The sequence below is a fragment of the Pseudomonas sp. SDO5271_S396 genome (assembly GCF_054071795.1).
This window is the reverse complement of the sequence record NZ_JBSVWB010000036.1, coordinates 1-57,671: the sequence shown is the minus strand read 5'-3', so window position 1 is coordinate 57,671 and position 57,671 is coordinate 1. Positions and strand designations below refer to the sequence as shown.

General features: G+C 54.3%; 51 protein-coding genes (1 of these 51 running past the window's edge). 21 read left to right on the top strand and 30 right to left on the bottom strand.

Annotated elements, in window-relative coordinates:
- A protein-coding gene (locus ACW9IN_RS21835; RefSeq protein ID WP_010799689.1) for a Tn3 family transposase crosses the window boundary here: on the top strand, nt 1-2,441 show its 3' portion. The gene continues 589 nt to the left of window position 1, outside the view; only the last 2,441 of its 3,030 coding nucleotides appear in the window; its start codon lies beyond the left edge, outside the window; it ends in the stop codon at nt 2,439-2,441.
- 58 nt (nt 2,442-2,499) lie between these two features.
- On the opposite strand, the gene ACW9IN_RS21830 is transcribed toward ACW9IN_RS21835, so the two are convergent.
- Genes ACW9IN_RS21830 through ACW9IN_RS21815 form a run of 4 tightly spaced genes read right to left on the bottom strand, consistent with a single transcriptional unit; the run spans nt 2,500 to nt 5,159 of the window.
- A complete protein-coding gene (locus ACW9IN_RS21830) occupies nt 2,500-3,030 on the bottom strand; it encodes an NAD(P)-dependent oxidoreductase (RefSeq protein ID WP_457367750.1) in 531 nt (176 codons plus the stop codon).
- On the bottom strand, nt 3,027-3,470 hold the full coding sequence (locus tag ACW9IN_RS21825) for a hypothetical protein (protein WP_457367749.1): 444 nt from the start codon (nt 3,468-3,470) through the stop codon (nt 3,027-3,029). Before ACW9IN_RS21825 ends, ACW9IN_RS21830 begins: the two co-directional genes overlap by 4 nt.
- A gap of 26 nt (nt 3,471-3,496) precedes the next feature.
- Nucleotides 3,497-4,267: a class II aldolase/adducin family protein gene (locus ACW9IN_RS21820; RefSeq protein ID WP_457367748.1), complete on the bottom strand. Its 771-nt coding sequence runs from the start codon at nt 4,265-4,267 to the stop codon at nt 3,497-3,499.
- Nucleotides 4,268-4,319: 52 nt separating this feature from the next.
- Nucleotides 4,320-5,159, bottom strand: a complete 840-nt coding sequence (locus ACW9IN_RS21815; RefSeq protein ID WP_457367747.1) for a TauD/TfdA dioxygenase family protein — start codon at nt 5,157-5,159, stop codon at nt 4,320-4,322.
- A 212-nt stretch (nt 5,160-5,371) separates the two neighbouring features.
- Between ACW9IN_RS21815 and ACW9IN_RS21810 the strand changes: the two genes are divergently transcribed.
- Entirely contained in the window at nt 5,372-6,046 is a 675-nt protein-coding gene (locus ACW9IN_RS21810; RefSeq protein WP_457367746.1) for a TetR/AcrR family transcriptional regulator, read from the top strand.
- Nucleotides 6,047-6,275: 229 nt separating this feature from the next.
- Here the strand turns inward: ACW9IN_RS21810 and ACW9IN_RS21805 are convergent, their stop codons facing one another.
- From ACW9IN_RS21805 to ACW9IN_RS21740, 14 genes are all read right to left on the bottom strand, one after another.
- A complete protein-coding gene (locus ACW9IN_RS21805) occupies nt 6,276-6,785 on the bottom strand; it encodes a phospholipase D family nuclease (protein WP_457367751.1) in 510 nt (169 codons plus the stop codon).
- Nucleotides 6,786-6,849: 64 nt separating this feature from the next.
- A complete protein-coding gene (locus ACW9IN_RS21800; RefSeq protein WP_032902809.1) occupies nt 6,850-7,176 on the bottom strand; it encodes a TrbM/KikA/MpfK family conjugal transfer protein in 327 nt (108 codons plus the stop codon).
- A 29-nt stretch (nt 7,177-7,205) separates the two neighbouring features.
- Entirely contained in the window at nt 7,206-8,120 is a 915-nt protein-coding gene (locus ACW9IN_RS21795; protein ID WP_457367745.1) for a transglycosylase SLT domain-containing protein, read from the bottom strand.
- On the bottom strand, nt 8,104-9,132 hold the full coding sequence (gene virB11 / locus ACW9IN_RS21790) for a P-type DNA transfer ATPase VirB11 (RefSeq protein WP_086799843.1): 1,029 nt from the start codon (nt 9,130-9,132) through the stop codon (nt 8,104-8,106). The genes ACW9IN_RS21795 and virB11 overlap by 17 nt, the downstream gene beginning before the upstream one ends.
- A gap of 9 nt (nt 9,133-9,141) precedes the next feature.
- On the bottom strand, nt 9,142-10,401 hold the full coding sequence (locus tag ACW9IN_RS21785) for a TrbI/VirB10 family protein (protein WP_153355473.1): 1,260 nt from the start codon (nt 10,399-10,401) through the stop codon (nt 9,142-9,144).
- A gap of 2 nt (nt 10,402-10,403) precedes the next feature.
- The gene (locus ACW9IN_RS21780; RefSeq protein WP_457367744.1) at nt 10,404-11,183 is read right to left on the bottom strand and encodes a TrbG/VirB9 family P-type conjugative transfer protein; all 780 of its coding nucleotides are present in this window, start codon (nt 11,181-11,183) and stop codon (nt 10,404-10,406) included.
- Nucleotides 11,184-11,210: 27 nt separating this feature from the next.
- The gene (locus tag ACW9IN_RS21775; protein WP_086799838.1) at nt 11,211-11,876 is read right to left on the bottom strand and encodes a type IV secretion system protein; all 666 of its coding nucleotides are present in this window, start codon (nt 11,874-11,876) and stop codon (nt 11,211-11,213) included.
- On the bottom strand, nt 11,876-12,736 hold the full coding sequence (locus ACW9IN_RS21770; RefSeq protein WP_032902804.1) for a type IV secretion system protein: 861 nt from the start codon (nt 12,734-12,736) through the stop codon (nt 11,876-11,878). Before ACW9IN_RS21770 ends, ACW9IN_RS21775 begins: the two co-directional genes overlap by 1 nt.
- On the bottom strand, nt 12,724-13,113 hold the full coding sequence (locus ACW9IN_RS21765; RefSeq protein WP_095021409.1) for a hypothetical protein: 390 nt from the start codon (nt 13,111-13,113) through the stop codon (nt 12,724-12,726). Before ACW9IN_RS21765 ends, ACW9IN_RS21770 begins: the two co-directional genes overlap by 13 nt.
- Nucleotides 13,106-13,318, bottom strand: a complete 213-nt coding sequence (locus tag ACW9IN_RS21760; protein ID WP_048377561.1) for a hypothetical protein — start codon at nt 13,316-13,318, stop codon at nt 13,106-13,108. Before ACW9IN_RS21760 ends, ACW9IN_RS21765 begins: the two co-directional genes overlap by 8 nt.
- A 29-nt stretch (nt 13,319-13,347) precedes the next feature.
- The gene (locus ACW9IN_RS21755) at nt 13,348-14,037 is read right to left on the bottom strand and encodes a type IV secretion system protein (RefSeq protein ID WP_337859737.1); all 690 of its coding nucleotides are present in this window, start codon (nt 14,035-14,037) and stop codon (nt 13,348-13,350) included.
- The gene (locus ACW9IN_RS21750) at nt 14,034-16,718 is read right to left on the bottom strand and encodes a VirB4 family type IV secretion/conjugal transfer ATPase (RefSeq protein WP_457367743.1); all 2,685 of its coding nucleotides are present in this window, start codon (nt 16,716-16,718) and stop codon (nt 14,034-14,036) included. Before ACW9IN_RS21750 ends, ACW9IN_RS21755 begins: the two co-directional genes overlap by 4 nt.
- The gene (locus ACW9IN_RS21745; RefSeq protein ID WP_081036823.1) at nt 16,705-17,004 is read right to left on the bottom strand and encodes a VirB3 family type IV secretion system protein; all 300 of its coding nucleotides are present in this window, start codon (nt 17,002-17,004) and stop codon (nt 16,705-16,707) included. The genes ACW9IN_RS21750 and ACW9IN_RS21745 overlap by 14 nt, the downstream gene beginning before the upstream one ends.
- Nucleotides 17,001-17,471: a TrbC/VirB2 family protein gene (locus ACW9IN_RS21740; protein WP_337859735.1), complete on the bottom strand. Its 471-nt coding sequence runs from the start codon at nt 17,469-17,471 to the stop codon at nt 17,001-17,003. Before ACW9IN_RS21740 ends, ACW9IN_RS21745 begins: the two co-directional genes overlap by 4 nt.
- A 913-nt stretch (nt 17,472-18,384) precedes the next feature.
- On the opposite strand from ACW9IN_RS21740, the gene ACW9IN_RS21735 reads away from it, so the two are divergent.
- The 5 genes from ACW9IN_RS21735 to ACW9IN_RS21715 all read left to right on the top strand — a co-directional run bounded on the left by ACW9IN_RS21735 (nt 18,385) and on the right by ACW9IN_RS21715 (nt 22,334).
- Nucleotides 18,385-19,152: a ParA family protein gene (locus ACW9IN_RS21735; protein WP_032901685.1), complete on the top strand. Its 768-nt coding sequence runs from the start codon at nt 18,385-18,387 to the stop codon at nt 19,150-19,152.
- A 10-nt stretch (nt 19,153-19,162) separates the two neighbouring features.
- Complete coding sequence (locus ACW9IN_RS21730) at nt 19,163-20,071, top strand: ParB/RepB/Spo0J family partition protein (protein WP_094988326.1); 909 nt, start codon at nt 19,163-19,165, stop codon at nt 20,069-20,071.
- Nucleotides 20,068-20,418 (top strand): TrfB-related DNA-binding protein, encoded by a 351-nt coding sequence (locus tag ACW9IN_RS21725; RefSeq protein WP_032901687.1) that lies wholly within the window; start codon nt 20,068-20,070, stop codon nt 20,416-20,418. The genes ACW9IN_RS21730 and ACW9IN_RS21725 overlap by 4 nt, the downstream gene beginning before the upstream one ends.
- Before the next feature lie 222 nt (nt 20,419-20,640).
- Nucleotides 20,641-21,264: a recombinase family protein gene (locus ACW9IN_RS21720; protein ID WP_457367742.1), complete on the top strand. Its 624-nt coding sequence runs from the start codon at nt 20,641-20,643 to the stop codon at nt 21,262-21,264.
- A gap of 518 nt (nt 21,265-21,782) precedes the next feature.
- Nucleotides 21,783-22,334 carry a helix-turn-helix domain-containing protein gene (locus tag ACW9IN_RS21715; protein WP_086799825.1) on the top strand — a complete coding sequence of 184 codons (552 nt, stop codon included), beginning with the start codon at nt 21,783-21,785 and terminating at the stop codon, nt 22,332-22,334.
- Between the two features lie 466 nt (nt 22,335-22,800).
- Here the strand turns inward: ACW9IN_RS21715 and ACW9IN_RS21710 are convergent, their stop codons facing one another.
- The gene (locus ACW9IN_RS21710; RefSeq protein WP_457367741.1) at nt 22,801-25,428 is read right to left on the bottom strand and encodes an AAA family ATPase; all 2,628 of its coding nucleotides are present in this window, start codon (nt 25,426-25,428) and stop codon (nt 22,801-22,803) included.
- Nucleotides 25,429-26,106: 678 nt separating this feature from the next.
- On the opposite strand from ACW9IN_RS21710, the gene ACW9IN_RS21705 reads away from it, so the two are divergent.
- Nucleotides 26,107-27,645 (top strand): P-loop ATPase, Sll1717 family, encoded by a 1,539-nt coding sequence (locus tag ACW9IN_RS21705; protein WP_457367740.1) that lies wholly within the window; start codon nt 26,107-26,109, stop codon nt 27,643-27,645.
- Nucleotides 27,646-28,462: 817 nt separating this feature from the next.
- On the opposite strand, the gene ACW9IN_RS21700 is transcribed toward ACW9IN_RS21705, so the two are convergent.
- Nucleotides 28,463-28,756: an addiction module antidote protein gene (locus tag ACW9IN_RS21700; RefSeq protein ID WP_032901693.1), complete on the bottom strand. Its 294-nt coding sequence runs from the start codon at nt 28,754-28,756 to the stop codon at nt 28,463-28,465.
- On the bottom strand, nt 28,753-29,055 hold the full coding sequence (locus ACW9IN_RS21695; protein ID WP_032901694.1) for a type II toxin-antitoxin system RelE/ParE family toxin: 303 nt from the start codon (nt 29,053-29,055) through the stop codon (nt 28,753-28,755). The genes ACW9IN_RS21700 and ACW9IN_RS21695 overlap by 4 nt, the downstream gene beginning before the upstream one ends.
- Nucleotides 29,056-29,233: 178 nt before the next feature.
- On the opposite strand from ACW9IN_RS21695, the gene ACW9IN_RS21690 reads away from it, so the two are divergent.
- The 6 genes from ACW9IN_RS21690 (at nt 29,234) to ACW9IN_RS21665 (ending at nt 32,947) form a co-directional block, all read left to right on the top strand.
- Complete coding sequence (locus ACW9IN_RS21690; RefSeq protein WP_095030904.1) at nt 29,234-30,067, top strand: DUF932 domain-containing protein; 834 nt, start codon at nt 29,234-29,236, stop codon at nt 30,065-30,067.
- Between the two features lie 54 nt (nt 30,068-30,121).
- On the top strand, nt 30,122-30,580 hold the full coding sequence (locus ACW9IN_RS21685) for a hypothetical protein (RefSeq protein WP_457367739.1): 459 nt from the start codon (nt 30,122-30,124) through the stop codon (nt 30,578-30,580).
- A gap of 53 nt (nt 30,581-30,633) precedes the next feature.
- A complete protein-coding gene (locus ACW9IN_RS21680; RefSeq protein ID WP_086799818.1) occupies nt 30,634-30,951 on the top strand; it encodes a TrfB-related DNA-binding protein in 318 nt (105 codons plus the stop codon).
- Between the two features lie 282 nt (nt 30,952-31,233).
- Entirely contained in the window at nt 31,234-31,608 is a 375-nt protein-coding gene (locus ACW9IN_RS21675; protein ID WP_457367738.1) for a hypothetical protein, read from the top strand.
- 368 nt (nt 31,609-31,976) lie between these two features.
- Nucleotides 31,977-32,645, top strand: a complete 669-nt coding sequence (locus ACW9IN_RS21670; RefSeq protein WP_457367737.1) for a hypothetical protein — start codon at nt 31,977-31,979, stop codon at nt 32,643-32,645.
- A gap of 80 nt (nt 32,646-32,725) precedes the next feature.
- Nucleotides 32,726-32,947, top strand: coding sequence for a hypothetical protein (locus ACW9IN_RS21665; protein ID WP_337859729.1), 222 nt, complete (start codon nt 32,726-32,728; stop codon nt 32,945-32,947).
- Nucleotides 32,948-33,644: 697 nt separating this feature from the next.
- Here the strand turns inward: ACW9IN_RS21665 and ACW9IN_RS21660 are convergent.
- The 4 genes from ACW9IN_RS21660 to ACW9IN_RS21645 all read right to left on the bottom strand — a co-directional run bounded on the left by ACW9IN_RS21660 (nt 33,645) and on the right by ACW9IN_RS21645 (nt 36,130).
- The gene (locus tag ACW9IN_RS21660) at nt 33,645-34,439 is read right to left on the bottom strand and encodes a SprT-like domain-containing protein (protein ID WP_177031945.1); all 795 of its coding nucleotides are present in this window, start codon (nt 34,437-34,439) and stop codon (nt 33,645-33,647) included.
- Nucleotides 34,440-34,572: 133 nt separating this feature from the next.
- Nucleotides 34,573-34,962 (bottom strand): hypothetical protein, encoded by a 390-nt coding sequence (locus ACW9IN_RS21655; protein WP_457367736.1) that lies wholly within the window; start codon nt 34,960-34,962, stop codon nt 34,573-34,575.
- A 5-nt stretch (nt 34,963-34,967) separates the two neighbouring features.
- Nucleotides 34,968-35,690, bottom strand: coding sequence for a StbB family protein (stbB, locus tag ACW9IN_RS21650; protein WP_457367735.1), 723 nt, complete (start codon nt 35,688-35,690; stop codon nt 34,968-34,970).
- A complete protein-coding gene (locus ACW9IN_RS21645; RefSeq protein ID WP_457367734.1) occupies nt 35,687-36,130 on the bottom strand; it encodes a hypothetical protein in 444 nt (147 codons plus the stop codon). Before ACW9IN_RS21645 ends, stbB begins: the two co-directional genes overlap by 4 nt.
- Before the next feature lie 394 nt (nt 36,131-36,524).
- Here ACW9IN_RS21645 and ACW9IN_RS21640 point away from each other — a divergent pair, with 394 nt between their 5' ends.
- From ACW9IN_RS21640 to ACW9IN_RS21610, 7 genes are all read left to right on the top strand, one after another.
- Nucleotides 36,525-36,911 (top strand): hypothetical protein, encoded by a 387-nt coding sequence (locus ACW9IN_RS21640; RefSeq protein WP_032901706.1) that lies wholly within the window; start codon nt 36,525-36,527, stop codon nt 36,909-36,911.
- Nucleotides 36,911-38,464 carry a type IV secretion system DNA-binding domain-containing protein gene (locus ACW9IN_RS21635; protein ID WP_457367733.1) on the top strand — a complete coding sequence of 518 codons (1,554 nt, stop codon included), beginning with the start codon at nt 36,911-36,913 and terminating at the stop codon, nt 38,462-38,464. Before ACW9IN_RS21640 ends, ACW9IN_RS21635 begins: the two co-directional genes overlap by 1 nt.
- Before the next feature lie 10 nt (nt 38,465-38,474).
- Nucleotides 38,475-41,444: a MobF family relaxase gene (mobF, locus tag ACW9IN_RS21630; RefSeq protein ID WP_457367732.1), complete on the top strand. Its 2,970-nt coding sequence runs from the start codon at nt 38,475-38,477 to the stop codon at nt 41,442-41,444.
- A gap of 375 nt (nt 41,445-41,819) precedes the next feature.
- Nucleotides 41,820-42,731 carry a WYL domain-containing protein gene (locus ACW9IN_RS21625; protein ID WP_457367731.1) on the top strand — a complete coding sequence of 304 codons (912 nt, stop codon included), beginning with the start codon at nt 41,820-41,822 and terminating at the stop codon, nt 42,729-42,731.
- Entirely contained in the window at nt 42,728-45,634 is a 2,907-nt protein-coding gene (locus tag ACW9IN_RS21620) for an SNF2-related protein (RefSeq protein WP_457367730.1), read from the top strand. The genes ACW9IN_RS21625 and ACW9IN_RS21620 overlap by 4 nt, the downstream gene beginning before the upstream one ends.
- A gap of 50 nt (nt 45,635-45,684) precedes the next feature.
- Nucleotides 45,685-48,816 carry a site-specific DNA-methyltransferase gene (locus tag ACW9IN_RS21615; RefSeq protein ID WP_457367729.1) on the top strand — a complete coding sequence of 1,044 codons (3,132 nt, stop codon included), beginning with the start codon at nt 45,685-45,687 and terminating at the stop codon, nt 48,814-48,816.
- Nucleotides 48,816-52,190 carry a DEAD/DEAH box helicase family protein gene (locus ACW9IN_RS21610; RefSeq protein WP_457367728.1) on the top strand — a complete coding sequence of 1,125 codons (3,375 nt, stop codon included), beginning with the start codon at nt 48,816-48,818 and terminating at the stop codon, nt 52,188-52,190. Before ACW9IN_RS21615 ends, ACW9IN_RS21610 begins: the two co-directional genes overlap by 1 nt.
- Nucleotides 52,191-52,220: 30 nt before the next feature.
- Here ACW9IN_RS21610 and ACW9IN_RS21605 read toward each other — a convergent pair whose 3' ends face one another.
- From ACW9IN_RS21605 to ACW9IN_RS21585, 5 genes are all read right to left on the bottom strand, one after another.
- The gene (locus ACW9IN_RS21605; protein WP_457367727.1) at nt 52,221-52,523 is read right to left on the bottom strand and encodes a hypothetical protein; all 303 of its coding nucleotides are present in this window, start codon (nt 52,521-52,523) and stop codon (nt 52,221-52,223) included.
- A 323-nt stretch (nt 52,524-52,846) separates the two neighbouring features.
- Nucleotides 52,847-53,236 (bottom strand): KfrB domain-containing protein, encoded by a 390-nt coding sequence (locus ACW9IN_RS21600; protein ID WP_457367726.1) that lies wholly within the window; start codon nt 53,234-53,236, stop codon nt 52,847-52,849.
- Nucleotides 53,237-53,373: 137 nt separating this feature from the next.
- Nucleotides 53,374-56,340, bottom strand: coding sequence for a Tn3 family transposase (locus ACW9IN_RS21595; RefSeq protein ID WP_457367725.1), 2,967 nt, complete (start codon nt 56,338-56,340; stop codon nt 53,374-53,376).
- Between the two features lie 3 nt (nt 56,341-56,343).
- A complete protein-coding gene (locus ACW9IN_RS21590; RefSeq protein WP_449103112.1) occupies nt 56,344-56,904 on the bottom strand; it encodes a recombinase family protein in 561 nt (186 codons plus the stop codon).
- A gap of 239 nt (nt 56,905-57,143) precedes the next feature.
- Nucleotides 57,144-57,398 (bottom strand): hypothetical protein, encoded by a 255-nt coding sequence (locus tag ACW9IN_RS21585; protein ID WP_425312399.1) that lies wholly within the window; start codon nt 57,396-57,398, stop codon nt 57,144-57,146.
- Nucleotides 57,399-57,671: the final 273 nt, after the last annotated feature.

The following is a 57,671-nucleotide window of genomic DNA, read 5'->3' as shown; positions in this document are numbered from 1 at the left end:
TGGGCCAGCTCCTGGTGCGTGACGACACCCTGTCTCAACTGGCAGCGCTCAAGCAGGACGCTAAAGATTTCGGCTGGCGTCAGATGGCAGGGGAGCGCGAGAAGCGCGCCACGCTGAAGTCCTTGCACGGGATCGCCAAGGCGCTGCTGCCCAAGCTCGGCATCTCGCAGCAGAACCTGCTGTACTACGCGAGCCTGGCGAACTTCTATACCGTCCATGACCTGCGCCACCTGAAGGCGGAGCAGACCCGGCTCTACCTGCTGTGCTATGCCTGGGTACGTTACCGGCAGCTCACCGACAACCTGGTCGACGCGATGGCCTTCCACATGAAAAAACTTGAGGACGAGAGCCGCACGGGTGCGAAACAGTCCTTTGTCGCCGAACAGCTGCGACGCCATCAGGAAACGCCGCAGGTTGGCCGCCTGCTGTCGCTGTACGTGGACGACAGCGTGGCCGATCCGACGCCGTTCGGCGAGGTGCGCCAACGCGCCTACAAAATCATGTCCAGGGAATTGCTGCAAAACACGGCGCAGCGCATGAGCGTCAAGCCACTGAACAAACTGGCGCTGCACTGGCAGGCGGTGGACGGCCTGGCCGAACGCATTCGACGCCATCTACGGCCGCTGTACGTCGCGCTCGACTTCGCCGGCACGGCCCCCGATAACCCATGGCTCGCGGCGCTGACTTGGGCCAAGAGCGTGTTCGCCAAGCAGCAGCGCCTATCACAACGGCCACTCGACGAATGTCCGGCGGCAACGCTGCCGAAACGCTTGCGTCCGTACCTGCTGATGTTCGATGCCGAAGGCACGCCGACAGGCCTGCATGCCGATCGTTACGAATTCTGGCTTTACCGTCAGGTCAGGAAACGCTTCCAGGCGGGCGAGCTCTACATTGACGACAGCTTGCAGCACCGGCATTTGTCCGACGAGTTGGTTTCGATGGACGAGAAAGCCGCCGTGCTCGCGCAGATGGACATCCCCTTCCTGCGGCAGCCGGTCAGTGCCCAGCTCGATGCACTGGCGGCCGAGTTGCGTGCGCAATGGGTGGCGTTCAATCGCGAGCTGAAACAGGGCAAGCTGACGCACCTGGAATACGACAAGGACACGCAGAGACTGACCTGGCGCAAGCCCAAGGGGGAGAACCAGAAGGCGCGCGAGCAAGCTCTCTACGAGCAACTGCCATACTGCGATGTCGCCGACGTGTTTCGCTTCGTCAACGGCCAGTGCCAGTTCCTGTCGGCGCTGACACCATTGCAGCCACGCTATGCGAAGAAGGTAGCCGACGCCGACAGTCTGATGGCGGTGATCATTGCCCAAGCCATGAACCACGGCAACCAGGTTATGGCACGTACCAGCGACATCCCGTACCACGTCCTGGAGAGTACCTACCAGCAGTACCTGCGCCAGGCGACGCTACATGTGGCCAACGATTGCATCAGCAACGCCATCGCCGCACTGCCGATCTTCCCGCATTACTCGTTCGACCTCGATTCGTTGTACGGTGCCGTTGATGGGCAGAAATTCGGCGTCGAGCGACCAACTGTGAAGGCGCGCTACTCGCGCAAATATTTCGGCCGCGGCAAGGGCGTCGTCGCCTACACGCTGCTGTGCAATCACGTGCCGTTGAACGGCTACCTGATAGGCGCACACGAGTACGAGGCTCACCACGTGTTCGACATCTGGTACCGCAACACGTCGGACATCGTGCCGAGCGCGATCACCGGCGACATGCACAGCATCAACAAGGCCAACTTCGCCATCCTGCACTGGTTCGGACTTCGTTTCGAGCCGCGCTTCACCGACCTCGACGACCAGTTGCAGGAGCTGTATTGCGCCGATGATCTGGCATTGTACGAGAAATGCCTGATCCGGCCGGCTGGCCAGATCGACCGGCAACTCATCGTCGGTGAGAAGGCGAACATCGACCGAATCGTCGCCACACTGGGCCTGAAGGAAATGACGCAGGGCACGCTGATCCGCAAGCTGTGCACCTATACGGCGCCGAACCCGACGCGGCGCGCAATCTTCGAGTTCGACAAGCTCATCCGCAGTATCTACACACTGCGCTACCTGCGCGACCCGCAACTGGAGCGTAATGTTCACCGCTCGCAGAACCGCATTGAGTCCTATCACCAGCTACGCTCGACCATCGCCCAAGTCGGTGGGAAGAAGGAATTGACCGGCCGCACCGACATCGAAATCGAGATCAGCAACCAGTGCGCCAGGCTGATCGGCAACGCGATCATCTTCTACAACTCGGCGATCCTGTCCCTGCTGCTGACGAAGTACGAGGCAGCTGGCAATGCCAAGGCGCTGGCGTTGATCACGCAGATGTCGCCAGCGGCCTGGCGGCACATCCTGCTGAACGGGCATTACACCTTCCAGACTGACGGCAAGTTCATCGACCTGGATGCGCTCGTGGCGGGACTGGAGCTGGGCTGACGGAAATTTCTGGGATTCCGGCGTACAACCCCGGATAGCAGCTTTCGCTAAGAAGCGGCTAATTCACTTGAGTTAATACAGGCCTCCCAGAAAAATGAGTCGCCAAATTATCAAATGCAAGATCCAGCATTGCTTGAACGGTCGCCTCTGTATTACTTGCCATATGCGGCGTCAGCACCACATTGGGTAGTTCTCTCAGTGCCTGCGAAACCCTTGGCTCATCGCAAAACACATCGAGCCCCGCTGCGAGAATCTTGCGGTTGCGCAAGGCCTCTACAAGGGCATGTTCGTCGACGATGGAACCGCGTGCTATGTTGACCAACACACCGCAGGGGCCAAGCTCAGCGAGTACAGTTTCATTGATCATGCCGTGAGTGCAGGGACCACCGCTCGCGCACACCACTAAATAATCAACACTCGCTGCCAGTGCTTGCACATCGTTGCACCAGCGATAGGGCACATCAGCCTTTTGCGTGCGCCCCGTATACGCAATGCTCATACCGAACGCCTGGGCTCGTAATGCCACTGCTCTGCCAATACGGCCTAGACCGATGATGCCAATTCGTCCGCCGAACACTCGCGCAGTCATCGGATGACGGCCTGTTTTCCACCCACCACTGCGAACAAACCGGTCAGCGGATAGGACTTCAACAGTGCCATAGCGAAATCCGCGATATCTTCGGTGGATAGACCCGGGGTGTGGGTAACACAGACATCGTGATCGCGCGCAGCCTCAAGGTCGATGCCATCGTAGCCGACCCCCAGCACCGAGATAATTTCGAGCGCAGGCAGTCGAGCGATCTGTTCGCGCGTCACGCTCGATTCGCCGGTTGCAACGATGCCACGTACGGTTGGGGTCAGAGCGATGGCTTGTTTTTCGTCGAGTTGTGACTGCTGGTAACAATCGAAATGCTCGCGTAGACGCTCCATCAGGCTATGGGGCAATACAGAAAGCAGTAATAGAGTTGGCTTCATCGCGCGCATAGATCCAACCAGAATAAGAAGTATTAGCGGCACGGCAGTTGCCATGCCGACCTCCAAACGGTGATTAGGGCTTATTCAAGCACGGAGGGGTCGCGGCGGATTTCCTCGCGAGCCATTGCTTCCCACAAAAATGGGAACCCATTCGAATCAGTGCGCTTGCCGGTTGCGAGCACGACGTGGTCGGGCAACGGCGAGCCTCCACCGAGTGCCTCGACATGCCAGGCCAGACGGCTGCGCCACTCCAGTGTGATCGCACGCAAATGCGCCTGACGAATGCCGTTGTCCACTACCAGCACGCCGTGGTTGGCAAGTAAGGCCCATTTATTCGGGCCAAGTGCGTCCACAACGGCGCGACCCAATTCGGAGTCTTCAACCGTGCCGCGATATTCGTCATATAGCACCGGGTCGGTGTCAACCAAAGCGGATGTCTGATCGTAGATAGGCGGAATGCGTCCGGCCGCCGACCACACCGATCCCCAACGTGGATGATTGTGGATCACCACGTGCACATCATTCCGTGCGGCGTGTAGATCCATGTGCAAGTTGATGGCCGGGGTGATGTTCCATTCACCCTCAATCACCTTACCCTCATCATCGAGGCGCACGATATCCGAGGCGGTCACCTCTCCCCAGGTCAGCTCCCACGGGTTGGCCAAGTAAGTGCCGTCGTCTTGGCGAACTGTGATGTGACCGGCGATATGGTCGTTATAACCCTCGCGGAACAACACCCGGCACAGCAATGCCACGGTCTGCTCTGGTGTCAGTTCGGGCAGCAGCGCATGCCGCCCCGGCTTGGGTGTGAATCGAGCCAGCAAGTCTTGGTTCAGCTTATCTTGCAACATAGATGTTCCCCTTGAGCCACCCACACATACGGGTGATCAACCAATCAATGAATCACGCGTGGAAAGTCTCGCGAGCGAATACTGAGGCGCGCTGCATGCGACGCTGGTGAGGTTGATAATCCAATATGGCGTTGTGAAGCACGCTACGGTTATCCCAGATCACCATGTCACCGACAGTCCAGCGATGGCGGAAGCCAAAATGAACCTGTTGGCAATGGGCGTGCAAGTAGGCGAGAACCGCATCGCTTTCAGGGATAACCAGGCCGTCGATATGGGTGGTGTAAGTCGGGCTCAAATACAATGCCTTGCGACCTGAAATCGGGTGTTTAATCACCAGCGGATGCAAGTGCCGACGGTTCATGTTGATCACTTCGAGATAACGCTCGTGAGTGACGACGTTCTGGCGCAACGCTGCGGTCATCGGCCCGTTCATATCGTGCCAGGCACTCAGGCCGTCGAGATACTGTTTCATACGCTCGGACAGTGCGTCGTACGCAGTGGTCATACTGATCCAGCAGGTGTCGCCACCAATCGGCGGCAAGATTTGCGCGTGTGTCATGGTGACTATTGGCGGGCTGGGTAGAAAGCTCTCGTCGTGGTGCCACATATCGGCACGATCACCAAGTTTGGAGTCGATCACGGTGATTTGTTCAAAGCCTTCGCCCAAGTTGGGGTAAAAGGTGTGGACTTCAGGTTCACCAAAATGCTTAGCAATCGCCAGGTGTTGCTCTGGCCGCAGTTTTGGGACTTGCAGCACAAGGGCTTCATGTTTAACCAGTGCTGCTTCAAGCGCCGCCAGCGTCTCTGGCAAAAATACTGAAGCGGGATCCAGATCAAGCACTTCGGCGCCCACGCTTGGACCAAGGGGCCGGACAGTGAACGATGACGACATGGGCAATCTCCCTGTAGGGTCGGAAAATCCGATCTTATGAGCGCATCACTGCGCGTTTAGACGTTGTCTGATCGACGAAAACGATCATACTCACGTCGCCGAGGTTGAGATAATCGCATTCCAGAAGTGCCCGCTATCATTCATAACCGACTGATTTTGTTGATATAAATGCAACGTTTTAATGTGACGATAAACGCAGCACTCGGATTTCTATGAACAAGAAAGGCGACGAAATTAAGATGGGCCCAAAGTCTTCGCCGGAGCAGCTTCCCGCGTTACGCAAGCGTCCGAGTCAATCACGCTCTCGCGCACTGGTGGACGCCGTGGAGCAGGCGTGTCTGCGGATTCTGGATGAAACAGGCGAAGCATCACTGACCGTCGCCCGCATTGCGGAGCTATCTGGGGTCGCCGTCGGCTCGATCTACCAATATTTCCCCAACAAGGACGCGATTGTTGCCTTGTTGTACGAGCGTGTTCTCGACGAGGAATCTGAGGAACTACTGAGGGTGCGTGAAGGGCTGATGGGCATGCCTTTGAAATCAGCGCTGCGGGATATTCTGGCCAACATCATTCGGGTTGAAATGCGACTGTTCAAATTGAACAAGGCCTTTCACTTGCGTTACCACTCAGCCCTTCACCTAGGCATGTGGCGCGGCCCTTACCAAACGACAGGTGAATTCATCGAAGCGACCTGGTTGCCGCTTCTGCAGCTGTACGAGCATGAGATCACCACCGAGCACCCGGCCCTGGCGGCTTATTTACTCGGACAGGGGTTGCGCAGTGTGATCCGTTCGGTGATGGAAGATATTCCGACACAACTGGAATCCTCAGCATTACTCGATAGCCTGGTCGCCATGGCTATTGGTTGCTTGCGTCCGCCTCTATGACTTGACAGAGCGCTTAACGTACGAAAATTTCCGTTTTCTCTATTCGCCCCGATCTGCACCTTTTGGCCAGGTTGCTCAACGAGCATCATTGGCTTCGAGTTCACATCCGCTTTGTGCCAGGCCTCGCCTGCTTTGGCCGCATTGGTAAAGACCTCGCGGTCTTTGCCTTCTTGATTGAGCAAATAGGTGACTTGGGGGACTTCTGGTTTTGCCATGTGTAAACCCTCTCTCAGTATTTTGCCGTGAAGGCTTGACCTTGATCCCAGCGGCTTTGCCAATGGCTCAGGTAGGTTTCAGCGAGCGCCGGATCGTTCCAAACCACCAGGGCGTTTTCGCTGTTGCTCTTGGCTGCTGCTGCGGTGAAGTTGAAACTGCCGGTTTCCACCGCCATTCCATCGACAACCATGAACTTGTCGTGATGAATCGGGTAAGCCTTGACCGTACGAGTCGGGATACCCGCCTTGGCCAGAAGTGTCAGCGCATGACGCCCAGCAGTTGAGCGCTGTTCTTCGAGGTTGCTGCGGTGATCAGCGATCACCGCTACGTCAACACCGCGTTGCTTGGCGGCAACCAGCGCTCGGGTAACATCGGGACTGGTGAAGACGTACGCAGCAACACGGATAGAGCTGGTTGCCGCGTCAATGGTGCGCAGGACTAGTTTCTGTGCCGAGCCCTCGGGCGAGAAACCGACCTCGATGCGACGGCTCCCGTCACTTTCGTTGTCAGCGGCCAGGGCCAGCGTTTGCACGCTGACCCCGGCGGCCAGTGCCAACACCAATACCAATACCAACGGTTTGAATGCCTTAGAAGCCATTTTCTACAGGCCCCCAAATATCGTTGGCCTTTTTAGTCAAGCCTTCATCGTCCTTGCAGGACTCAACAGCCCGCCCCCGTGCGTCTTTCGTGCGCGAAGGGCTGAAATGGCCATTCCTGTAGCGCTTGATGCTGAAATATTTCTGGATGTACTTGTCGCAGTCACCATCGCGGGTCATACCCAGCAGGCAGAGCACAGCACCGCAAGCGTCGGGGTTACTGTCCTGGCCATAGGGCGGTTGGACCGGTTCATCAGCAGCGGCTGTGCCTGACAGCAATAACGCTCCCAGCAAAAGAGCGGATAGAAGTTTTTGCATAAATCCCCCTTTTCTCGCGTGCGAGAAATTCAATTGATGATCTGTACGAAAGATGGCTCGGCTTGCGTTTGCCCTTGGGCGGATGCAGGCGCGGCGGCTGGTTTGGGATCAGCGAAGCGTTTGAACTGTTCAACCGGCGCGGCGGCGCCAGTGTCCAACGCAACTTGAATCCTTGGCTGTTCAGGGGCTTTTTGGTCAGGGCTCGCCGGTTGGGCGGGTTGCGGGGCCTGGCCGTTTTCATCGGTCACAATCACCCACGGGTCACCCTGTTTTGCCGAGGCCGTACGAGCACGCACAGGCGCTTTTCGTGCCCCTGGTGATGCAACCGCTACGGGTATCGCCTCATCGCCTGCAGTGGCTTCCACAGCAGGCACAATCGGATCAGCGCTCGAAGGATTCAGGGCACCGACCACGACTTTCTGCACATAGGACAGATCGCCCTCTTTGTCCGGCTGATAACCACGTACAGGGTTCCCGCTGTAGTACATCGAGAGCGAGTCGCGCAGGGCCTCTTGTGGGTTCGGATTTGCAGTCAGCGCCTTGGTGTAGTTCTTGACCATCAGCTCGCTAATCGCCTGCAGGTTGCGGCACGGCTCGAACGCCTGCGCGTAACTCAGGCCAAGAGCGCGCATGTTCGTCACCAGGAGCTGGCCAATACCAACAGAAAAACGGAAGCCTTCTCGCTCCAGGCGTTCGGCGGTGGCCACCGCCTCACGCAACGACTGGGGCTGACGCTCCAATCGGCCATCGACCACCCCAATCGCATAGGGGTTATAGGTCGATTCATTGCCGATCAACGACTTTAGGGTCTGCGGATGCACGGCAGGCGCGCACTTCGCGGCCAGCTCAGAGAACGGCACCGGGGCTTGTTCATCGGCCCAGGCCTGGCCGAGAGTGCAGGCCAGTGCCAACAGCGTTACCGCGAACTTAGGCAGCTTTTGCATATTGAACCTCCGAGATGTAGCGACGGCCATCAAAGCCGTACTCCCACTGAATGACGACATCGATCAGTTGCCGCGAGTATTCGATCAGTTGCGACTTGTTCATTTCGGCGCCGCCACGGGCAGCCATGGACGCCAAGCGGTCGAACATCATTTCCGGCGAGTCCGAGTGAATCGAGGAAAGCGAACCGCTATGACCGGTGTTCAGCAGCTCCAAAAACGGGAAGGCTTCGCCGCCGCGGATCTCGCCCATGATTGCCCGGTCGGGGGTCAGTCGAAGGATCGACTCAAGCAGGTCAAACGGTGTGACCTTGGCGCGACCTTGACCGCCGCGTGAATAGATCAGGTGAACCACGTTCTTGTTGGGCGTGCGGATTTCGCGGGTGTCTTCAATGGTGACGAGACGTTCATGCGGATCAATGTGCTCCAGCATCCCGTTGAGCCAGGTGGTTTTACCCGCGTTGGTCCCGGCTGAAATCATGATGTTCTTGCGGGCTTTCATGATCCCGATGAAGAACTCTTTCCAGCGCTTAGCGCGGTACAGCGCTATCAGGTGATCGTCGGAATAGTCGCTGTGCAACCGAGGCTCGTTGATATGCTCGAAAGCCCCGGTGTCCTGGTATTCGTCCAGGGTGATTTGCTTGATACCGGGCTTACGGATACAGACGATGCCGCCAATGTGCTGTTCGACCGCAGGCGCCAAGACAACCTGCACGCGGTAATCGCCGCGCTGGTTGTCTGGCACACCCTCGGCGAGGTTGATCGGAATACGGCCCGACAGGATCGGCGTATACGAGTCAACCTGTTGCCCGGTATGAGCGGCGATCACCTCACCGAGCGAGGTAATCAATCCAGTTGTTACCCCCTCGATCTGCACCGGCTTCATGAACCGACTGCCTCGATACCCGGCCCAGACATTGCCAGGGCCATTGATCGCAATTTCGGTCACTTCTGGATCGTCCAGAAGCGTGACCAGGTTTTTCAGCTTGGCGCGGAACGATGCAATCTCAGACATACCGCTTCCTCACTGGATGAAGGTGACGCCGCCACTCTTGGCGTGCTCGATCTCAGCCTCGTACTGCGAGGTGAAATCCAAATCGCGCTGCAGGTAGATCACCACACGCGAGCCATGGGGCACGGTCAAAGTCGGCTGGATACTGGCGTAACGACCCAGGATCGTTTGGGCCGACTCAGACGCGGCTTCCTGTACTTCCGTGCGATAGCGTGACGCCGAGTTTTCCTGATCGCCGGACGACACGCCGGTATTCGAGGCACCGGCGCCGATGATCGAAACCGCTGCAGCAACACCGAAGATTTGCCCCCAATGGTTATCGACTACGCCACCTTGGCCAGCGGTGCCCAACTGGTCAGAGCCCGCGCTGTTGATCGCGATCTCCATTGCTGGGCGTCCCGGCAGGTTCGGGGTACGCAACCAATTCCAGATGGTGAACAACCGTTCTTGACCAGGGCGAAGACTGGCGTTGTAGCTGCCGCAAACTGTCGAGCCCCACGGAATCAGAACCCGGCGACCGACCGCCGCGTAAACGTCCTGCTGAATGTCTACGCAGACCTGCCCCGGCAACTGGCTTTGGGCGCGGGGCTGCAACACAGCCTCGATAACAGCGCCCTGCAGAACCTTGTATTCCAGGTTTTCCATCTTGCGCACCTTGGATACCGTAACCCCATCGGTGAACGTCGAGGATGCGTAAGCGCTATTGGCATTTGACGGGACAGGAGCGTTTCTATCGCTCCCCCCGCCCAAGGATCCAGACCCACCCTTCTGACCCTCAGCTTCATCCGTGAAGCCCTCGTCTTTCGCAGTGGCGATGATGGCCGAGCGTTGACGTGCGGCCTGCATCTTCTGTTCTTCAAGCTCACGTTGCAGCTCAATGGCCTGGCGACGCTTCTCGGCTTCGCTCATACCGGTTTGATTTTGACGGTCTACCACAGTGCGCGGCGTGTCAGCGGGTGCAGTGCTGCCGTCATTGCTGACAGGAGCGACCTGCGCCGCTTGACGCTTGGGGGTTGGATCCTGCACACGGCGCGGCTGCGCGGCGGTGATCGCGTCATTACCAATGCTGTTCCCGGCTACAGGTTCATCACTGTGTTTTAACCAGTAGACAAACCCACAAAGCGCAACCGCCGTGAGCGCCATAGCGACACCGACAGCCTTGTTTGAGCCGGGCTTCGCTTTGAGCATCGAGTTCGACTGTGATTCGTTCCACTCACGAAGTTCGTCCTCGCGGGTTTTCTCCGGAACGGGTTTGTTGTCGTCATTGTTCATGCTTACGCCCCTCCACCATCACGAGCGCCCCGAGTAACGGTGCGCTTATATGGGTTGGCCAGGTTCTCCACGCAGACATGGGCGTTGCCGTCACGCAGGACAAACATACTGTCCAGGCGCTCTACGACCACGTAATCACCCTCACGGCGTTTGTTGACCATGGCCTCAGTACCATCGGGCAACACGCGGTAGAACTGCGGCATGTCAGCCCCTTTCTTGAGCAGGAACTTGGTGAACTGGCCATCATCCATGACCGACTGCAAACCAATGGAGTCCTTGTCACCTGCATAGCCGTAGTTGATGTTCGGGGAGCCTGGCGTGCCGGTGCTGACCACAGGCGGGGGCTCATGGCTCTTGACCTCAGTGAAAGAGGACACACGGCTGCTTGGGTAAATGAAGCGAATCAGGTACGACTGGCCGGTGTTTTTCTTGGAGCTACCCAGCTGGAAATAGTAAGTACGCTTGCTGGTGATCACGGTCAGGTTGGTGTCCGCGTTTTCCTCGACCGGCTTGAGGAACAGACGATTGCGGAACGGGATGGTTTGCCAGGCGATGGTGTCGCCCAAGGCAACCACTTTCACCATTTCATCCGCCTCAAATTCGAGGGATGTTTGATAGTTATAAGTGCCCACCAGTTCGTAGACTTGGTTCGGGTCATAAGCAACTTGTTTAACCCGTTTATCGGTCAAGAGCGGGGTTGGAAACTTAGCGGCGTGTGCAAAACCACCCAAAAAACACAAACTCAGGGCGATAGCGGTCGGCAAAATGCAATGTTGCTTCATGATTTTAGTTTCCTTGAGTTGGGTGAATTACCGGCGGCTTAGTTCTTCACTTTTTCGATAAAGAGTAATCACAGTACCGAGCGGGTTAACCCAGCGATCACCGAGCTGACGCGGCACAAGTGTGTTCGCTATTTTCAGATTCGCTGTGTAGTTCGTTGGTACGGGATCAGCTTTCCCTGCTTGATGAAAGTTTGACGTGAATGAAATTTGATAAATGTCGCCTACTTTGTTGATGCTGTACGCCTCGGCTTCAATCCACTCCTTTTCACCCAGCAATGCGTAGGGGTTTCTTGGATTATCTGGATTGATTTCCTGCTCGTACTGACGGGCAACCTCCGGCGTTGTGTACAGGTGGCAGGTGTCAGAAAGTGACTGCCTTCTGCGTGGATCAAAGGTGTTGCACGCATTCACGAAGGCGTACAGGTCTGACTCGATCAAGGCTTGTTCTGCCGACACGTTGTCCTTGTCAATGACGCGCATTTTCAGGACTTCACCGTCTGCGCCGATGGTGGCTACCACGGGAATGACAGTGTGCAGATCCGACAGGACATAGACCGCACAAGCCAACGCAACAATGGAAATCGCCTGAGCACCATTGAGGAACAGGGAGCGATTGCGTTCCTGTTTGACCTTCTGCTGCTCTCGCAATGAATTGCGGCGCACGGCCTCATCATTCTTGAATGTCTTGTCCATTACATTTTCACTCCCAAAGTTCTAACAGCCATCATCACCAGCGACGACCCCCCTACAGTTGCACCAGAGGACAACGCAGCGGCCCAACCGCGAACTTGCAACATGCAGATAATCAAAACTCCTTCCACGATCAATAATGTGCCGTACTGTTGAGCCGTCATTAAAGCTGCGTCACTGATAGTCGCAGTTTGCGCAACTTCGTTAATGGCGTCTCCGAAGACGGAATAACCGAAACGGATAATGGCGATGGACAGAATGTAGATAAGCGAGAAGTTCAACATCTTGCTTAGCCAATTCATTCCCCAACCCCGTGTTTGTGGAAAGAAAAAAAACGCGACCAGGATCGGAAGAATCGACATGCTGATAGCTGCACCAAACTTAGCAATCAGCATGTTCAAAATCGCGACCACGAACAGAATGCAGTTAATAACGAATAAGCCATAGCCCATCATAATCATTGCAAACTGCCGCCAACTGACGTTCATCAGAACGCTGGCTACTTTCCCGACATTCACATACAAAGCGTCGAGCATCGACGTCGAGTTGACACCCCCGCTCATGATTTTCGCGGCAATGGATTCTGTGAAACCGCCCCATGCCTGGTAGAACACAAGCCCTCCCGTAGACCAATTCAGCGTCAGGAACACCATGGCAGTGAGGAACATCCTTTGCGCCAGATCCCAATACTTGATGGCTTGGCCGTTGTAGATCGTGAACCCGAGCACTGCCCAGTAAGCAACGGCAATCAGGTACACGGCTGGGGAAACCAGTTCCGCCAAGTCAGGAAACACCTGGGCGACGAAGCTGGTAGTCACTTCGTCTGTGGCACCGATTAAGCCCTCAAGGGTCAGCTGCGCCATGGGTTCGATGCTCCGTACACACCCTTGAAGTGAGAGAGCACTTCGGGGTCGCGGAAGTCACTGGCACTCAACTGCACACCGGTTTGTGCCTTGATCTCCCTGGAAGTCTGTTCGATGCAGCCTTGAACCAGCGAACCACCGTACGACGACGACTTCATGTAGATCTCAGCAAAGCAAGTGCCGGGGAACCAGTTGCCAACGTCGTGTTTTGATGCGCTCAACAGAGGGTTTTTCCCGACGCTGATCGGTGCTGTTGGATTGCCTGGTTCAGCAGGTTCCGTCGAGAAGTACGAAGCGGTATTGATGTAAACCACGCTACCGACAACGACCACGGCAACGACTACCGAAAGGACGTGATGCAGTTTGAATTTAAGCATTGCTGCGCTCCTGGTCTGCTGTGACAAACGGGGTGAACTGGCAAGCGCAAGGCGACTTATCAATCTTGCCGGTATTGGTGACACACCCCGAGGCCGCACTGACCACCACGGCCAGCAGCACCACTTTCCAGAGCTTGAACACGACCCACAGCGGGAGCCAGATCGGGAGGGTGACGCCTTTGAAGATGAAGACGATTGCTTTCATGCGGTTACTCCTTTTCTCGCACGCGAGAATTACTGATCTTTCCACTTGAAGAATTTTTCGTTGTCCGAGGTAGCCTGGTTCTCAGCGTTGTTCAGGTTCGCTTGCAGGTTCATGTTCAACGCTGACAGCTTCGACTGAGCCGAGGACAGCATGCCGTTTTCAGCGGCAATACGGTTTTGCAGGTCTGCGGCGTCCTTGGCATTGGCGGTGTGATCGACTTGCGCCGAGAGCGTGGCCAAGTTGTTCAGGTGGACTTGCACCTCGCTGTACAGCGCGTCACCACCAGACATTGCAGCGCGAACAGAGTCAGAACTGAGCTGATAATTCTGAGCCCGTTGGCCCTGCGGGTTGTTGAACAGTTCCTGCGGCAACGTGTTGATCAGTTGTTCGTAATACGACTGCTTACTGCCATAAGCGCCCGAGTTTTGACGGGAAACGACTTCCTGCCATGAACCTGGCACGACCGAGGCCGAGTTGATCGCGTCATTCAGACCGATAGCGCCGCGACCGTACGAACCTTTGAGGCTGTCCAGGGTTCGGCTTTGCGTCTCGTAGGACTGTTTCAACGTGTCAAATTGATCTTTCAACACGAGGTATTGCTGGGCCAACGCAGCCCAGGTGCCAGCGTCACCAGTTGGAACACCCGTTGCGTGTGCTTGGCCGCTGATAGCCATAACCACCGCCGTAGCGAGGCTCAGCTTTTTGATAGTCGTCATCATTTGACCGCCTTCAAGTTGTGAGTGTTTTTGGCTTTGGCTTCGGCCATGAAGACCGGAACCCATTGCTCTGGATCGTCAGTGCCCAGGCGCTTGATGATCGACTCCATCAGAGCCACACCAACATCGTTCGAGGACAGCACGGGGATGAAGTCGGACAGATCGGCCTTCGGATCCTCTGAGGTCAGATCGAATACAACCTTGATCGACTCTTTGCCGCGACGGATAAGGAACTTGCGAGAGCCCTGGCCGATTTCGCGGATCCACTTACGTTCAGCGACGGTCAGGTTTTGATGATCTTCATCAGTGGCCGCGTCGTTCGACAGATAGATCTTGGTAGCACTCTGTTTGTCGATTGAGTCGGTTTCACTGCGGAAATACTTGGCGTCAGGCGTGACAAAGATAATCAGGCCGTTTTTGCGACGGATCTGCATGATGAAGTTGTCGATTCGCTTCTTCCAATACTCGTTCTTCACCAGGTTTTGCCCTTCCTCCAGTACCAGGATGAAAGGCGTGCCATCCATTGCTTGCTCGATGCGATGCAGTGGGTAGCTCAACACGACCGGAAGTTCTGGCCGCGCCTCACCGCCCTTGAGCAGTTCCATCATTTCAAAGCAGTAGTGCCGCGACGTGCTCAGGTCGATGGAGTCATTCACGTTGTCAAAGACACCGGCATTCGCGCCAGTGACACCCTTGGCGCCGTGCCAGATGGCCATAACATCGGCCAGCTCGCCCTGGCCATACGTCCACACGACATTGCGGAACCGGCGATCCTCGAACGGCAGGCTGTAGTTTTCGTCCACCAGAGCCTTGAAACGCTTGATGTCATCAGCAGACGTAGGGGTTGATGCGTAGCACTGACGCATCAGCACTTGCAGATCCACCAGAAACGCACGGTTTTCAGCCGTATCGGGCAGCTTGAAGGGGTTCCAGTTCATGCCGCTATGAGGGGAAAGCGTGGTATGCACACCGCCCATAGCTTTCATGAACACCTTTGCGCCGTAGCGGTTATCGAACCAGAATACTCGTGGCTCGGCTTTGTCGGCCTCACTGACCATCAGAGAAATAACGGTGGTCTTACCCGAACCCGTATCAGCGGCAATTGCCGTGTGCCCTGCAACCATCCCTTCCAGTTCGCGATGGAAGTTGAAGTTGTAGGAAGTCCCGCTCTCAGTTTCAAAAGCGGTAATGGCTGGCCCCCACAGGTTGCCATCCCGACGCCCCTTGGCGAAGTTGTGCAACGAAGCAAACCCCGCGAAGTTGGTCGATTTGATCTTGCCGCGACGACCAATCAGGTTCTGTGCTTGGCCTGGCAGCTGCGACCAGTAGAAGGTTTCCAGGCCCATCCACTCGCGTACCGATTTGACGTTCAGGTCAACAAAACAGTTTTCCACCAGGCCCACGGCTTTATCGAGTTCGCTAGCGTTCTGCTTACGGTTCGCTTCCGAGTCCATAGGCAACGACGGCACATGCACAAAGATGGTCAGGTGGTGCAGACCGTTGACAGCATCACCACGGCGCAACGCCCGAATACCCTCAGTCAGTTCCTTGCTGTCATCGTCGGCGATGCCGTGGGTGTCCGAGACAGTCAGGCGCCGTTGTTCTTGCGTCATCGCCGATTCAGCTTCGATTCGGTTAGAGAAGAAGAACGATTGCGTGATGATGTATTCCACCGGCTGCTGCAGGAACTTGTTCATCATTCGCGATGGAGTTCTGCGCGGCCATTCAGCCATGCTCAACATCGCGCCGATACGCGAACTGGTGCTGCCACGTACTTCGCACATGGTTGCCAACACACGAAAGTTAAGGCGAGCGTATGGCAACGTTTCGCAGAGTTTCTGATCGCTCAGGGGGATCTTGCGATCCTCAAGGTTGATCAGGTAGTTGAAGAACGTACTGAGTTCAGAGAATTCCTCTCCCAGGAAGTCATACACGACCTCAGAAGGGTATTGCTGGTGATCGCCGTTGTGCTCTTTGAAATCCGCCCAGCTCCAACGGAAACGACGCACCGCGTCATAAGCCCGGTCACGGTCGATCATCTTTGAATCGGTTTTAGGGTGCCGCTGCACTTTCAGGCGAGTCGCACCGTACTCGGACAGTCCACCCAGCAGCAGATTCGCAGCCTTGTACAGATCGTCAGCCATGTCGTCATAGGATTCAGCATCCTGCTTAGTCGGGCTGGTCCCTGTAATCAGCGCAATGCCTCGATCCATCAGCCCTGGTACACCAGACCGGAAACGGTTGCGTACCAGCGAGATATAGATCTCGTTGACGTAGAACCCTTTGTGTTGATAGCGGCCACGCCAAGCAGCGTTGAGTTGCTTGGAGAACCAGGTGCCGCCCTCGCCTTCTGGGAAGTCAAAGACCTTACGGCGGATGGTATGCACGTACAGGCCCAAGTTACTGGATGCGACGGTACGCAGCAGCGTGTTACGGCGTACTTCAAACTGTTTAACCTGTTCTTCGGTCAGCGAATCAAAGAGCAAGCCATCAATTTTTATAACTTGGACTAACGCGCTTTCCTTAGTCATTACCGTCTGATCATCGTAGTGATAGTCATACGGCACCATTGCGCTGACTTCCAACTCCAGCAGATCCTCTTCGGATCCTGCTGGCTGTTGAACGCCTAGCGACAAGTCGAGATTGCGCGTCAATTTCCTAAACGCTTTATCAACGAGGCGCATAACTCCGATACCCCCACAATTTCCTATTCCGAGAGGCCCGTAAACGAAATGCAGATTGCAAGACACCAAATAAATAAACGTCTTTGCTGCAAATGTAATACGAAATGCCAAACAGAAGTGGTATTGCCCCAACCGGCCATAACGAGCGAATTACCAATGCTGTTATGAGCGGTCCAAAGATGCTGATAAGAATGCTCGATAGCGTGAAGGCGCCGACCATAGATGGTCGAGCCATCGCTAAGACGAGCACCTCACCCTCATCGGGTGCGTGCTCGACCGCACTCATTGCAGTGAGGTTGCAGCGCCGGATTTGATCTCGGCGACGATATTCGGTGCGAAGAACACCAGGAACACACCGGCGACAGTCCAACCGAAGGTGGACCACTCGACACGGCCCGACTTAGCCCGGAAGCCCTGCACCACAATGGCCAGGATGCCCAGGTAGTAACCGATATCGAAGATCAGGAAGCTAACAATGTCTTTCAGCAGGTTCTTGACCGAACTGAAGTCCATCGCCGCATTGGCGAACTCAGGGAGAAGGGCCAGGGAGAACAGCGACCCGAGGACGGCGATCTTTTCTGCCTTGGCAGTCCAGTCTTTGCGCATCAGGGCCGCGTGGTTCATTCCGTGTTTCGGAGTGAAGATATTGCGGAGGGTTGTTACGGTGTTGCTTTGTTGAAACGTTGCTACCCAGGATTGTTTGTTAACGGTTTCTGACTTACGGAAATTCGATTTTCCAGTTTCGATTTGCATACCGTTGCCTCTTCATAGTCATGACGGGGAATCCCCGTACGTTATGGTTATTGCTTTGTTCGGATTGTTAGGACAGGTCTCTTTTATAAAGTCGATAGCAGTATCGGCATTTTTAAAAAGTCTGGTCTTCCCTAACGCTGTAACAACCGAAAACACTTGCCCTGTTGACGGACTTTCGATGATGAGTTCCCACTTCCGAACATTATCCAAGTACCGCTCTTGTAGATGAACTCGGTAATCCGGTTGGGCGTTGGTAAAAACCACCAGGTCTTTTTTATCTAGGGATTGCATCATGTCCTCTGAATAGCTCAGCGCTAAAAACAGAGGGGATACTGTAGCCCCTGACATTTTTCTTCTAGATCCCACCTCGCATTTTCTTCCTCTTTAGCGTTTTGTTTAACGTTTTCTGTATTTCGTTACTCAATATATTCTTTTCATTTAACGAAATCAACGTTTCACGTTGCATTTTTTGGATTCCGAAAAGAGTGGGGACGAACGAATGCCCCAGGAATAAACCTGCGTACTGATTGGTAGCGATAAGTGATTGATACATAAGGCGTTTCACGATCTATCCCTTGAGGCCTGGCGGCTTCATGTCGTGTATGAGGTAAGGCAAGAGGGCATAGCCTTCCACGCGGGTGTGACAGCGGGGACCGGATTTTTCTCAATTATTTGAAAAAAGCTGATGAACGGTATTGAGCTGAGTTGAACGAACGTTCGACGTGGGGAGGGGCAAAGGTCGCGAAGCCGGGCAGCCGTGAAACGAATTCTCGCGTGCGAGAACGCGACGCGGTGTCGTGTATTTATCGCATGCGAGAAAAATACAAAGTAAACCCTAATTTGGGGTTGACCAAAGGGTTTACCATATGCAAACTTGAATCACGGTCCACTATCGGACAAGCCGGAGATCATGATGAAGATCACAACTGTAGCGAATCAAAAGGGCGGCGTAGGGAAGACCACCCTAGAGATTCACCTGGCAGCATGCGCGGCAGAGGATGGTAAGCGTGTCCTGGTCGTAGACCTTGATGAAGGCGACCTATCGCAGTTTTTTCCCCAAGCAGAGGATGGCGATAATACGCCTTATCTAATGTCCAGCCAGTTGTTCAATGGCGAGCATGAAGGGCGTCAGCCACGCCAGGTCGGTCCCAACATCTGGTTGATCGAAGCTGACGTAGCACTGCTCGACGTGGACGACATGGATCTAGACGTAATCCACGCTCTACGGCCTGCACTGGAACGATTTTCTGACGATTTTGATCTCTGCATGATCGACACCCCACCGAACTTGCAACGTCGCATGGTTGCGGCCCTGACGGCCTCCCATGCCGTGGTGGCCCCGTTCAATATCAGCGCCTTTACCCTTGCTCGACTCCCAAAATTGATGAACACCATCGAAACTGTGCAAGACAGGTACAACCCTGATCTGCGCTTTTTGGGCTATTTGCCGAACTTGGTGAACAGCCGTTCGCCCGAGGAAATAGACGCCCTCCCCGGGCTTCGCGAGAGCTACGGTGATGCCATGTTCGCGGAGCAAATCATCTACCGGCCTTGTATCAACAAATCGCTGGCCGCTGGTAATCCGGTCTGGTGGAAGGCCCGCAGCGGCAGTCAGCGTGAAGCAGGCCGGGAAATGAAACGGGCTTGTAAGGCCGTTCTCGATAAAGTTTGGGCTGAATGAGGGCCATGTCATGACAACGAAGAAACCCAACGCATTCGGGGGTGCAGTCAAAAAGCTTTCTGACTTTCAGAAGCAAAAAACGGCAGTTCTGGAAGGTGAACGCATCATCAAGGTCAACCCCGACGAGGTTGAGTGCAAGCCGCAAATCCGAGGCAAGGACAACCCAGGCTTCACACAAGAATCTCTGATTGAACTGGGCGACGACATTGAACAAAACGGACAGGCAGAAGCAGCCGTCCTACGGCCCCACCCAAACCCTGGAAGCGGGTTCAAATACCTAATGGTCGCGGGTGAGCGACGGTTACGGTCTTGCGCACTCAAAGGCCTTTTGCTTGAAGCAGTAGTGCGCGACCTCACAGACGCCCAGGCCAAACGGATTCAACGTTCTGAGAATGTCCAACGCGAAGGACTTCTGCAAATCGAAATAGCCCTGTCCCTGAAAGCCGACAAGGAAGAATTAGGCACCCTGCAGGCAGTTGCTGCCGAATGGAAAAAGAGCATCAGTTGGGTGGCTGAACGCTTGTCCTATCTGGATGCCATCGAAGCGGGGGGAGCTACCCGCACAGCAGTACAGAACGGAATAACCGCTGACGTATCAGTGGTAAACGACCTAGCACGCCTTGAACGTCTAGACCCCGCTGCAGCCGCCAATGTGGTCCAGCGTGCCGAAGCTGATCCTGACCTGAACGTCCGCAACGAAGTACGCACGGAACTCAAAACAACCAAGGCGCTCAGGATAGGCGGGGGCAAAGCCAAGCCCAAGACACCAGGCAAAGCGACAGAACTCGATTTGTTGAAAGAACAGGTTGCCCTCCTGACTGAGCAGGTAAATACCTTGAAGTCTGAAAAGGTGTATCTCTCTGAAGAACTGGAGAAAGCACGGCAACAAATCGCCGACCAGTGGAAGCCTGCAGAATGACTACCCGCCTTGCTGACCAGGACCTACGAATACCGCCCGAAGACTTCGAGCGTATCCGCAGTAACTCAAAGATGCACAGCCGCAGCCTTGACGTGGCCTTTGAAATCCTCGTTGAGGGCAAAAAGCTTGTAGCAGTGGCCAACGCTCACGGACTGACGAAACAGCGCGCGTTAGCCATAAGGGACAAAATCTACTCAGCTTATCTACTCCAGGCTCCCGAAGGCTGGAGCTATGCGCAGATCTGCGCCCCCGAGGAAATGATCAATCGTTTCGTCAAAGAGGCCGACACGGAGCGATTGAGGTATTGGCAGAGCAAATCCACAACAAAGAAGGACAAGGACGCATGATCGATAAAGCGACTATCGAGCAATCTCAAAATTGCTGAAACCGCTATTGGGGATGGCAGCACAGAAGCTTGAGCATTGACTGTGGGTCTGTTTCTTTAGGGCATACATGAACTGAGACAGTCAGAAGCAAACAGCCCAGGGTTTTACTTCGATTAATGATACGTTCAATTTGATACACTACTAAATGAACACTCAAAATGATACGAAGGAGAAGAGCCCGTCATGTTCATCCGTTCTTATCTGCGCGCCTCGACCATCGAGCAAGACGCGAACCGGGCCAATGCTGCGTTGGAACAATTCGCAGCTGAACATGGTCACCTCATTGCCAACACATACACAGAAAATGCCAGCGGCACCGAAGCGAATAGGCCCGAGCTTCTTCGCTTGCTCAAGGATGCGCGCAAGGGTGACGTGCTCCTGGTTGAAAGCATCGACCGGCTGTCACGCATGGAAGATCCTGATTGGCGAATGCTCAAGGCTACTATCGACGCAAAAGGACTTTGCATCGTCGCGCTCGATCTGCCAACCAGTCACCTGGCGTTGAGAGTCACCCAAGGCGACGAATTCACCAGTCGCATGCTTGGAGCAATCAATAACATGATGATCGAAATGATGGCGGCTATTGCTCGTAAGGACTATCAACAACGCCGTGAGCGGCAAGCCCAGGGAATTGCCAAAGCCAAAAATTCGGGCGCATATAAGGGCCGACCCATTGATGCCGATCTGCACAAGCGAGTACGTGAGCTACTGGCTGCAAATTTGGGCATTCGAGCAACTGCCCGTCACGCAGGTTGTTCAACCACGACCGTTCTCAAAATCCGTGATCAGATTCAACAGCTCAATTAATTGAGCCGGTCGGAAGTGACTGACTAGCGAAGGCGAAGCCGTAGTCTGTCAGGCGCTTACGAGTGGCCGCCGCCGGCAGGCGACTTTGACTGATCAACAGCAGGGCAGAAGACGACAGTTAGAGATCATAAGAAGCAGGACTTCTAACCCCTTGATTTACGGGGCCTCCAGAGCAGTAGATAGCTCAACCTATGAGCGAACCTTCGGTCATCAACTGTGAACCAACCTCGCTCATAGGCTGTGACCTAACCTAGCTCACGTAATGAGCTACCCCGTGGATGAGCTAACCCTCGCTCATCGGTGCTCGATAGCAAACATCCTTGAGCTACCCGTAGCTCACTGCATGAGCTACCCCTAGCTCATTTTTTGCGCGATATCCAACAAGCCTGTCAGATAGCGAACAAATTTGATCTACCCATAGAGCACAGCGTGAGCTACCCTTGGCTCATTCTTGCTCGCTATCTGACAAGTTTGAGAGATAGCAAACAACACTTTTGGACGATATGACAGGAGGGTCAATGTCTGAGGAAATCCGCAATCTACACCAACCCGCACCACGCGGGACTTGGGTTCAGACAGAACGTGCGGGCCATGAAGCTTGGGCGCAACTGATCGCGCACGCTCCACGTGCGGCCCAGCTGCTGCACATACTCGTGGCCAACATGGATAAGAGCGGTGCCCTCATTGCCAGCCAAGCCACCTTGGCCAAGCTGATGGAAACATCTACAGCCACGACAAAGCGAGCTTTGTCGGTACTGATCGAACAGGCTTGGATTCAGACAATCAGGTTGGGCAGTGATCGAGGCGGTGCGCTGGCCTATGTGGTGAACAGCAGGATCGCTTGGGCTGATAGCCGCGAAAACATTCGTTTTGCACGGTTTAATGCTCGAGTACTTGTGTCCTCGGAAGACCAAAGCGACCTTGGAACCGGCAAGCTGTTGAAGGCGCCTGTCATGGCACCAGGAGATATTCAGTTGCCATCTGGTGACGGCAAGAGCCCACCAGTTCAGGAGACTTTGGAAGGCATGCTGCCTGATTTGCCGTCGATCACTGATGATCCGGAAGCCTGAAAACGACGAAACCCGCAGCACGGCAATGCTTGCGGGTTTCTAGGTTTCTGCGAAGGAGCAAAAGGCCGTTCCGACATGCTACCCCGGCGCCCGGTTTTTTCCAACCACTCGTACCCCATGTCGAAGTCGAACATTTCGTAGCTGCGAAATTGCACTCCACTTGACCACCTGACTGCATCGGTACTGACCACTCGTTTGCATTGCGCTTGACCAGGCGTTTGCATTCGATCTGACCACCGAGTGCATCGGATTTAACCAACACTTAGTAACCATGATCGGCAAAGAGCTGCCGGTGGCGACAGTGCGACAGGCAGAAATCAGCCAAAAGAAGTCGTTCAGAATGTCTACGAAACGCGAGCCGACTCACCATGAAATTCAATCCTATTGAAAGAGATTTGAAATGAATTGAAAGAATTAAGGTCGATTATATACCGACCTTAACCCGTGATTTTCAAGCGTTTTTATGTTAGATAGTTGATTTATCTAACACTAGTAGCGCGTTAACAATCTCTGTGACGACCGTTTTTTCAAATTCTTCTCGATCTTCTTCTTCGTGCGTGCCCTTATTCAGGCAAATCCAGTGAGGATGCTGGCCGTTTGGACCAAGAATGGTCCTAAGAGATGTAGCGATTGGCTCTCTATTTTTGATCTCAAATTTTGCTTTTTCTATTTCAAGTGCAAGTTTTTCAGCTAGCGACCTCAAATCAATTGGGGCGTTTGGCGCGCGCTGGAGAAGGCTAATAGGCCCGCCACCGTGTTTGTTATAGTAAGTCCAAATTCTGGGGCAGAGTTCTTCAAGTGCCCGACGTGCCGACATAAGAGCGTCCCTTAGCTCGCCTTGGTCGTTCAGAGTGCTTGCCGCTAATACGTAGTTTATCGGTCGACTAAGCGAGCTTACCTGGATGTGCTTTTCTTCTGTTTGACTGCGAAAAATATATGATTCCGATTTTCCGGCATTTTCTTTACCAATTAGCTGATGGGTATCTTTGAAAAACTCATTGCCATGGCATGCAATTATAATTTGTGTAGAATTAAAAAACTTATCCTTGAACAAAGTTATTCTTATTGCTTTTCGATGCTCCTCGTCTATAGCGTTGACAGGATCATCAAACACCAAAAGCGGGCAATTTTCTTTGATATTTTTTGCAAGCAGGATTGCGAGGCCAACACATCGAATGTGACCCTCGCTAAGTATGTGAAGTGCGTCAAAGTAACGATCTGGATTGTTCTGAAATGAAATTTCTATCCGCTGCCCAGAAGCTACCGGTAATTTTATAGCGGCGATGAGATCTTGTTTGGAGTCAAATCGATTGAAAGCGTTATATAACTCAGCCACGTTGTCGCCGAGGTCTGCTACCAATTGATTCGGCAGCTGGTCTTTGTAAGCAGATAGGAGTGTTACTACTTTCGTATAAGCCGCAGCAATTGTCTGGTTCTGCCGAATAGAGTCTATTTCGTCTTCTGCGGCAATAATTAGTCCTTTATTTTCCTCATCGAATGCTGCGATAGCAGCATTGGCATTCTGTACTCCGTCCTCCAATCCTTTACGCTGTGTCTGAAGCACCAATGCGTCTTGTGCAACTTGACGAAGGACATTCAGTTCTTGCTGTTTTGATTCTCTCTCAAGGACTTCAGCTTTGATTTGTATATCACGCTTTTCTAGACTTAGAACGCGGTCCTGAAGAGCCTGCCAGCCAGTCTTCATTTCTCCGTTCTCGATGTGAAGCGATGCCCACCACTCCCATGAATCTTGAGTTTCCTCTGGGATAAGGAAGGCTTGCAGTAGCCCTACATCGTTGTAGTTATCGTAGGGTTTGGACGCAACCTGTAAAATCTGATGTATAGATTCGATCCCCTTAAGTCTGCTTTCTTCGAATTGATCACGCTCGATTTCTAGCTGAGTCAGATGAGCAAGTTTTTCTAGCTCTTGCGTCGCTAACTTGAACGGGTTGCTTGTTACTATTTCGAGTGGAGTTTTGCAAGCAGGGCAGTAGTCTTGATTGCTGTCTTGCAAAGATTGTATTGCTGTGTAAAGTTGCTTAAATGAGACCCCTTCGCTGGCTTTTGAAAGCTCTAACGATGCTGTGATTAGTCCGCTGTCAGAAAACTTAATGGCTTCGTAATTGGCTAACAGTGACTGTAAGGATAGTCCTGTTTTTGATGGGGGTGATTTTTGTAGCTCATTTTCTAGTTTTGAGATCTTTCCAGGTGTCTCAGCAGTACCTACCAATAAAGAGATCATTTCGGAAAACGTTGTTTGCAGATTTTGTGTTTGAGCTAGGTTGGCTTCGCGGATTGCCAACTCAGAAAGCTCTTTGGTATTGTTTTCTATAGTTTGTTTTTGCCCCAGCAGGGTCTGTTGCTTTTCTTGAAGCTCCTTTTTCTTTACACCTACAAGATCTATATATCGCGCATCTATATCGCTACTAAAGCCACGCACGAAGTCATTGAACTTTTCCAATCCAAATAGTGAAGAGATCAACTCGGTTTGTCGAGCGGGAGAATGGGCAGCGATACGAGAGAAGTTATCAATTCTGTTTTTTTCAACGAAGCAGAATCGATAATTTGATTCATTGGCCACAACTGGATGCGTGGTTCCTTCGGCGTTGATAGCTTCGATTACAGGTTTTGAGAACTTACCAGTGTGCGCATTTTTGAAATATTCGTCTTGCGAGCGAAATCGTTTGGCTTCTGCCTCCGACACATTACCAAGTAGGCCATATTCGAGAGCTTCGCAGAAACTTGATTTTCCAGTGCCGTTTGGTCCGTAAATTAGTACTAATGAACTGTTGAGATTAAATTTCTCCTGCCGCGCAAAACCGCGAAAAGGCCCGACGCTAAGGCTCGTTAATCTACTTATCGAAGGGGTGTTATCACTGACACTAACTGCTTCAACAGTGATATCAATCGGCAAAGTGTTCCACTCGGCTTGCGCCAATTGTGTGATTTTTTTTACTCTCTGCCCTTGACTTGTTCCGAGCGGTTGAATTACGTCCAGTTTATCAAGAAATAGATTAGCCAGTTTACGTATATCATCTGTTGCACTTGGCGCAGACAGGGTCTGCATAAAGCGCACGTATTCATTCCTGATCATCAGTCCGTTCCTTCCCTTTTTTACACGGCTAATCGCATCGTCAACGTTGCGCGTCTGATGCGGAGCGCTTTTCCGCAACGCTATCAAAAAGCCATGCTCGGGGATACATCTTGGACATCTTGCCTTAAGCTATTATTTGGGGGGAGGCGCGAAGAATGTGTGGGTTATGTGGGTAGGGATACCAAATGCGCGCTTTTGGCGTGCTCCGTCGCTCCCCCCGCACGCCGGTTCACTTTTTCTTCACTCCTGCAGCGGCCTCTCTGCGATCCCGGCACGCTGGCTGACTGCTGCTGTTCGCGACTGACCGCTTTTGGCCGAATTCTGCCTGTCGCGAAGGGCGGCAACCGACCCAATGCAGCCGGTCAGAACCGGCAGAGATCGGCCACAAGCGGTCACCTATCTGCTTAGGCTGGGTTATGAGGCGTCGGTGCTTTTATGAATACCATCGAAAATCAATGATGCATTGAGATTGCCCCATATTTTTAATTTTTGTGCAAAGCATTTCCACTTCACCATTTTGTTCGGGTATATTCAATCGAGCTACTACAGCATCTACCAGGAAGGTTTCGCCTTAGATAGTTTGAGACATATGTAACAATGAAGTAAGTGATAGGGAACGATTCAGAATTGAGATCAGCTCAGCTCGTTTGAATAAGATAATCAAAAAAGGGAGTGACAGTGGCTACGTTCATTTTTAGGCGAAATAGTAAAATTGGCAACTTAGATGCAGAAACTGATACATTTCTTAAAAGCTGCTTTCTCGAAACAGATATTTATTCCAACTTATTGAGTTTTGATGATGGCATTGATTTTGCCAAGCGCATTGTAGTAGGAAGAACAGGATCTGGCAAAACGGCTCTGATAAAGCAATTATCAGAAAATCCGAAAATCAAAAAACATTTGGTAATTGAAGCAGAATCCACCGTATTCGAGCACATCAAGAATAACGTATTCATATCGAAGTTAATCGATAACAACATTGACCTGAGGATTTTTTATAAGTCACTGTGGATTCATGTTCTTTTAGTAAGGGTGGTAGAGTTATTGTATCCGGGCAAAACATTTTTCGAGATGATTTTAGACCTACCAACCAGCAGCAAAAAAAAATACAACGCATCGCTTGCCAAAGAATATGTTGAAAAATTTAAGGACAATTTTTTTAACGAAAGCATAGTTAGTGAGATAACCGAAAGGATGCATATGGAGTTGGCGGGCGGAATTAATATCCCACCCATCAAATTAGACGGTAAGGGTAGTGCCGAGCTTACTGAAAAAATACAACGCGCCACTGCGCAATATGTGAGCACAGAGTTACTACGAAAGCAAAAGGAACTTATCAAGGTTTTGACGCAAGAAAAATCAAGAGAGGGTCAGCACCGCTTCCTTATCAGTATTGATGACCTAGATAAATCCTGGTTAAGCTCTAGCGAAATACGTTACGATTTTATTAATGCCCTACTGGACGCTTTTAAAGAGCTACTAGACATCAAGACCGTGAAAATAATAATATCGGTCCGCACTGACATAATAAGGGGCATATATTTAAAAAATCTAAGGCAAGAAGAGAAAGACAAGTCTCTTATTCTAGATATTCATTGGGACAAATTAGAGATCCAAGAAATTCTTGACAAAAGAATAGACTTCCTCATAAAAGATAAATATCAATCAAATGCTACGACAAAATTTTCTGATATTTTTGATTTTTCTATAAAAAATGAACGATCACAAGATTTCATCCTTAGACGCACCATGCTTAGGCCGCGTGACGCCATCGATTTTGTAAACTTATGCCTTTCTGAAGCAGATGGATCTACGGTTCTTAATGAAAATTTGGTGTTAGAGGCAGAGGAAAAATTCTATGTCTCAAGAAAACAGGCTTTGTGCAAAGAGTGGGCAAGTATTTATCCGAACATTACTAAATATATTGATGCGCTTGCTGAAGTATCCACGCCATCTTTCACGTGTGAAACGCTGAGCGAAAAAGCTGATAAGATACAGAATGACGTGATCAGCCATATTGCAAACAACATTGACTCTGTGACAAACGATATTATAAACGACATAAGCGCACTTATAAATATATGGTTCGTTGTAGGTGTTGTTGGCATTAAAAAGTCTGAAACATTAATTATCTACTCAAGCTTCGAAAAGCAAGAGCTAGACGTCAGTGACTATAAAAAAGAGTTTAGTATTCATCCATTATTTTTCCGATACTAAATCTCCTGTTTGTGATTAATATAGGCTGCCACCTGATTTTATGTTTGCTGGTTAGACTTGGTTAATCGTTAGACTTGGTTAATCATTAGTTAATCGAAACCGAACATCCTTCGACAATTACACCCCATCAGGAGGAGGCAATTCGGCGATAGACGTTATTTTGTGAGCGTCCGCTCCTGGCCGTTCTCTGCCGATCATGGTTAGGAAGCGTGCTGGTCAAATCCAATGCAAACGCCTGGTCAAGTGGAGTGCAATTTCGCACAACAACGCGGATTGAACTGATCGTGCGTGCCCCTTCGGGGGCGGCTTTCGTGAATCAAGCCCTGGCGATGAAGCTGCCAAGTCTTGCCCCTTCGGGCTTCAATCCTCACGCCTTCGCCCATTTCGGGCTGCGCGCTCCGCTTACCTCCGGCCTTCGTCCTGCGCGCCGTCCTGCAGGACGACTTGCCCGACCTTCCACGTTCACCAGGTGGCTCATCAACATCGGTTGGTAGCGGATCGCCCCAATGGCCTATCCGCCGCCAGGCCTTGCCTGCAACGGGCTTTCGCGGCATATCCTCGGCCCGGTGAAGCTGGGCCTGCGGTATTCCACGGTCCCATTGCACGCGGCCTGGCTCTGGATAGCCCGGGCTTACCGCGACCAACCGACGCTGACGAGCAGACCACCAGCGGCAGCGCGTTCCAGATCGAGGGGCTTTGCTGCGCCCGCTTCGCGGACGGCTGAAAAGCGTTTATTTACCGCTCTAACACTCGGCCTCGGAGCAGCCCGGAAAAGCGGCGGCGTCAAGCAATTCGCCGCTTTTCTCGCACGCGAGAATTAAGGGTGTGCGTGTTGCCGGGTTGTCAGATCGAGGCCAACAGCGCGCATGACGGCCAGCATGGTTTTTAGGGTTGGATTGCCCTTGTCACTGAATGAGCGGTAAAGCTGCTCACGGGACAAACCGGATTCTTTGGCCAGCTCTGTCATGCCTTTTGCGCGGGCAACAACGCCTAGCGCTTTGGCAATGTAGCCAGCGTCGCCGGTTTCAAAAGCATCGCTCATAAAGATGGCGATGCTTTCAGGATCGGTCAGCGCTGCCGCTGGATCATATTCATAGATTGGCTCTTTCATTCGTCTTCACTCCACTGACTGGCAAGCATCTTGGCGGTTTCTATATCGCGTGCCTGGCTGCTTTTGTCGCCGCCGCACAACAACAGCACAAGCTCATTGCCGCGTTGCTGAAAATAGACCCGGTAGCCGGGGCCGTAGTGAATACGCAACTCGCTAACGCCCTGGCCGACCGGCTCAACGTCACCCAAAAGGCCGTTGGCTACCCGGAAGACCCGCGCCGCAATGATCGCCTTTGCGCGGTGATCTTTGAGCTTGCGTTCCCACGTCATGAACGTGGCGGTTTGTTTGATCGTTTTCATAGGCTGATTGTAGTTTATAAATCACGCAAATTCAAGCGCTATATGTACAATCAAATTTTACAAAAAGTTGACATGATGCGCAGGGTTTGAGATACTAACCCCGTCGAAGCAATCACGCCTCGACACCCGGACATAGCGGCGGCAACCGCTCCGGGAATTCTGCGAAGGAGATTCAAAAATGCGTCTATCCAGTAATTTCCGTAACCCTTGCATGATCCGCAGCGATGCAGCCTTGAGCAATGAACAGATTGCCAGCGTTGCACCTTCGATCTTTGCCGAAGAAGCGCACGACAGCCGCTCCGATCGTTACCTGTACATCCCAACGATCAAGGTGCTCGACGCACTGCGCGCCGAAGGCTTCCAGCCATTCATGGCGTGCCAAACCCGCGTTCGTAACACCGACAAGCGCGAACACACTAAACACATGCTGCGCCTGCGCCATGCCAACACCATCATGGACAAGGAAGCGAACGAAATCATTCTGCTGAACAGCCATGACGGAACCAGCAGCTACCAGATGATGGCGGGTATGTTCCGGTTTGTTTGCGCCAATGGCCTGGTAATCGGCGATTGCTCGATTGATCAGAAAGTACGGCACAGCGGTCGCGGTGACGTTATCAGCGACGTGATCGAGGGAGCCTATGAAGTGCTCAATCAGTTCGACGCCGTGAACGATCAGCGCGAGTGCATGAAGCAAATCAAGCTGCGCCCGGACGAGCAAGAAGCCTTCGCCATGGCCGCGCTGGCCTACCGCTACGACCCGAAAGAGGGACCGGCGCCGGTGACGTCCAGCCAGTTGCTCAGCCCGCGCCGTGTCCAGGACTACGACAACGACTTATGGACTACCTTCAACCGCATTCAAGAAAACTCGATCAAAGGAGGCTTGCGAGGCCGTAACAAGCAAGGGCGTCGGGCGACTACCCGCGCCGTTGGTGGCATTGACCAGGACGTGAAATTGAATCGCGCCCTGTGGGTTCTGGCCCAGGCCCTGCGCACTCAGCAGGCCGCTTAATCACCCAACCGGGCGCCGAGTGCGCCCGGTTCTTGTGCGGTAGGAGATACAGCCATGTCCAAAGTTTTCTATGGACCCGGCCAAACTTCGATCATCGACTATGCCCGCGAGATCGCCCCGAATATGTGGGCAACCCGCTGCAGAATGCTGATGCTGCCCGAGTTGCGCGTCTGCCACCCCGGCGCTGTGCTAGGTGATGAAGAAGCCTTCTTGCTGGCCCAGGAAGCCACATTAGGTACGCAACCCCAAGAAATCACAGAGGCTCGCTACGACTACGCGCTAACCCGTCTACCGGTGCTGGACTTCGCCGCTGACGGCAAAACTTACTCGTTCAAGCTCGAAAAGTACGAGGTTGGAAATCTGACGCGAATTTATGCGCTCTGTCATGGCCGCTACTGGGCTTTCTTGGGGTTGGCCACCCTCACGCATCAGATGATTATCCAGCGCGTCACCATGAGCGCTACAGGAACCCTGTTCACTGATCGACAGGCTCACGGTTCACCACCACACTAAAACGCTAAAAGCGCCTGGCAGATCTGCGGGCGCTTCACCTACGGAGAAAACGAATGCAGCCAAAGTACACAGCCGCCCAATGGGAACAGGTTTCCCCGGCCTTTCGCGGTTTGGCTGTCGGCACTGTTGAGATGGCCAAGGCGGTATTGGTTGACGGTGTGCGACCTTCGGATCTGGCGCGACAATCTGACGTGTCCCGCCAGCTTGTCTATGCCGCCGTGCAACGGGTTCGCAAGATTCTGGAGGAACACCAGGCGCAAGAGTTGGTGCCGGTGATGGTTTGGCTTCCGCCTGAGCTGGCCGAGCAGGTTCGGCAAATGGCAGCGCCTTATGACCAGCCAGCAGTCAAGGGGAAGGTCAGCAAGAAATGAGCAAGAGTAAGGGCGAGAGCCGAGCCGAGCTGGAGCGCATGGGAAAGTTTCCCTTGCTCACTCAGGTAGCGAATCGCGGGCCAGGCAGAAGCGGGCACAGTTTCGGGTCATTGAGTGATGTTTCTCGCACGCGAGAATGTACGCTTTAAGTAAATCAATTTTTTACAAATAGTTTACATGTTGGGCGGGGTTTGAGATACTAACCCCGTCGAAGCAATACCGCTTCGGCGCCCGGATCAAGCGGCGGCAACCGCTCCGGGAAGTCTGAGAAGGAGCAACAACATGGCTACTCGCGTATTTGGACCTGGTGTAGAACCTGGCGGCATGGATCTCGACGACAACCACGACGAAGTTCAATGCCCAGCGTGCAAGGGCAAGGCAATCGCCCGCTACTGGGAACCCTGCGAAGGCGGTGCGATCAACGCTTACAACAACATCCATTGCACGGTTTGCGGCCACTTCGAGGGCGATACCGGCGAAGGTGATAAATACGATCACCTTTTCGAGTCATGCCATGACGAAAATTTTGCCGCCCTGCGCGCCGAGATCGAGGCAGAGCAAGAAGCCGAAGATCGTGAATTCGCATTGGCCTCTTTGGATTGGCTCACCATGAGCGACTTCCGCGCCTTCGCGGCTGGCATCCGCCAGGCGGCATGATCCCAACCCCACCGCCCCGGCAACCGACCCGTTGCCGGACCACCAGTTAAGCAGTTTCTAGCACCACGCTCGCCATCCACTTTCTGGGTAAATCCAGCACTTTTTTTCAAGGGTGATCGAGTGAAATTCATTACTGAATATCGTAGAAAAATCTCACTCGCACCCTCTGCTCCGGTAGAAGCAAAAATTGAAACAGACACGGAGTAGCAGATATAAAAATAGATTATTCATCAGGTATGATTACTGGCAATTGTCGCAATTGTCGCAATTGTCGCAATTGTCGCAATTATTGCCTCGATTGGCATTTTGCCATCTACCGGATATCATCGCTGATTTAGTGGATAAAGTTATACAAAAGGGATTTAAAGATGATTAGAAAACTGACCGGGCTGCTGTTTCTGCTGTGTGCCCTGGGTGTGTTTGCAGGTACCGTTGCCGTGGAAATCGCGTGGCTCGGCTTTTGTTTTGGCACCGTAATCATTGGGATTCTGCTGCTTTTCTTTGCGCCAGGAATACTTTTCTTCCCTGTTAATTTCGGATTCGTGACTGGCATGGCCATCTGGGCGGCTGGACTGGTGCTGATTTCCGGCGATGACGACAACAGCAGTCGAAAATTGGAGAAGTTTAGGTCAACCAAGAAGGGTGAGGTTGATCCACAGGTTAAGTATTTCCTGCAATCCCAATTCAACACAATTAAATCCATGGGTCATGAGTTACCTGTTGATCTTATAACTGTTGCATATGTAGTTGCCGTTATAAAAATAATGACAAGAACCAAGTTAAAGATCACGCAAACTAAACCTATTGTGCATGCCATTTTCGACAACATGGATCGTCAAGTCAGTGCTGTGTTCGAATACGCCCTTGATAATCAAAATAAGTTTGGGGAAAGTCTCGCATACGTGACACCAATAGTCTCAAGTGAAGTTGAAGCCGGTTACGGCTCATTTCTGATCGACCATGCAAAAAACCTCGCTGCGCCTGACGATACTGTACGCACCTACGGAGCAAACTATATCGACTCAACGCACGTGTAGTATTCCATCAAAGACCCAAACTTCTATCCATGTCTTTTTTGCGCTGATTGGACTGAGACTCATCCTTAGGGAAGGACGCGATGAGCAACCAATACGCCGTAACCTGGACGGTGGACGTCGAAGTAATGGGCAACCACAAAGACGCTGCACAGGCCGTAGCTGACCTTTATTTTCAAGAGCGTATCGCCGCAGAGGAACACGGTAGCGCCTGCTCGTTTACCGTGGCCGGTTCGGATAACTTTCCGGTGGAAATAGACCTTGCAGATAGCTTGTCGGATCTCGAAGGCGACGACACACAATAATCACCTGGTGCGGTGGCCACCGCACCAGGGATACCCCGCGCTACGTTGAAATCTGACGAATCCGCGGGGCTCTACACCCCCACTTTTTAAGAGAATCCGCGCTCTAACTCCCTCCGCTTGCGAATATCCGCAACGCGAGCCGGTGTGACCCCCGCAAGCTTTGCCAGCACGTTGTTGGAAACGACGCCAAGTAGATGCTCGTAGCGAGCAACCCGCGACACGCACTGATACCCAACCCCGCCGCTGTGCGTGTTCGGCTTCGCCGAAACGGCTCTCGTAAACCAAGCCCCGGCCAAAAGTGCGGCGGGTCTTGGCCCTTCGGGCTTCGATCCTCACGCCTTCGCCCGTCCCGGGCTGCGCGCTCCGCTTGCACCAGGTCAACGTCACCCACTCGGTTTATATCGTACGATACAGGGAAAAAGCCGATAGCCCGGGCCAGCCCGGGCGATGCAACAGCCCGCGTCCTGGATCTGCGCACGACTCAGGAAATCACCCTGCAGTTACCCACCGCCCGGGCAAGAAGCCTCCCGCCCCGTGGATAACTGCATCGTTCGCTCTGGCCTCTGACGGGCCCCGCTCGCTGGGCGATTTTGTGTGCGCTGGCCGTTGCATCGGAATGCCTTCGGCGACCAAGGGGGTGCCCCCCTTGGATCCGCAAGTTGGAATGGTTCGGGCTTCGCCCGCGATCTGCGCGGGCCTATTCGCCGCTCTCAGCCGCCACCTCTGGCGGGACTTCGACCAGCTCTTTCGAGTCCACAAACGGGACTGCGCACTCAATACATTGAATGCGACCGCTAAGCCCCGGTTTGCCCCATAGATTCAGGTGGCAACTCGGACAGGTGTACTTGCGCTTGTTCTTCGGGTCTTCCTTGCCAGGATCTGGCTGCAGCAAACCCGCCGAAGTCAGCGCCGATATGTCTATCGTTGGGTCTTCTGCCGGGCCTGGCACCGGCTCGCCACCAGGCCCGTAGAGCAGCACTGCCGACATAGGAACCCGCTTGGTTACTACGTCGATCCACGACAACATGCGGCCCTGGTCGATCAATTCCTTGCAGGAAAGATCGAACGGCCCGCCCTCGATGATGTAGTGCGTCATCTGTTGGCCATGACGTTTCCCGCCAGGCTCACCAGTGTCCGACGGCATCAGCCCGATGGACTGCATTTTGTTAGCCCATTCCGCGTTGTGATACCCGGATCGGGAGCGCTTGCCGAAATGGGCCTGCCACTGGTGGACTTGCTCATGTGCCAGTGTGGATAAGGTCTGCTCTACGCGACGGTGCGCGAAATATGCAGGGTTCAGCGCAATCTCATCGCTCTTTCCGTCGCCGTTCCGGCGAAGAAAGCGCGACTCAGAGTAGTACCCGAACGTGTTGCTTTTGCGCTGCAACGTGAACAGACAGCCAGGGAGCTGGCCATCAAACAGCACCTCATTGAAGTACGCATAGGCGCCTTCGATTTCTTCGTACAGTTCCTGACTGGCAGTTGCGGTCATGTGTCCTCCTTTTCTCGCATGCGAGCCCCCCCCCCTGGCCTGATCGCCTGCGGGGGGAGGGTTGTGGCAATACGAAAAGTTTATCCTGTATCGTACGATACAGGATAAACATCAAAAAAGGGGCGCACCCCCCTCACATTGCGGCCAGGCGATACCCGATGAAAGCACCCACGGCACCGGCGACAATCGCCGACACCACCGCTGTAAGTGCGAACACAACGAACCAGCGGCGCAAGCCTCCGGCTGCGAGGATCACCGGCGCTGAACTGCGGTTCAGCTCGTTACCAATCCTGGCAGCGGCCTCACGGCCAGCCTGCAGCAACGCTACCTGCTGGGTTTCCATCATTGACTCGAAGTTCAGCCGCGTCTGCAGCAACGCCTTGGCCGCGCCGTCCTTGATCGCCTGGTCCAGTTTCGCCCCCAGTTCGCCGTCCACTTCTTCGAGACGGCGCACCAGGGCGTCAATGTCTTCCATCATCTGAACCGCCAACGCTTCGCGGGCGGTTGTCGGATCCTTGGCCATCGCCGTTACTTCCCTTTCCCGAACAGCGCCGCGTACACGTCATCGAGGTTCTTCCAGGCCGACTTAGCCAGGCGCTGAACCGATATCATCCGTATAGCGTGTTCCTTGTCTTGTTCGGTCTTCGCGTCTTTCAACTGCTCACGGTACGGCGTGGTGTCTTTCACGACCTCGGAAATGTTTTTCTTGAGCGCACGCAGCCGCTCGAACACCTCGTTGGAATAGATCACCGCGTCAGGGTTGAGGGTGAATTTCTTCTCCAGCGTGTGAAAGCCGAACACCGCCGAGAAGGTTTGCGGCAGGTCGTCTGCATCGTCGATCTGCACCTTGTTGAACACGACCAGGATTCGCTTGGCTGGAACGCCAAGCGCGGAAAGCGTCTTGATCGTGTTGATTGTGTCGGCTTGCTGTTTCTTCTCGCTGACTGTGGGCACCAGGAAGTAATCAAACTCTTCCTGCGAGCCAGCGAACTGCCCCATGTACTTGAAGAAGTCTTCGACGTTCGACGCACCCACGTCGACCACCGCTTTGCTCTCTACCATTAGCCATTCTTGCAGCTCGCCGAACTGGCGGCCCTTTATGCGCTCGATCTCGGCGGCAGTATCAGAAGCCCCCGCGTTGATCGTCTCAATGGCGAAACGCGGCGCGTCCATCCGTGGCGACAACAACTGATCGGATACAGTCGTCTTGCCGGTGTTGCCGCTGAAATTCACTACGGCGATTTTGCTCATGTGCGTCTCCTTCTGCTTGGGCTCGCACTTTCGTAGCGCGCCAGTTCTGAGGCGTTCACATCATCCCCAGGGTTCATGATCTTGTTCAATTCGGTCGGCGCCATTGGTGCCGGTGGTTCCTCACTTTCAGGTTTTGTATCGCACGATATAGAAACCGATATTTCGGCTGGTGCCACTGCCGCCGCTGACTGCAAATTCGGCTGGCTTGCCGGTGCTTCGACCGTTCCGGCCTTGACCGACTTGCGATACCGATACAGGTAACTTTTCAGCGTCTCCATGGTGATCTCGATCCCCTGCGCCTTGAGCACATCCAGGATCGCTTGCCGTCTCACTCCGGCCTTCAATTGCTGCTCGATAATCGGCATCACCTGGCGTATTTGTGCCGCCTTGGTTTCCGGTTCAACTGCCTGCAATGCAGTCGCTAGGTCTAGCTTTGCCATATTGCACCCTATATGCACCCTTATTGCTCTCTCTATGCATCCTAATCACCCCCTATGCATAGTCAAGCTAAACCCTTCTGCACCCATACTGCACCCTACCATACGGTCTTCGACCTAAATGATGGATACGCCCTTAACAAGAGCATAATTTTTGATCCTTAACAGGATCAAAATCTTAATACACAACACGCACCTCCCTAGCGGGAGGTAAGACCAGCATATACAGTGCTTCCAGTGGGTTTTACCTGAATGCACGTGTGATACATATGTATTACAGATATACCATATAGACCATATTTTACTAGTGCTTTGTGTATCACGTTTGTTATACATGAACTCGAAGATCTGGACCCTCCATTTCAAGGGGGGATTTTGACCGCCATGAGGGGGCAATGTGGGGAAGACCGTACCAATACGTTTGAACGATGAGCAGTTGGCCAGGGTCGAGGAATCGGCGGCTTTGGCTGGCTATAAACACCTGTCCACTTACATGCGTGACCGCCTGCTTGAACCGTCCAAAGTGGACAGTCACCAGGGCGGAATTGATCAATGGGCAGACCAACAACGCATCTTGAGTTTGCTCGAATCACTCGACCAGGCGCAGGCCACTAACCGAACCATTCTGGCCATCGTGGTCTACCTGCTGCGACAGAACAGCACGCAAGGAAAGCTCAACGAGCTGCGCGCCGAACTGTCCGCATTGGGGAGCAACGAGGAAGCATTAGCCGCTCTGTTGCCCGAGTTGGCTAAGGACATTGAACGTCTATCAGGAGAGGATTAGTGCACAAACAAGAAGTCGATAGCGCAACATTGACGGCGGGGATTGCTCTACCAATCGCCGGTTGGGTCGGCGGCGCCTACCTCGCGCAGATGCCGTTTACACCATTCCCCGGCGCCTTCCGCGAGACATTGCACCAGACACTACAGAACCCAATCATGGCCGGATGCACGGTGGCCACATCCGTGGTGGCCGGTGCCCTGGTCTACTACCTCAACGAATATTGCGACGATGGGTTCCGTGGTGAACGGTTCGTTGAGCATTTGCGCGGTTCTCGCATGCGAAATTGGCACTACGTGGACAGCAAAGTCCGCAGACGTAACGCCAAAACCAACCGGGAACGCCGCAAGAGTGGGCAGGAAAACATCGACCCGATCATGATCGGCAAGGTGCCAATGCCACTGCACCTTGAAGATCGAAACACCATGATTTGCGCGTCCATCGGTGCCGGTAAATCCGTCACCATGGAAAGCATGATGGCCTCGGCGTTGAAGCGTAACGACAAGATGGCGGTGGTCGATCCCAACGGGACCTTCTACTCGAAGTTCAGTTTCAAAGGCGATGTGATTCTCAACCCATTCGATGCACGGTCAGCAGGCTGGACAGTGTTCAACGAGATCAAGGGTGTTCACGACTTTGATCGTATGGCGAAATCCATCATTCCGCCGCAGGTGGATCCAGGTGATGAACAGTGGTGCGCGTATGCCCGTGACGTGCTGGCCGACACCATGCGCAAACTCAAGGAAACCAACAACCCGAACCAGGACACGCTGGTAAACCTGTTGGTTCGGGAGGATGGCGACACCATTCGAGCGTTCTTGGCCAACACCGATTCCGAGGGCTATTTTCGCGACAACGCAGAAAAGGCGATTGCCAGTATTCAGTTCATGATGAACAAATACATTCGCCCGCTGCGCTTCATGACCAAGGGTAGTTTCTCGATTCATAAGTGGGTGACAGACCCGAATGCGGGCAATCTGTTTATCACCTGGCGGGAAGACATGCGCTCGACCATGCAGCCACTGGTGGCCATGTGGATTGACACGATCTGCGCGACCATCCTCAGCTACGAGCCAATGACCGGGAAACGACTCTGGATGTTCCTGGACGAGCTGCAGTCGCTGGGCAAACTCGAATCGTTCGTGCCAGCGGCTACCAAAGGCCGGAAACACGGCCTTCGTATGGTTGCCAGCCTGCAGGACTGGTCGCAGCTGATCACCAGCTATGGCCAACACGATGCGGAAACGGTGCTGTCTTGTTTCCGTAATTACGTGATTCTTGCCGCATCCAACGCACAGACCTCGGACAAGGCCAGCGAGATCCTTGGCCAGCAGGAAGTCAGGCGTATGCGTGTCTCTTTCAGCAACGGTCGCAGCAACCGCTCGCCAGAGATCAAGAAAGAGCCCGTGGTCATGGACTCCGAAATCTCGAACTTGAAAGACCTTGAGGCTTATCTGAAATTCGGTGAGGACTTCCCTATCACCAAGATCAAACTGCCCTTTGTGAAGCACAAGGAAAGAGCGCAGGGAATAGTCGTTGCCGGTCAGGCGGCGTAACGGAGGTTGCATGCTCAACGTCACGCCGATTCGAGGAAACAACCAGTACGCTGCAGCACGTTATTTCTCTGCTGCAGACGACTACTACGCCAAGGAAACACCCGGCGAGTGGCAAGGCGAAGGTGCCGAACGGCTCGGCCTGATCGGCCCCGTCGATCAGCTGCAACTGGCCAAACTGCTTGACGGCAAGTTGCCGAACGGCGAGCGGATCCACACCACGTTCAATGCCGAAACCAACAAGCGGCGCATGGGCTTGGACATGACATTCTCGGCGCCGAAATCGGTTTCGATGCAAGCACTCGTCGCCGGCGACAAAAATGTCACCCTGGCTCACGACCGGGCGGTGGCCAAGGCCATGCACCACGTTGAAAAACTCGCCCAGGCACGGCGCAAGGAGCAGGGCAAGTTCCTGCGCGAACGAACCGGGAACATGGTCATCGGTAAGTTTCGCCACGAAATGAGTCGCGGCAAGGATCCCCAGCTCCACACCCACGCGGTGATCATGAACATGACACAGCGCGCCGATGGCAAATGGCGCGCCTTGTTCAACGACGATATTTTCAAGGTTCAGCATGAAGTTGACGCCATGTACAAGGGCCAACTGGCCTTGGAGCTGCGCGAGCTGGGCTACGAGATTCGCGTACTCGATGGCAAGGGTAACTTCGAGCTGAATCACATTTCACGGGAACAGATCGAAGCATTCTCCAGCCGTAGCAAGGTCATCGAGGAAGCGCTGGCCAAGGACGGGAAAACCCGGGCCGACGCGACCACCCTTGAAAAACAAGTTATCTCCATGGCCACCAGGCCGCATAAGGACGAACGCGACCGGGACCTGGTGAAACAGTATTGGGTGACGAAAAGCCGCGAGCTGGGAATCGACTACGGCCCACAGAGTCGGCTGGATGGCCGCGAATATGGTGAAACAGGCCCAGAGTCAGGGGCAGGTGTTCCATCTGATCCCAACTTACCCGCAGCGATCACACCAGCCCAAGCCGTTGTGCAGTACGCAATCAATCACCTGACCGAGCGCGAGCAGGTAGTTACCGAGCAGGATCTAATGACCGTGGCGCTTCGACGTTCGGTAGGTTTGGCCGGTCCTGACCAGGTAAGGGGTGAAATAGATCGCCTGGTAAAACAGGGCACGCTCATAGAGTCGGCACCGGCCTACGCAATGGCGCAGCCCACGGAGAACGCGCCTGTTTTATCGCCTGCAGGTTGGCAATCTCACCTGCAGGAGTTGAAAGGCTGGACGGACAAGCAGGCAAAACAGTACGTGGCCACCGCTATCGAGCGGGGTTCATTGGTGCCAACCGAAAAGCGCTACACCACGCAGAAGGGCTTGAAACGCGAGAAAGCCATTCTTGCCATTGAGCGCACTGGCCGGGGCCAGGTTACTCCGCTCATGTCTCAGGAACAGGTCGCTAAAGCACTCGAAGGGTCAACCCTCACGGCTGGCCAGCGGCAAGCCGTCGAGGCCATCGTCAGCACGCCGAACCGGTTTGTGGGTATTCAGGGCGATGCCGGGACGGGCAAAACCTACTCTGTTGAACGGGCGGTGCAATTGCTCACATCCGTCAACGAGGCAATGAGCTACGGCAAGACAGAGGATCAACCCGGCTACCGGATCCTCGCGTTGGCTCCGTATGGCAACCAGGTTGCCGCACTCAAAAATGAGGGGATGGACGCTCATACCCTGGCCAGCTTTTTCAACACCAAAGACAAGACCCTGGACGAGAGGACGATCATTGTTCTCGACGAGGCCGGTGTCGTCGGCGCTCGCCAGATGGAACAGCTCATGCGCCTGGTGGAAAAGTCCGGTGCCCGTCTTGTCCAGCTGGGCGACACCAAACAGACCGAGGCCATCGAGGCGGGTAAACCATTCGCCCAGCTCCAGCAGAACGGCATGCAAACCGCCCGGATCAAGGAAATCCAGCGACAGAAAGACCCCGAACTGAAAATTGCCGTCGAGCACGCTGCCGATGGCAATACCCCCATGTCCCTGCAGCACATCAAGCACATTGAGGAACTGCGCAATCCTTACGATCGACACCAGGCGATTGTGAACGACTACATGCAGCTCACTGACCAGGAGCGCAAAGATGTGTTGATCGTTGCCGGTACGAACAAAGACCGTAAAGAGATCAATACCTTGGCGCGCAAGGCCTTGGGACTTGAGGGCCAAGGGACAAAGTTCGACACGTTGAACCGCGTTGACATGACCCAGGCAGAGCGCCGCTTTGCCCCGACCTACCAGCAAGGGATGGTGATTCAGCCGGAGAAAGACTACAAAAAAGCGGGCTTGGTCCGTGGCGAAATCTACACCGTCAAGCAGGCGCTGCCGGGGAACATTCTTGTAGTCACCGGCACAGATGGAGAGAGTCACCAGATCAACCCTCGACAGGTTACGAAGCTCAGCGTCTACAAGATGGAACGCCCGGAACTGTCGATTGGAGACTTGGTACGCATTACCCGTAACACTCCGTCACTCGACCTAACCAACGGCGACCGGATGCGTGTGGTCAGCACAGCCAACGGCGTGATCGAGCTGGCTTCGACCAAAGAGCGCGACGGAAAGCCCGAGCGCGTAGTGAAGTTGCCAGCGAACAAGCCGTTGCACCTGGAACACGCTTACTCCGCGACTGTTCACAGTGCGCAGGGCCTAACCAATAATCGCGTGATGATCTCCGTGAACACCAAGAGCCGTACCACTTCGCTCAATCTGTTCTACGTGGCCATCAGTCGGGCGCGGTTGGAAGCGAGGATCTACACCGATGCTATCGCCGGTTTGCCGGGTGCCATTGCCAAGCGCTACGACAAAACCACTGCATTGGCGCTGCAAAAAGAGCGGGACGCCCAGCGCCTGCAGAAAGCACACGCGCCGAAAACGGTGGTGGATGGGCCAAAAACCGAGCGCGCCCTGGAACGCGAAAAACGAGCGCGGCCCAACAGCCCAAGCGGCGGCATGGAGCGCACGAAATAGAGCCCAAAAAAAGCCCCGCGAGGCTTTTATCGCGTGCGAGAAATCAGCGAGTGAAGGTGTGTCGGTATCGTTGCAAACTTCTTGCGGACTGTGGCACGAGTAGAGGGTGATACCGCTATCAGAGCGTGATCTGTAGGGCTCATCTGTGTGAGTTATGAGCCCTGCTGACGGCAATGGCGTTTGCGGCACGCAGGGCGATGCAGCGTGAGAGTGTTGCCGCGGACATCTCCGGGATCGTGCGTGATGACTCTTTGCTGTACTGAATTTTAAGTAATTAAAATGATTACCATTTTGTTGTAAAATGCAACGATAGACGTGCTAAAAGGCATGTAATAAGCTCTGCTAAATTATTCGTATCAAGAGTTGCGAACTCACATGACGCCCATGAACCCGCTTGCAGAATTCGCTCAGCCACAGCGTGACCGCCTGGCCTTTATCGAACTGCGTGTGCGCTTCGTCGGGGAGATTCGGAGGCAGGATCTAGTAGACCGGTTTGCCATCCAGTCTGCTGCAGCTACCCGAGATCTTGCGCTCTATAGAGAGCTGGCCCCGGGTAATATCGACTATGACTCCAAGGGCAAAACCTATGTCTTGGGCGATGATTTTCATTCGCTGTTCGACTACCCGGCCGAAAGAGTAATGTCGTGGCTGACCCAGGCCTTCGGTGATGGTGAACCGCTGGAGCTCAAACCCTGGGTCCCCAGTGAAATCCCGCCCCGCTTGACCAATCCCGATCTGGATGTGCTGTCGAACGTAACCCGTTCCATCCATCTGGGCTGCCCTTTGTCCATCGAGTACCACTCCATCTCCAGCGGCAAATCGAAGCGAGAGATTGTGCCCTTCGCCTTGCTAGACACCGGCCTGCGCTGGCGTGTGCGGGCTTTTGACCGCAAATCCCAAGAGTTTCGTGACTTTGTGATCACGCGGATCAAACGCCCGCGTTTGCTCAAGGGTGAGTCGTCCGCACCCCATGAACTGAGCAATCAGGACATCCAGTGGACGCGCATTGTCGAGTTGGAGTTGGTGCCACACCCGGACCGGCCGCATCCCGAAATTACGGAGATGGATTACGGTATGCAGGGCGGCGCATTGCGAATGAAACTGCGTGCTGCAACGGCGGGCTATGTACTGTGCAAATGGGGCGTGGACTGTACTCCGGATCATAGTCTGCGAGGGGCAGAGTACCGCCTGTGGCTAAGGGACTCGTTGGCTATCTACGGTGTGAAAAACGCTGCGCTGGCTCCAGGTTATTCGGAGCCTGGGCGTGCGGCTGGAGCAAAGAAATGATTACCGCCTATCACGCTAAGTACTATGCGCACGAACTGACACGACGCCATGCTGCCGATGGTGTTGGCCGCCTCTCTCAGTCCCTGTTCGACGCGAGTGTCGATCTAAATCCCCACCAGATCGAGGCAGCATTGTTCGCTTTGCGAAACCCTTTGCAGCAAGGGGTCTTGCTCGCAGACGAAGTGGGTCTGGGCAAAACTATTGAAGCCGCGCTGGTTGTCTGTCAGCTATGGGCGGAGCGCAGTCGCAGACTGCTGATCATCGCGCCGGCCAGCCTGCGCAAGCAGTGGGCGCAAGAGTTGTCAGAGAAGTTTGCCGTGCCGTGCACTGTGCTGGATGCCGTGGCATTCAAGAAGCAGTCAGCCGGCAGAGCACTTGAAACCTTGCAGCATCTGGCTGGTAAGTCAGTCCTCATTATGTCCTACCAGTTTGCTACCCGGCTTGAGGCTGAGTTGCGCGCCATTCCTTGGCATGTGGTGGTTCTTGACGAAGCCCACAAGCTTCGAAATGCTCACCGTCAGAGCAACCGCACCGGCCAGGCCCTGCGCCGAGCGCTGGAAGGCCGCAAGAAGTTGCTGCTCACGGCTACGCCGATGCAGAACTCACTGATGGAGTTGTATGGTCTGTCCACGCTCATTGATGAGCATCTGTTTGGCGATGAAAAAGCCTTTCGTAAGCAATACTTGAACAATCCCGCTGGATTGGAGGAGCTGCGAGGACGCCTTAATGGTTTCACTCAACGCACTTTGCGCAAGGATGTGTTGGAGTACATCAAGTACACCGAGCGCAAGGCTATAACCCAGCCATTCAGCCCCACAGATGACGAGCAAGCGCTTTATGACCAGGTATCAACCTTCCTGCTGCGCGAACATTCCTTTGCCTTACCCAAGAGTCAGCGCCATCTCACTGGTTTGATTCTGCGCAAACTGCTCGCCTCCAGTACTCCGGCCATTGTCGCCACGCTGATTACTGTCCGGGCTCGGCTGGAGCAGATGCTGGTAGACGAGGCCTCGGCGGAGCAGATCAATCTGCTGGAGCAATGGATAGAAGAGGATGACCTCGAAACGGACTATCTGGAAGATGAGGAGCCTATCTCGGATGATCTGCAGCCTTCAGAGCCCAGTGTTCAAAAGCCGGAGCATAAAAAACAGTTTATTCAGACAGAAATAGATGAGCTGACCGGCATCATTGATCGCGCACATGGGCTGCGTAGTGATACCAAAGCCAAGTCCCTACTCACTGCTTTGCAACTGGGCTTTACCAGCATGGCTGAGCTTGGGGCTTCGCGTAAGGCCATCATATTCACCGAATCAAAACGTACTCAGGAGTATCTGCATCAGTTCCTGTCTGCCAACGGTTATGACGGCAAGCTGGTGTTGTTCAGTGGCACGAACAATCATCCCGACTCCACTGTTATCTACCAGCATTGGCTGGCTACACATAAAGGTACTGATCGGGTAACCGGCTCCCCCCAGGTGGACCGCCGTACCGCGCTGATCGACCACTTTCGCCAGGGTGATGGCAGTGGTGCAGAAATCATGATTGCCACAGAGGCTGCTGCTGAAGGTGTGAACCTGCAGTTCTGTGCTTTGCTGATTAACTACGATCTCCCGTGGAATCCTCAGCGAGTCGAGCAGCGCATAGGCCGTTGCCATCGCTATGGCCAGAAGTTTGATGTGGTCGTGATCAACTTCCTCAATACCCGCAATCAGGCAGACCAGCGCGTTCTCGAACTGCTGACGGAAAAATTCAGCCTGTTTTCCGGTGTGTTCGGTGCCAGTGATGAAGTGCTGGGCAGCATCGAAGGTGGCCTGGATTTCGAGAAACGCATCCAAAAAATCTACGATACCTGTCGCCAGCCAGATGAGATAGAAGCTGCCTTCAATGCGCTGCAGACAGAGCTGGAAGAAGCGATCAATGACCGCATAAAAGACACCCAGTCCCAGCTACTGGAGAACTTTGACGAGGACGTTCACGACCGCCTCAAGCTACGACTGGACGAAGCTGAAGCCCGGCTCGATAGACTGGGGCGGTGGTTCTGGGGTGTGACTCGTTATGCCCTGATTGACCGAGCACACTTTGATGATCATTCTTATGCCTTTTCGCTGACCAGTCCACCAGAGAGTGAGTTTTCGCACATAGCGCCGGGCCGCTATCAGCTCATCCGTGGCGCGGCACAACCCGATATGTTGGCGCACGCCTACCGACTCAGCCATCCGTTGGGCGAGTGGAGTATTGCCACCAGCCTCAACGTCTCTACTCCGGTCGCCCAGCTCAAGCTCGACTACGCCAAGCATGGCACGCGCATCTCGGTCATTGAAAAGCTACTCGGCAAGTCAGGCTGGCTAACACTGGTGCGGCTTGAAGTGACAGCTTTTGAGACAACCGAGGCTCTGTTGTTCTCAGGCCAGACGGACGATGGTGAACTGCTTGATCAAGATGTCTGCGAAAAACTGCTGACCATCCCCGCGGCTGGCAAGCCCATCGCTATTGATGATGCTGCACCAAATGCGCTGACAGCGAACAGTCAACGCTTGGTACAGGCCACCATTGCCAACGTGCTGGAAGCTAACCAGCGGCTATTCAACGAAGAGCGCGACAAGCTGGAACGCTGGGCTGATGACAAGCTTGTCGCCGCAGAGGAAGCGCTCAAGAACACCAAGGCAAGCATTGCTCAGTTGAAGCGCGATGCTCGCAAAGCCGCGACACTTCAAGAGCAGGAGTCCATTCAGCGTGAGCTGTCGGAACTGGAGCGCAAGCAGCGCAGCCAGCGGCAGGAAATTTTTGCCGTTGAAGACGAAATCATCGAGAAGCGCGATTCGCTGATCGAATCGCTGCAGCAGCGGCTACAAGAGAAAACCGATACCCAAACGCTGTTCACCCTGCGCTGGCAGGTGGTGTGAATCGAGCAACAGAAAACGAACGAATCAAGGCCCGAATCATGAGTATAGCTGTGACCGCTAAACAGAACGTAAAATTCCAGCAGCTCATTACTAAGCTGCGCGAGATATTCCAGATCGACCGACCGGAGCTCGATTTTGGAATCTATCGCATCCTCAATGCCCGCGCCGATGAGATCAACGACTACCTAGAGAACCGACTGGCAGAGAAAGTGCAGGCCGCGCTGGCCGTAGGCAACGCCGCCAACACCCAGCAGCTGCAAACCGAATTGCAGGAGGCGGAGAAAAATGCCCAAGCGTTGGGCGTCAGCGCCGATGGCGTACCTAAGGTGCAGGAGCTGCGCAACAAGCTGAAAGCAGCCACCACCGGTTATGGCGAACACGAAAACGCTGTGTTCTCGCACCTGCTCACATTCTTCTCGCGCTATTACGATAACGGAGATTTCATCAGCCAGCGCCGCTACAAGGGCGACACCTACGCCATCCCCTATGCAGGGGAAGAGGTGATGTTGCACTGGGCCAACAAGGACCAGTACTACACCAAGAGCGGCGAAAATTTCGCCAACTACAGCTTCAAGCTAGCTGGTGAGGACGGACAACCGGGTCGTACGGTTCATTTCCGGCTAGTGTCGGCAGACACTGCCAAGGACAACCGCAAGGACAACGATAAGGATCGCCGTTTTGCCCTAGTTGAACACAAAACCGTTACTCGCATTGACGAGCAGGGCGACGAGTATGACGAAGAGCTCCTGCCGGTCGAGGAAGTGGATGGCGCGAGCGGCAAGGAGCTGATCGTTCACTTCGAGTACAAGGCCGTTGCCAAGGGCATCAAGCAAGACGCACTGGTGCAAAAGGCTGTCAAGGCAGTACTGGCTGACGCCGCCGTCAAGGCTCGCTGGCTGGATTTGGGTAGCCGATCCCCGACTGAGAATAATCCCCAGCGCACCTTGCTGGAAAAACAGTTGGGCGATTACACCACCAAAAATACCGCCGACTACTTTATCCACAAGGACTTGGGTGGCTTCCTGCGCCGAGAGCTGGACTTCTATATCAAGAAAGAAGTCATGCACCTAGACGATGTGCAGAATGCCAGCGCCTTTACCGACATCGAGAAATCGCTGCGCATGATCCAATGCCTGCGCGCCATTGCACTGGAGCTTATTGCGTTTCTGGCCCAGTTGGAAGATTTCCAGAAGAAGCTGTGGCTGAAGAAAAAGTTTGTTGTATCCAGCCATTACTGCATCACGCTAGACCGGATTCCGGAAAAGTTCTATCCAGAGATTGTGGCAAATGAGGAGCAGTGGGGCCGTTGGACGCAGCTCAACGTCTGGGATGGCAGTGCGCCCGGCACAATTGACGATTTGAGGGCTGGGCCATATCGGATGGTGGATACCAGCCTATTCGAGATCGACTTCACACGGAGGTTGCTGGCAGCCATCGATGACATCGACGCCAGTCTGGGCGGGGTCGTGATTCACAGCGACAACTTCCAAGCGCTGAACTTCGCCAAGGAGCGTTATAGGGCGAGTATCGATTTTACGTATATCGACCCCCCATACAACACCGTTCACTCGAAGATCGCCTACAAGAACCAGTTTGAGCACTCAAGCTGGCTCGCTCTGATCTCGAACACCCTCCCGTTCACCCGGAAACTATTCGGTGACTCGTACTCATTCGGGTTCGCCATAGACGACTACGAATATAACAACGCATTCACGTGCCTGCGCGATCATTTCTCAGATTGCGATGTTTCGACTATCGTCATCAATCACCACCCGCAAGGCTCAGGCGGCCGACTATCGCGAACGCATGAGTACTATATCGTCGCTTCGCCAACTAATGGCCCTCAGTACCTCGGTTTCCCCAAGGAGGACGAGACTGAGGACCGTAGTTTCATGCGTAGCGGGACGGCGGATAACAATTACCGTGCACCACGCGGCGGGGGTGTTGGTCGTTGGCGCAGCTTTTATGCACTGCTTGTCGATCCAACTACGCGCAAAATTGTAGGAACGGAACCGCCTCCTCCGCTTGACTCCGAGTATCCAACCGGACCCACACCTGAAGGGCTTGAGAGAATCTATCCGATCAACTCAAGTGGCGAGGAGCGTGTCTGGCGCTCGTCCTACGAGACGGGCAAGAGGCGCGTGGAGAATTGTGAGATTGTTCTGACCGATCGAGGAGCTGTAAAGCAGATGATCGACCACCAGGACAAGCGAGAAACACTGTTTAGCAATTGGATCGGCGCTGACTACAACGCAGGAACCAACGGCACGGCGGTCTTGGACAACTTGGGGCTTGGCGGTGTGTTTGACTATCCGAAATCTGTCAAAACGCTTGAGCAAGCATTCTGGATGCAGTCTTTTGGAAAGACTGACTTTACAGTTCTCGACTACTTTGCTGGGTCAGGAACGACTGCTCACGCCACCCTTTCGTTGAATCGAAAGGATGGCGCAAAGCGGAAGTATGTTCTTGTCGAGCAAGGGGAGTATTTTGAGACTGTCCTAAAGCCGCGGCTCCAGAAGGTTGTCTTCTCCTCCGAGTGGGCAAGCGGGAATCCCACTGCCCCGGAAACCGGTATCTCCCACTGCTTTAAAGTCCTCAAACTCGAAAGCTACGAAGACACGTTGAACAACCTGCAACTGCGCCGGGACGCCAAGCAGGGTGAAACGCTGTCCCTGCTGAATCAGCAGGCCCAGGACGACTACCTGCTGAACTACATGCTGGACGTAGAGAGCCGTGACTCGCTGCTATCCGTGCAGGACTTCAACAAGCCCTTCGACTACAGCCTGAACGTGGCGGTCGACTCAGCGGGAGCGTTTGAGCCGCGCAAGATCGACCTGGTGGAGACCTTCAGCTACCTGATCGGCCTGTGTGTCAGGCACATGGATGCTCAACCGGCGCGTGGCTTTGTCACCGTCACTGGCACGCTGCCTAGCGGCGAGAGCTGCCTGGTGCTGTGGCGTGACTGCGAGATGCTAGATTACGAAGGCGTGAGCAAACTCTGCGACCGGCTTGCCATCAACCCGGCAGATAACGAGTTCGATGTTGTCTACATCAACGGCGACCACAACATCCCGACCGTCTTGATGCAGAATGCCGAGGAAGGCGGCGCTACCCGCAAGCTCAAGATGCTCCAGATAGAGCCGGAGTTTCTGCAGCGAATGTTCTCGGTGGAGGACATCTGATGGCGCGTCCACGCAAGGCCATGGCCACCGCAGGCGCAAGAAGCGCTGGTAAAAAGCGCAGCTTTCACCAGGAGCTGGTACTCAACCGCTGGATGATGGGGTTCTTCAAGGGCGGTAACCTCGGTGCTTTAAAGTTGCGACTGGTCGATGACCGACATGAAGGTATCGACGAGGACGGGCAAACCAAATTCTTCCACGAGCTGACTCGCAATCTGTTCGAAGTAGATCGGGTATCGGAAGCTGACTTACGGCGATATGACCTGAGCATTGTTGGCCACTGGCAAGCCATCACCGCTCAGCGTAATAAGCTCGAAGGCCATGAATTGCAGATGAAGTACTTTCAGTACCTGTCGCTGCTGTTCACCGAGATCTATCTGGACTGGTATTTCAACAAACGTCAGGCCCTGCTGGATGGCCTGAATGAGGAGATGCTGCGCTACCGTGCGGAGTCGGGTGCGGAACAATTCAAAGCATTCGAGGCGGATGATCTAAACAAAATTGCCTTCTGGAACGCTACAGGTAGTGGTAAGACGCTGCTGCTGCACGTCAACATCAGGCAGTACCTGCACTATTTTCAGGCTGGCCAGCGTGAGCACTATCCGAGCAAGATCATTCTGCTTACGCCCAATGAGGGCTTGTCACGTCAGCATCTGGAAGAGCTGCATCTGTCAGGCTTCGGTTTTGCGCAGTTCTTCAATAAGGCGCAGAGCCCTGCACGCGGAACCATTGAGATCATCGACATCAACAAGCTTGGTGACGAGATGGGGGATAAGGTTGTTGCTGTGGATGCGTTCGAAGGCAACAATCTGGTGCTGGTGGACGAAGGCCATTCCGGCACAGGTAAGGCAGGCGGCGCTTGGATGAGCAGGCGCGATGCGCTGGTGCGCGGCGGCTTTGCCTTCGAGTACTCGGCTACTTTCGGGCAGGCTGTAGCCAAAGGAATGACCGTGGCTGCGGCGGAAGAAGACGTCCAGAAAAAGAAATCCAAGATGCTGTTCGAGACAACCAGCCTGAAGAAGCTGGACGACAGCCAGTTGGCGCAGATTGCTCTGAGCGGCGAGGAAAAACGCCAGGCACGTATCGCTGCCACCCGTGAAATCTACGCCAAGTGCATCCTGTTCGATTACTCCTACAAGTTCTTCTACGAAGACGGCTACGGCAAGGAGTCGTTGATTCTGAATATGAGCGGCGAGGCCTACGAGCAGGAGGACTACGCCCAAAAATACTTCACTGCCTGCCTGTTAGCGTTCTATCAACAGCTCTGGCTGTGGAATACACACCGCGACAATCTGACCGATTTCAACATCGAAAAGCCGCTGTGGGTGTTCGTGGGCAACAGGGTGTCCGGTGAGGAGTCGGACATCCTAGAAGTTGTGAATTTCCTTGCCTACTTCCTGAACAACGATGCGCAGATCAAGATCTGGTTGGCCGATCTGATCGCTGACCGGGCACAGATCCTCGACGCGCGGGGCAACAATATCTTCAAGGGGCGATTCACTTCCCTGATGTGCTTTACGGGTAAGCCAGAAGATCTGTATGCCGACATTCTACAGCGGGTGTTCAATGCGCAGGCCAAGCAACGGCTGAAGCTGGTCAATATCAAGAGCAGCAAAGGTGAGCTGGCCTTGCGGGTGGGTGATGCTGAGCCATTCGGCCTTATCAATATTGGCGACGATGCCGGTTTTTTTGGCCTCGCAGAGAATGTCGATGATTTCGATACTGAACGCGACGATTTCGGCGGCGCACTCTTTGGCACTCTGAACAACAAGGACAGCCGGCTCAACATGCTGATCGGCTCGCGCAAGTTCACCGAAGGCTGGAGCAGCTGGCGTGTCTCCACCATGGGCCTGCTCAATATGGGACAGGGGGAAGGCTCGCAGATCATTCAGTTGTTCGGGCGCGGCGTGCGTCTCAAGGGTAAGGGCTTTTCGCTTAAGCGGAGCTTGCCAAACGAGCGGCCAAAAGGCGTGCATTTGGACAAGCTGGAGACATTGAATATTTTCGGGGTGCGTGCCAGCTATATGGCCACCTTCAAGGATTATCTGCGCGAAGAAGGTATTACCCCCAGTGACGAAATCCTGCACCTGGAGTTCGAAACCAGGCCGAACCTGCCCGCTTGTACGCTCAAGACGTTGACATTGAAGGATGGCTACAAGGACAACCAGAAGCTGGGGTTCAAGCGTACTCACTTCCCATTGCTGTACGAGATTCCCGAAACGTTTAAGGACAAAATCAAAGACCCGCATGTGGTGCTTGATCTGTATCCGCGAGTTGAAGCACTGTCCACGCGGGATAAAGCTGTGGTGGCCACCGCTGAAGCCCGCCACAAGGGCAAACTAAACGCAGCGTTGTTTACGTTGTTTGATTGGGATCGTATCTATCTGGCCCTGCAAGATTACAAGCTGCAACGCAGTTGGAGCAACCTGCGCCTGGATCGACAAAAACTGGTCGACTTCTGTGCGGGCTCATCTGACTGGTACACGCTGTACATTCCAGCAGCGGAGTTGTCGGTGGCCGGTTTCAGCAATATCCGTAAGCAGGAGGAAATCCTGATCCGTCTGTTAACGGATTACACCGATCGCTTCTACAAGGCGCTGAAAACCGGCTACGAGGGGCAGTTTTACGATGTAATCCGCATGGAAGAAGACCACGGATCGATGCTGAAGCTCTACCAGTTCGAGATCGAGAACACGGATGACGGTCTGGAATATCAGGAAAGGCTGGAGGTGCTGCAGAAGCTGGTTGCGGACGGCAAGATTGGTGAGGCCAGCAAGTGGAACGCCCCTCACATGGTCGCCATCAGCTTTGATCGCCACCTGTACTATCCGCTGCTATCACTGGAAGACAAAGACGTGGTGCCGTTGAAGATGCGTCCTCTGGCTTTTGATGCGCCAAGCGAATGGGATTTTGTTCGCGACCTGGAGGAGTTTTACAACTCGCCCAAGGGCCAAGCTGCCATCGGAGCGCGCAGCCTTTACTTGCTACGTAATGCCGACAGTGAAGCGAAGGGGCTAGGCTTTGCGCTGGCCGGCAATTTCTACCCGGACTTCCTGCTGTGGCTGGTGGACGATGAAACAGGTAAGCAGTGGCTGAGCTTCGTAGACCCTAAAGGCCTGCGTAATCTTGATCTGTCGCACCCAAAGCTCGGACTTTACAAAGAAGTGAAGAAACTTGAGACGACACTGGCGGCTCAGGCTAAACCGGGTGAGCCTCCCTTGGTCTTGAATGCTTTTGTGCTGTCGCCGACGAAGTTCGCTGATTTGCTCAATGTCGCTGACCCAACGAAGAAGGCTGAATTGGAAGATCGCCATGTGTTGTTTATGGAAGACGGCCGCGACAGCTATCTGAGCAGCATGTTTGCACGGATAGTCTGAAATGACCGATAGCTCACTGGCTTTCAGGAATTAAAGCCAGTGGGCTGGGATGTCAATCGCATGGTTTTTCGCAACCGTATTCAGCGTAGCGATGATCTCGACATGCCGTGTCAGGTCGACAGACTGCCATTTAGCACGGCATTCCAGCAGGCCCTTCAGCTCGCTCAGGTTGTACATACCAAGGCGGTGGAAATTGCCCCAGCTCGGAATACCGAACAGGTTATAGATAACAACAGTGGCATCACGCTCACTGGCGAGGCGCTTCTCGCCTGTTAGCTTCTCGGCGGCTTCTTCAGCTTCGTCGCGATCGTCGTAGGTGTTGAGTAGTTTCATCGTCGTACAAGGTGGTTTCGAGGGTGCGTATGTTACCAAAGTGAGAGCGACAAGCATTCTGTCGCTACCAATTTTTGGTTCAGCCTGACACGAGATGTAGTTGGCGAGCGCGCAGAACTCGGAAAAAATCGTACGCTAAGCCATCCATTGGCGACAAGACACCCTGAGACGGCGCCCTGGCACGTTAGACGCTGTAAAAGTAGGATGAAAGGGTCGCAGTTTTCTATCCAATTCGAGCTTGTCTGAAACGCTCATGGGGGGCTCTCTACCAGAACAACGACAAGTATCGTAGTGGATCCTGGCAGAGAGTCGCTAGGGCTTACTCAGTAGCGGCCTGCACCGCCAAAACCCTTGGCCTCATGCTCCGGCACTTTGCGCTCCAAGGCTTTGTCTTTGACCACCACCACCCCGGCGTAGGCATAGCGAATCGACAAATCCTTGTCTTTCGCGATCAGGCCGGATGTTGCACCACTCAGAGCAGCCCGGGCGTGCTCAACAAAGTAGCTTTGCTTACCATCGGTAACTGCTTGAACCACCTTTCCCGCATTGAACGAAACGATCTTGCCCTCGTAAGTTTTGCCATCCTCGGCCTTCCTCATAGCGGGCATGTCATGCTTCGCGTTCATGCCGTACGCCACTTCGTTCTGATCAGGCTTGGCCAACTCCGTTTTACCCAGCGTGGCCTTGCAAAAGTCAGCTTTTCCCAACTCCATGGATTGCTTGAATGACTGTTTGAACTCTGCCGATCCTGGCTGATTATCAAACGGTAAATCTTTGTACAGCTTCCCCTCGGAAGTGCCGGTGCGGGCATAGATCTGGGGAGCCTACAGAATTCGGAAAAAATCGTACGCTAGGGTTTTCCGACCTGTCGGAGCGGCCTGAATTTCCCGTCTTCTAGCTTGCGGTTCTGCCGCCAAACGTAATCGCCGGTCAGGTTTATGTGCTCCCAGCCCAGCGGCGATAGGTATTGATACAGGTCGGTGTTCACCAGTTTTCCGGCCTCTGTCAGCCCTTGGGTGGCACGTTCCAGGTAGACCGTGTTCCACAGCACTATTGCAGCAGTCACCAAGTTGAGGCCACTGGCTCGGTAGCGCTGCTGCTCGAAGCTCCGATCCCTGATTTCACCGAGACGGTTGAAGAACACCGCTCTGGCCAAGGAGTTGCGCGCTTCGCCTTTGTTCAACCCTGCATGCACGCGACGGCGCAGCTCGACACTTTGCAGCCAATCCAGAATGAACAGCGTGCGCTCGATCCGACCCAACTCCCGTAGTGCGACAGCCAGGCCGTTCTGGCGCGGATAGCTGCCCAGCTTACGCAACATCAGCGAGGCGGTGACGGTGCCTTGCTTGATCGATGCTGCCAGACGCAGAATATCGTCCCAGTGAGCGCGGACGTGCTTGATGTTCAGTGTGCCGCCGATCATTGGCCGCAGTGTCGGGTAGTCCTGGACGCTCTGTGGCACATACAGCTTGGTTTCGCTCAGGTCGCGGATGCGCGGCGCAAAGCGAAAGCCCAGCAGGTGCATCAACGCGAAGACGTGATCGGTAAAACCAGCCGTGTCGGTGTAGTGCTCCTCGATCCGCAGATCCGACTCGTGATACAGCAGACCATCGAGCACGTAAGTCGAATCCCGTACACCGACATTCACCACGCGGGTGCTGAACGGCGCGTACTGGTCGGAGATATGGGTATAGAACAGTCGTCCTGGTTCATTGCCATACTTCGGGTTGACGTGCCCTGTGCTCTCGCCTCGTCCACCTGCACGGAAGCGCTGGCCATCGGAGGATGAGGTGGTGCCGTCTCCCCAGTAGGCAGCAAAGGAGTGATGGAACTGGCTGTTGACCAGCTCGGCTAGTGCCGCCGAGTAGGTTTCGTCGCGGATGTGCCAAGCTTGCAGCCAAGACAGCTTGGCGTAAGTCATCCCCGGACTCGACTCGGCCATCTTGGTCAATCCAATGTTGATGGCATCGCCGAGGATCGCAGACAGTAGCAGTGTGCGATCCTTGGCCTGGGCACCATCCTTCAGGTGGGTAAAGTGACGTGTAAACCCTGTCCACTCATCCACATCCATCAACAGATCGGTGATCTTGATTCGCGGCAGTAACTGACTGGTCTTGTCGATCAGCGCCTGTGCGGTATCTGGCACCGCCGAATCCAGCGGCGTGATCTTAAGTCCAGATTCGGTGAGGATCGCGTCGGGGAGTTCGTTGTCCTTGGCCAGCTTGGCGACGGTTGCCAGTTGTTCATCCAGCAACTTTAAGCGTTTCTCTAGGTACTGGTCGCTGTTTGGGTTGATCGCCAATGGCAGCGCCTGTTCCTTCTTGAGTGCGGCGAATTTCGCGGGCGGTAGCAGGTAATCTTCAAAGTCACGGAACTGCCGTGAGCCCTTGACCCAGATGTCGCCGGAACGCAGCGCGTTCTTCAGCTCGGACAAAACACAGATCTCGTAAAAGCGCCGGTCAATGCCTTCCGGCGTGATCACCAGCGGTTTCCAGCGCGGTTTGATAAAGGCGGTCGGGGCGTCCGACGGCACCTTGCGCAAGTTGTCTGCGTTCATCTCTCGCAGCTGCTGTATGGCATCCAGCACACGTTGCGCTGCCGGTGCGGCCCGTAGCTGAAGCACTTCCAGAAAGGCCGGGGTGTAGCGGCGCAGCGTGTTGAAGTTCTCGCTGACCAGGTACAGGTGATCGAAGGCCTCGGGGCGGGCCAGCAGCTCGGCGTCAGTGACACTCTGGGCGAATTCATCCCAAGGGATTACCGCTTCGATAGCGGCGAACGGATCGTCACCCGATGCTTTGGCATCCAGCAAGGCCTGGCCTATCTTCGAGTACAGGCGCACCTTGTCGTTGATCGCCTTGCCCTGCTTCTGGAACTGCTGCTGATGCTTGTTCTTGGCGCTGCTGAACAGCTTGATCAGGATGCGGTCGTGCAGATCGACCAGCTCATCGGTCACCGTTGCGGTGCTTTCCAGCACCACGGCCACGAGGGTGGCGTAGCGCCGTTCGTTCTCGAACTTGCCGAGATCCTGGGGAGTCATCTGCCCACCTTCACGGGCTAGCTTCAGCAGCCGGTTTTGGTGTATGTACCGGTCGAGCCCTTCGGGCAGGGCCACCAGCTGGAAGATTTTCAGCCGCTCGATGTGCTCCATCATGTGCCGCGAATTCGGTTTCAATGGTGACTGTCGCAACCAGGTCAACCAGGTGCTGTTGCCGCCTGCTTTGACAGTCAGCAGTTCGTCGAGCTTGTTGCGATGCTGCTGACTCAGCGGCTCGATCAAGGCGCGGTAGACCCTCCTGTTAGCTCGCGCCACGGCTTCGGAACAGGCCCGATCGATGACCGTCAGGGTCGGCAATATCCGCCGTTGCTGACGCAGACTCTCCAGAGCCTGCCCGGCCAGTAACAGGCCTTTGTCGGTTTGCTGGGCCAGGTGTGTCAGTTCGCGTACCAAGGCTCGAAAGTCAGGAAGCCCGAAGGGTAACAAGCCGAGGTAGGTGCGCAACTCCTGGGCGTGTTCACGGCGTGTTACATCGCGTTCACCGTACTTCACCCAACTTTCGGAGGCCGCTTGAATCTGTCGGGCCACCCACTCAATGAACGGATCGGGCAGTAAGCTGTCGCTGGCCAGCGCGTAACCGGGGTAGCGCAGCAGACAGAGTTGCACGGCAAAGCCGAGTCGATTGGCATCACCCCGTCGCTGACGGATCAGCGACAGATCGGACTCGTTGAAGGTGTAATAGCGGATCAGATCGTCTTGGCTTTCCGGCAGCGCAAGCAGAGTGCCGCGCTCAGTGGCCGAGAGTATCGAGCGACGCGGCATGTATCAGTCATCCGGGCGAAGGTACTGGTAGAGGGTTTCCCTACTTATACCGAACTCACGGGCCAACTGGGCTTTCGGCTCGCCGGCAGCGGCCCGTTGCCGGACTGCGACGGTCTGTTCGTCGGACAGGGCTTTCTTGCGACCCCGGTAGGCGCCACGTTGCTTGGCCAGGGCGATGCCCTCGCGCTGTCGCTCGCGAATGAGCGCTCGCTCGAACTCGGCGAAGGCCCCCATGACCGACAGCATCAGGTTGGCCATAGGTGAGTCCTCGCCGGTGAATACCAGGCCTTCTTTCAGAAACTCGATGCGCACGCCGCGCTTAGTCAGCTTTTGCACCAGACGTCGCAGGTCATCCAGGTTGCGCGCCAAGCGATCCATGCTGTGCACTACGACCGTATCACCCTCACGGACGAAGCCGAGCATGGCCTCCAGTTGCGGACGCTGGGTGTCCTTGCCGGAGGCCTTGTCGGTGAACAGCTTCCTCACCTCGGTCTGTTCCAGCTGGCGTTCCGGGTTCTGATCGTAGCTGCTGACCCGGACGTAACCGATGCGTTGTCCTTGCAAGTTGACTCCAAGGGTAGATTTGTCAGGTTGAAATCTATGACCTTGGTACGCAAGTGTCAAGAATATCAAAAAACAACTCTATTCTGACGCATCGACATAATACAACCTGACATCAGGTTAGGGTATACCCCAACCTGACACCACTGCATTTATGAAATATCTATCAGTAGTACAGCTACGCTGTGGCTTGCAGCGGATAGGGGTTGTAAGCCGGAAACCCAGAAATTTCCGTCAGCCGATCAACATGGCTTGTCTCGCGCTTGGTCGATGAGTTCCTGCATCGCCCGCATGACTTCTTCGTGGGTGTACGACTTGGCGTTGGGGTCGTCGGCCTCTCGGAGAGCTTCCTCGACCTCGCGGGTCATCCGCGCATATTCTTCCGGCCACAGCGCTTGCTCCATGCGCAGCGACGCCTGCCCAAGCAGGTGCAGCAGGCCGAACAGCCGCATGTCATTGGTGGCGACGACGTGCTCTCGAATCCGCTCCTGGATCACCTCGCAGGCCCGATGCGCCTCTGGCGTCGCCGTGCCCTCGTAGCCGGCTGGGAGTTCTGCTTCTTCAGCGATTCGCGCCCAAGCGATAGCCGGTGGACAGGTTCATTTGCTCATCCACTTGCGCAGCAGACGCTTTTTCAGGGAGGCGCGCTCTTGCGGATTGCGTCCCTTGTGGTTGGCAATGCGATCCGCCGTGGCGGCCTGGCGCTTGATGGGCCAGTAGGAGCGGCCATCCTTACCCATCGACCAGACGTTGCTGACCTGGTTTTCCAG

Excerpts from the sequence above, each read along its gene's own strand:
- ACW9IN_RS21655 (WP_457367736.1), bottom strand. The coding sequence starts at position 34,962 with ATGGCCAAGGATCCGACAACCGCCCGCGAAGCGTTGGCGGTTCAGATG.
- ACW9IN_RS21720 (WP_457367742.1), top strand. The coding sequence starts at position 20,641 with ATGTTCATCCGTTCTTATCTGCGCGCCTCGACCATCGAGCAAGACGCG.
- ACW9IN_RS21780 (WP_457367744.1), bottom strand. The coding sequence starts at position 11,183 with ATGAAGCAACATTGCATTTTGCCGACCGCTATCGCCCTGAGTTTGTGT.
- ACW9IN_RS21755 (WP_337859737.1), bottom strand. The coding sequence starts at position 14,037 with ATGATGACGACTATCAAAAAGCTGAGCCTCGCTACGGCGGTGGTTATG.
- ACW9IN_RS21620 (WP_457367730.1), top strand. The coding sequence starts at position 42,728 with ATGATTACCGCCTATCACGCTAAGTACTATGCGCACGAACTGACACGA.
- ACW9IN_RS21745 (WP_081036823.1), bottom strand. The coding sequence starts at position 17,004 with ATGAGTGCGGTCGAGCACGCACCCGATGAGGGTGAGGTGCTCGTCTTA.
- ACW9IN_RS21710 (WP_457367741.1), bottom strand. The coding sequence starts at position 25,428 with ATGATCAGGAATGAATACGTGCGCTTTATGCAGACCCTGTCTGCGCCA.
- ACW9IN_RS21680 (WP_086799818.1), top strand. The coding sequence starts at position 30,634 with ATGCAGCCAAAGTACACAGCCGCCCAATGGGAACAGGTTTCCCCGGCC.
- virB11 (WP_086799843.1), bottom strand. The coding sequence starts at position 9,132 with ATGTCTGAGATTGCATCGTTCCGCGCCAAGCTGAAAAACCTGGTCACG.
- ACW9IN_RS21595 (WP_457367725.1), bottom strand. The coding sequence starts at position 56,340 with ATGCCGCGTCGCTCGATACTCTCGGCCACTGAGCGCGGCACTCTGCTT.
- ACW9IN_RS21825 (WP_457367749.1), bottom strand. The coding sequence starts at position 3,470 with ATGGCAACTGCCGTGCCGCTAATACTTCTTATTCTGGTTGGATCTATG.
- ACW9IN_RS21785 (WP_153355473.1), bottom strand. The coding sequence starts at position 10,401 with ATGAACAATGACGACAACAAACCCGTTCCGGAGAAAACCCGCGAGGAC.
- ACW9IN_RS21645 (WP_457367734.1), bottom strand. The coding sequence starts at position 36,130 with ATGGCAAAGCTAGACCTAGCGACTGCATTGCAGGCAGTTGAACCGGAA.
- stbB (WP_457367735.1), bottom strand. The coding sequence starts at position 35,690 with ATGAGCAAAATCGCCGTAGTGAATTTCAGCGGCAACACCGGCAAGACG.
- ACW9IN_RS21815 (WP_457367747.1), bottom strand. The coding sequence starts at position 5,159 with ATGTCGTCATCGTTCACTGTCCGGCCCCTTGGTCCAAGCGTGGGCGCC.
- ACW9IN_RS21750 (WP_457367743.1), bottom strand. The coding sequence starts at position 16,718 with ATGCGCCTCGTTGATAAAGCGTTTAGGAAATTGACGCGCAATCTCGAC.
- ACW9IN_RS21715 (WP_086799825.1), top strand. The coding sequence starts at position 21,783 with ATGTCTGAGGAAATCCGCAATCTACACCAACCCGCACCACGCGGGACT.
- ACW9IN_RS21660 (WP_177031945.1), bottom strand. The coding sequence starts at position 34,439 with ATGACCGCAACTGCCAGTCAGGAACTGTACGAAGAAATCGAAGGCGCC.
- ACW9IN_RS21810 (WP_457367746.1), top strand. The coding sequence starts at position 5,372 with ATGAACAAGAAAGGCGACGAAATTAAGATGGGCCCAAAGTCTTCGCCG.
- ACW9IN_RS21610 (WP_457367728.1), top strand. The coding sequence starts at position 48,816 with ATGGCGCGTCCACGCAAGGCCATGGCCACCGCAGGCGCAAGAAGCGCT.
- ACW9IN_RS21690 (WP_095030904.1), top strand. The coding sequence starts at position 29,234 with ATGCGTCTATCCAGTAATTTCCGTAACCCTTGCATGATCCGCAGCGAT.
- ACW9IN_RS21695 (WP_032901694.1), bottom strand. The coding sequence starts at position 29,055 with ATGAAAACGATCAAACAAACCGCCACGTTCATGACGTGGGAACGCAAG.
- ACW9IN_RS21675 (WP_457367738.1), top strand. The coding sequence starts at position 31,234 with ATGGCTACTCGCGTATTTGGACCTGGTGTAGAACCTGGCGGCATGGAT.
- ACW9IN_RS21795 (WP_457367745.1), bottom strand. The coding sequence starts at position 8,120 with ATGCAAAAGCTGCCTAAGTTCGCGGTAACGCTGTTGGCACTGGCCTGC.
- ACW9IN_RS21730 (WP_094988326.1), top strand. The coding sequence starts at position 19,163 with ATGACAACGAAGAAACCCAACGCATTCGGGGGTGCAGTCAAAAAGCTT.
- ACW9IN_RS21700 (WP_032901693.1), bottom strand. The coding sequence starts at position 28,756 with ATGAAAGAGCCAATCTATGAATATGATCCAGCGGCAGCGCTGACCGAT.
- ACW9IN_RS21820 (WP_457367748.1), bottom strand. The coding sequence starts at position 4,267 with ATGTTGCAAGATAAGCTGAACCAAGACTTGCTGGCTCGATTCACACCC.
- ACW9IN_RS21625 (WP_457367731.1), top strand. The coding sequence starts at position 41,820 with ATGACGCCCATGAACCCGCTTGCAGAATTCGCTCAGCCACAGCGTGAC.
- ACW9IN_RS21665 (WP_337859729.1), top strand. The coding sequence starts at position 32,726 with ATGAGCAACCAATACGCCGTAACCTGGACGGTGGACGTCGAAGTAATG.
- ACW9IN_RS21740 (WP_337859735.1), bottom strand. The coding sequence starts at position 17,471 with ATGCAAATCGAAACTGGAAAATCGAATTTCCGTAAGTCAGAAACCGTT.
- ACW9IN_RS21670 (WP_457367737.1), top strand. The coding sequence starts at position 31,977 with ATGATTAGAAAACTGACCGGGCTGCTGTTTCTGCTGTGTGCCCTGGGT.
- ACW9IN_RS21685 (WP_457367739.1), top strand. The coding sequence starts at position 30,122 with ATGTCCAAAGTTTTCTATGGACCCGGCCAAACTTCGATCATCGACTAT.
- ACW9IN_RS21760 (WP_048377561.1), bottom strand. The coding sequence starts at position 13,318 with ATGAAAGCAATCGTCTTCATCTTCAAAGGCGTCACCCTCCCGATCTGG.
- ACW9IN_RS21735 (WP_032901685.1), top strand. The coding sequence starts at position 18,385 with ATGAAGATCACAACTGTAGCGAATCAAAAGGGCGGCGTAGGGAAGACC.
- ACW9IN_RS21605 (WP_457367727.1), bottom strand. The coding sequence starts at position 52,523 with ATGAAACTACTCAACACCTACGACGATCGCGACGAAGCTGAAGAAGCC.
- ACW9IN_RS21830 (WP_457367750.1), bottom strand. The coding sequence starts at position 3,030 with ATGACTGCGCGAGTGTTCGGCGGACGAATTGGCATCATCGGTCTAGGC.
- mobF (WP_457367732.1), top strand. The coding sequence starts at position 38,475 with ATGCTCAACGTCACGCCGATTCGAGGAAACAACCAGTACGCTGCAGCA.
- ACW9IN_RS21800 (WP_032902809.1), bottom strand. The coding sequence starts at position 7,176 with ATGCAAAAACTTCTATCCGCTCTTTTGCTGGGAGCGTTATTGCTGTCA.
- ACW9IN_RS21600 (WP_457367726.1), bottom strand. The coding sequence starts at position 53,236 with ATGGAGTTGGGAAAAGCTGACTTTTGCAAGGCCACGCTGGGTAAAACG.
- ACW9IN_RS21725 (WP_032901687.1), top strand. The coding sequence starts at position 20,068 with ATGACTACCCGCCTTGCTGACCAGGACCTACGAATACCGCCCGAAGAC.
- ACW9IN_RS21775 (WP_086799838.1), bottom strand. The coding sequence starts at position 11,876 with ATGGACAAGACATTCAAGAATGATGAGGCCGTGCGCCGCAATTCATTG.
- ACW9IN_RS21770 (WP_032902804.1), bottom strand. The coding sequence starts at position 12,736 with ATGGCGCAGCTGACCCTTGAGGGCTTAATCGGTGCCACAGACGAAGTG.
- ACW9IN_RS21765 (WP_095021409.1), bottom strand. The coding sequence starts at position 13,113 with ATGCTTAAATTCAAACTGCATCACGTCCTTTCGGTAGTCGTTGCCGTG.